General features: G+C 66.7%; 44 protein-coding genes, 1 pseudogene and 1 CRISPR repeat array. Of the genes and pseudogenes, 27 read left to right on the top strand and 18 right to left on the bottom strand.

Translation table 11 applies throughout. From position 1 onward, the window contains the following. Window positions 1-45 precede the first annotated feature (45 nt). Window positions 46-1,111: a CRISPR direct-repeat array (repeat unit 29 nt; unit sequence GTCCGCTCCGCGCACGCGGAGATGGTCCG). Window positions 1,112-1,401: 290 nt separating this feature from the next. The 3 genes from SNA_RS11190 to SNA_RS43740 all read right to left on the bottom strand — a co-directional run bounded on the left by SNA_RS11190 (window position 1,402) and on the right by SNA_RS43740 (window position 4,489). After that, window positions 1,402-3,039, bottom strand: coding sequence for a site-specific integrase (locus tag SNA_RS11190; protein WP_030063890.1), 1,638 nt, complete (start codon window positions 3,037-3,039; stop codon window positions 1,402-1,404). 2 nt (window positions 3,040-3,041) lie between these two features. Then, a complete protein-coding gene (locus SNA_RS11185) occupies window positions 3,042-3,680 on the bottom strand; it encodes a helix-turn-helix domain-containing protein (RefSeq protein WP_030063892.1) in 639 nt (212 codons plus the stop codon). 488 nt (window positions 3,681-4,168) lie between these two features. Next, the gene (locus tag SNA_RS43740; RefSeq protein ID WP_107070870.1) at window positions 4,169-4,489 is read right to left on the bottom strand and encodes a helix-turn-helix domain-containing protein; all 321 of its coding nucleotides are present in this window, start codon (window positions 4,487-4,489) and stop codon (window positions 4,169-4,171) included. Window positions 4,490-4,838: 349 nt separating this feature from the next. On the opposite strand from SNA_RS43740, the gene SNA_RS11170 reads away from it, so the two are divergent. Together SNA_RS11170 and SNA_RS11165 are read left to right on the top strand one after the other, a co-directional pair. Continuing rightward, window positions 4,839-5,849 (top strand): AAA family ATPase, encoded by a 1,011-nt coding sequence (locus SNA_RS11170; RefSeq protein WP_030063897.1) that lies wholly within the window; start codon window positions 4,839-4,841, stop codon window positions 5,847-5,849. Then, window positions 5,846-6,397 carry a guanylate kinase gene (locus tag SNA_RS11165; protein WP_044364598.1) on the top strand — a complete coding sequence of 184 codons (552 nt, stop codon included), beginning with the start codon at window positions 5,846-5,848 and terminating at the stop codon, window positions 6,395-6,397. Before SNA_RS11170 ends, SNA_RS11165 begins: the two co-directional genes overlap by 4 nt. Before the next feature lie 25 nt (window positions 6,398-6,422). Here the strand turns inward: SNA_RS11165 and SNA_RS11160 are convergent, their stop codons facing one another. Both SNA_RS11160 and SNA_RS11155 read right to left on the bottom strand, forming a co-directional pair. Then, entirely contained in the window at window positions 6,423-7,292 is an 870-nt protein-coding gene (locus SNA_RS11160) for an NAD(P)-dependent oxidoreductase (RefSeq protein WP_241779610.1), read from the bottom strand. A gap of 12 nt (window positions 7,293-7,304) precedes the next feature. Beyond that, window positions 7,305-7,955: an HAD family hydrolase gene (locus SNA_RS11155; RefSeq protein WP_030063903.1), complete on the bottom strand. Its 651-nt coding sequence runs from the start codon at window positions 7,953-7,955 to the stop codon at window positions 7,305-7,307. Between the two features lie 477 nt (window positions 7,956-8,432). Here SNA_RS11155 and SNA_RS11150 point away from each other — a divergent pair, with 477 nt between their 5' ends. The 6 genes from SNA_RS11150 (at window position 8,433) to tyrS (ending at window position 15,175) form a co-directional block, all read left to right on the top strand. Continuing rightward, on the top strand, window positions 8,433-8,894 hold the full coding sequence (locus SNA_RS11150; RefSeq protein ID WP_051877134.1) for a DUF4254 domain-containing protein: 462 nt from the start codon (window positions 8,433-8,435) through the stop codon (window positions 8,892-8,894). A gap of 39 nt (window positions 8,895-8,933) precedes the next feature. After that, on the top strand, window positions 8,934-10,613 hold the full coding sequence (locus tag SNA_RS11145; RefSeq protein WP_030063906.1) for a pyridoxal phosphate-dependent decarboxylase family protein: 1,680 nt from the start codon (window positions 8,934-8,936) through the stop codon (window positions 10,611-10,613). Further along, window positions 10,610-11,674 carry a glycosyltransferase family protein gene (locus SNA_RS42190; protein WP_157879886.1) on the top strand — a complete coding sequence of 355 codons (1,065 nt, stop codon included), beginning with the start codon at window positions 10,610-10,612 and terminating at the stop codon, window positions 11,672-11,674. The genes SNA_RS11145 and SNA_RS42190 overlap by 4 nt, the downstream gene beginning before the upstream one ends. After that, window positions 11,671-12,624, top strand: coding sequence for a phosphotransferase family protein (locus SNA_RS11135; RefSeq protein WP_030063909.1), 954 nt, complete (start codon window positions 11,671-11,673; stop codon window positions 12,622-12,624). The genes SNA_RS42190 and SNA_RS11135 overlap by 4 nt, the downstream gene beginning before the upstream one ends. Before the next feature lie 4 nt (window positions 12,625-12,628). Continuing rightward, a complete protein-coding gene (locus SNA_RS11130) occupies window positions 12,629-13,771 on the top strand; it encodes a glycosyltransferase (RefSeq protein ID WP_030063910.1) in 1,143 nt (380 codons plus the stop codon). 135 nt (window positions 13,772-13,906) lie between these two features. Further along, entirely contained in the window at window positions 13,907-15,175 is a 1,269-nt protein-coding gene (tyrS, locus tag SNA_RS11125; RefSeq protein WP_030063911.1) for a tyrosine--tRNA ligase, read from the top strand. A 165-nt stretch (window positions 15,176-15,340) separates the two neighbouring features. Here the strand turns inward: tyrS and SNA_RS11120 are convergent, their stop codons facing one another. From SNA_RS11120 to SNA_RS11110, 3 genes are all read right to left on the bottom strand, one after another. After that, on the bottom strand, window positions 15,341-16,000 hold the full coding sequence (locus SNA_RS11120; RefSeq protein WP_030063912.1) for an HAD family hydrolase: 660 nt from the start codon (window positions 15,998-16,000) through the stop codon (window positions 15,341-15,343). 69 nt (window positions 16,001-16,069) lie between these two features. Next, window positions 16,070-16,789, bottom strand: a complete 720-nt coding sequence (locus SNA_RS11115) for an HAD family hydrolase (protein ID WP_030063913.1) — start codon at window positions 16,787-16,789, stop codon at window positions 16,070-16,072. Beyond that, a complete protein-coding gene (locus SNA_RS11110) occupies window positions 16,786-18,291 on the bottom strand; it encodes a helix-turn-helix domain-containing protein (protein WP_037788712.1) in 1,506 nt (501 codons plus the stop codon). Before SNA_RS11110 ends, SNA_RS11115 begins: the two co-directional genes overlap by 4 nt. Before the next feature lie 348 nt (window positions 18,292-18,639). On the opposite strand from SNA_RS11110, the gene SNA_RS11105 reads away from it, so the two are divergent. The 4 genes from SNA_RS11105 to SNA_RS11090 all read left to right on the top strand — a co-directional run bounded on the left by SNA_RS11105 (window position 18,640) and on the right by SNA_RS11090 (window position 22,890). Continuing rightward, window positions 18,640-18,834: a hypothetical protein gene (locus tag SNA_RS11105; RefSeq protein WP_030063915.1), complete on the top strand. Its 195-nt coding sequence runs from the start codon at window positions 18,640-18,642 to the stop codon at window positions 18,832-18,834. Window positions 18,835-19,376: 542 nt separating this feature from the next. Further along, window positions 19,377-19,943, top strand: coding sequence for a hypothetical protein (locus tag SNA_RS11100; protein WP_241779609.1), 567 nt, complete (start codon window positions 19,377-19,379; stop codon window positions 19,941-19,943). 79 nt (window positions 19,944-20,022) lie between these two features. Continuing rightward, on the top strand, window positions 20,023-21,549 hold the full coding sequence (locus SNA_RS11095; RefSeq protein WP_030063917.1) for an amino acid permease: 1,527 nt from the start codon (window positions 20,023-20,025) through the stop codon (window positions 21,547-21,549). A 288-nt stretch (window positions 21,550-21,837) separates the two neighbouring features. Next, window positions 21,838-22,890 (top strand): phosphotransferase enzyme family protein, encoded by a 1,053-nt coding sequence (locus SNA_RS11090; RefSeq protein WP_044364611.1) that lies wholly within the window; start codon window positions 21,838-21,840, stop codon window positions 22,888-22,890. Between the two features lie 69 nt (window positions 22,891-22,959). Here SNA_RS11090 and SNA_RS11085 read toward each other — a convergent pair whose 3' ends face one another. From SNA_RS11085 to SNA_RS11070, 4 genes are all read right to left on the bottom strand, one after another. Beyond that, window positions 22,960-24,147 carry an amidohydrolase family protein gene (locus SNA_RS11085; RefSeq protein ID WP_030063919.1) on the bottom strand — a complete coding sequence of 396 codons (1,188 nt, stop codon included), beginning with the start codon at window positions 24,145-24,147 and terminating at the stop codon, window positions 22,960-22,962. A gap of 62 nt (window positions 24,148-24,209) precedes the next feature. Then, window positions 24,210-25,337, bottom strand: coding sequence for an MAB_1171c family putative transporter (locus SNA_RS11080; protein WP_037788713.1), 1,128 nt, complete (start codon window positions 25,335-25,337; stop codon window positions 24,210-24,212). Next, on the bottom strand, window positions 25,334-25,726 hold the full coding sequence (locus SNA_RS11075; protein ID WP_241779608.1) for a hypothetical protein: 393 nt from the start codon (window positions 25,724-25,726) through the stop codon (window positions 25,334-25,336). Before SNA_RS11075 ends, SNA_RS11080 begins: the two co-directional genes overlap by 4 nt. Before the next feature lie 201 nt (window positions 25,727-25,927). After that, the gene (locus tag SNA_RS11070) at window positions 25,928-26,368 is read right to left on the bottom strand and encodes a helix-turn-helix domain-containing protein (RefSeq protein WP_030063922.1); all 441 of its coding nucleotides are present in this window, start codon (window positions 26,366-26,368) and stop codon (window positions 25,928-25,930) included. Window positions 26,369-27,171: 803 nt separating this feature from the next. On the opposite strand from SNA_RS11070, the gene SNA_RS11065 reads away from it, so the two are divergent. The 10 genes from SNA_RS11065 (at window position 27,172) to SNA_RS11020 (ending at window position 34,802) form a co-directional block, all read left to right on the top strand. Then, window positions 27,172-27,510, top strand: coding sequence for a hypothetical protein (locus SNA_RS11065; RefSeq protein ID WP_241779607.1), 339 nt, complete (start codon window positions 27,172-27,174; stop codon window positions 27,508-27,510). A 2-nt stretch (window positions 27,511-27,512) separates the two neighbouring features. Then, window positions 27,513-28,532 carry a hypothetical protein gene (locus tag SNA_RS11060; protein WP_044364589.1) on the top strand — a complete coding sequence of 340 codons (1,020 nt, stop codon included), beginning with the start codon at window positions 27,513-27,515 and terminating at the stop codon, window positions 28,530-28,532. Beyond that, a complete protein-coding gene (locus SNA_RS11055; protein ID WP_078969830.1) occupies window positions 28,532-29,317 on the top strand; it encodes an ATP-binding protein in 786 nt (261 codons plus the stop codon). The genes SNA_RS11060 and SNA_RS11055 overlap by 1 nt, the downstream gene beginning before the upstream one ends. Window positions 29,318-29,420: 103 nt before the next feature. After that, window positions 29,421-30,020, top strand: coding sequence for a WhiB family transcriptional regulator (locus tag SNA_RS11050; RefSeq protein ID WP_030063925.1), 600 nt, complete (start codon window positions 29,421-29,423; stop codon window positions 30,018-30,020). Continuing rightward, window positions 30,017-31,039, top strand: coding sequence for a DUF2637 domain-containing protein (locus SNA_RS11045; RefSeq protein ID WP_030063926.1), 1,023 nt, complete (start codon window positions 30,017-30,019; stop codon window positions 31,037-31,039). The genes SNA_RS11050 and SNA_RS11045 overlap by 4 nt, the downstream gene beginning before the upstream one ends. A gap of 101 nt (window positions 31,040-31,140) precedes the next feature. Next, window positions 31,141-31,365 carry a hypothetical protein gene (locus SNA_RS11040; protein WP_030063927.1) on the top strand — a complete coding sequence of 75 codons (225 nt, stop codon included), beginning with the start codon at window positions 31,141-31,143 and terminating at the stop codon, window positions 31,363-31,365. Window positions 31,366-31,634: 269 nt separating this feature from the next. Further along, window positions 31,635-31,985, top strand: coding sequence for a plasmid mobilization protein (locus tag SNA_RS43735; RefSeq protein ID WP_241779606.1), 351 nt, complete (start codon window positions 31,635-31,637; stop codon window positions 31,983-31,985). A gap of 2 nt (window positions 31,986-31,987) precedes the next feature. Then, on the top strand, window positions 31,988-33,736 hold the full coding sequence (locus SNA_RS11030; protein ID WP_044364584.1) for a relaxase/mobilization nuclease domain-containing protein: 1,749 nt from the start codon (window positions 31,988-31,990) through the stop codon (window positions 33,734-33,736). 61 nt (window positions 33,737-33,797) lie between these two features. Beyond that, on the top strand, window positions 33,798-34,217 hold the full coding sequence (locus SNA_RS11025) for a hypothetical protein (RefSeq protein ID WP_241779605.1): 420 nt from the start codon (window positions 33,798-33,800) through the stop codon (window positions 34,215-34,217). A gap of 207 nt (window positions 34,218-34,424) precedes the next feature. After that, window positions 34,425-34,802: a DUF6193 family natural product biosynthesis protein gene (locus SNA_RS11020; protein WP_241779604.1), complete on the top strand. Its 378-nt coding sequence runs from the start codon at window positions 34,425-34,427 to the stop codon at window positions 34,800-34,802. 85 nt (window positions 34,803-34,887) lie between these two features. On the opposite strand, the gene SNA_RS11015 is transcribed toward SNA_RS11020, so the two are convergent. The 4 genes from SNA_RS11015 to SNA_RS11000 all read right to left on the bottom strand — a co-directional run bounded on the left by SNA_RS11015 (window position 34,888) and on the right by SNA_RS11000 (window position 36,273). Further along, window positions 34,888-35,193, bottom strand: coding sequence for an esterase (locus tag SNA_RS11015; RefSeq protein ID WP_241779603.1), 306 nt, complete (start codon window positions 35,191-35,193; stop codon window positions 34,888-34,890). Between the two features lie 110 nt (window positions 35,194-35,303). Next, window positions 35,304-35,528: a hypothetical protein gene (locus SNA_RS11010; RefSeq protein WP_030063933.1), complete on the bottom strand. Its 225-nt coding sequence runs from the start codon at window positions 35,526-35,528 to the stop codon at window positions 35,304-35,306. Between the two features lie 62 nt (window positions 35,529-35,590). After that, entirely contained in the window at window positions 35,591-35,884 is a 294-nt protein-coding gene (locus SNA_RS11005; RefSeq protein WP_030063934.1) for a hypothetical protein, read from the bottom strand. A 14-nt stretch (window positions 35,885-35,898) separates the two neighbouring features. Further along, complete coding sequence (locus SNA_RS11000; RefSeq protein WP_037788722.1) at window positions 35,899-36,273, bottom strand: SPDY domain-containing protein; 375 nt, start codon at window positions 36,271-36,273, stop codon at window positions 35,899-35,901. A gap of 755 nt (window positions 36,274-37,028) precedes the next feature. Between SNA_RS11000 and uppS the strand changes: the two genes are divergently transcribed. The 5 genes and pseudogenes from uppS to SNA_RS43150 form a co-directional block, all read left to right on the top strand. Further along, the gene (uppS, locus tag SNA_RS10995; protein ID WP_420823468.1) at window positions 37,029-37,796 is read left to right on the top strand and encodes a polyprenyl diphosphate synthase; all 768 of its coding nucleotides are present in this window, start codon (window positions 37,029-37,031) and stop codon (window positions 37,794-37,796) included. Window positions 37,797-37,856: 60 nt separating this feature from the next. Continuing rightward, complete coding sequence (locus SNA_RS10990; RefSeq protein WP_030063937.1) at window positions 37,857-38,888, top strand: terpene synthase family protein; 1,032 nt, start codon at window positions 37,857-37,859, stop codon at window positions 38,886-38,888. Between the two features lie 95 nt (window positions 38,889-38,983). Next, window positions 38,984-40,231 carry a wax ester/triacylglycerol synthase domain-containing protein gene (locus SNA_RS10985; RefSeq protein WP_030063938.1) on the top strand — a complete coding sequence of 416 codons (1,248 nt, stop codon included), beginning with the start codon at window positions 38,984-38,986 and terminating at the stop codon, window positions 40,229-40,231. Window positions 40,232-40,249: 18 nt separating this feature from the next. Further along, complete coding sequence (locus tag SNA_RS43155) at window positions 40,250-40,438, top strand: hypothetical protein (RefSeq protein ID WP_030063939.1); 189 nt, start codon at window positions 40,250-40,252, stop codon at window positions 40,436-40,438. 135 nt (window positions 40,439-40,573) lie between these two features. Next, window positions 40,574-40,783 (top strand): annotated as a pseudogene (locus SNA_RS43150) (GNAT family N-acetyltransferase); the annotation flags it as partial. 157 nt (window positions 40,784-40,940) lie between these two features. Here SNA_RS43150 and SNA_RS10975 read toward each other — a convergent pair. Together SNA_RS10975 and SNA_RS39360 are read right to left on the bottom strand one after the other, a co-directional pair. Beyond that, window positions 40,941-42,710, bottom strand: coding sequence for an ABC transporter ATP-binding protein (locus tag SNA_RS10975; protein ID WP_078969828.1), 1,770 nt, complete (start codon window positions 42,708-42,710; stop codon window positions 40,941-40,943). Window positions 42,711-42,730: 20 nt separating this feature from the next. Continuing rightward, on the bottom strand, window positions 42,731-43,000 hold a 270-nt coding region (locus SNA_RS39360; RefSeq protein WP_107070869.1), incomplete at its 5' end, for a lasso peptide biosynthesis B2 protein.

Below are 43,000 nucleotides of genomic sequence, written 5' to 3'. Positions count from 1 at the left end.
AGTAAAGAATGGGCAAAGTGCCCCCAATGGTGCAGGTCGCGAAGGGTCCGCTCCGCGCACGCGGAGATGGTCCATACGAGTTCAGGGTCAGGCAGCCCGCGCGGTCGTCCGCTCCGCGCACGCGGAGATGGTCCGGACAGCACGGGCGCCACGGTCTACGTGACCGTGTCCGCTCCGCGCACGCGGAGATGGTCCGAACGCCGCCGAGACCGCGTGGAGGGCAGACGGGTCCGCTCCGCGCACGCGGAGATGGTCCGCGGCGCATCCCGGCGATGGGCGCCGCGCTCATGTCCGCTCCGCGCACGCGGAGATGTTCCGGACACGTTCGCCGGGCCCTCCGGCTCGCCGCTGTCCGCTCCGCGCGCGCGGAGATGTTCCGTTGCCGGCCAGCCCCTTCTTCAACTGTGCGAGGTCCGCTCCGCGCACGCGGAGATGTTCCGGACACGTTCGCCGGGCCCTCCGGCTCGCCGCTGTCCGCTCCGCGCGCGCGGAGATGTTCCGGACACGTTCGCCGGGCCCTCCGGCTCGCCGCTGTCCGCTCCGCGCGCGCGGAGATGTTCCGGACACGTTCGCCGGGCCCTCCGGCTCGCCGCTGTCCGCTCCGCGCGCGCGGAGATGTTCCGGACACGTTCGCCGGGCCCTCCGGCTCGCCGCTGTCCGCTCCGCGCGCGCGAAGAGGTTCCGTTGCCGGCCAGCCCCTTCTTCACCTGTGCGAGGTCCGCTCCGCGCACGCGGAGATGTTCCGCCCGACGGGTGCATGCCGCAGCTCCCCGTCGAGTCCGCTCCGCGCACGCGGAGGTGTTCCGCTCACCACCAACGGCATCTGGGGCTTCGAGAGGTCCGCTCCGCGCACGCGGAGATGTTCCGCCCAACGCCCAGACCATGGGGGACGGCATTGTGTCCGCTCCGCGCACGCGGAGATGTTCCGTGCCGGCCACCGAGACTGATGGCGTATCCGTGGCCCGCTCCGCGCACGCGGAGATGTTCCGGTGTTGGCGTTGGCCAGCGCCATGATGGCCTTGTCCGCTCCGCGTACGCGGAGATGTTCCGGTCACGGTGAACGACTCCGGCCGCTCGACTGGGTCCGCTCCGCGTATGCGGAGATGTTCCATAGACCTCTCGCAGGGCGGCGGCGGCCACTTCGTCCGGTCCGCTTCTGCGGAGGTGCTCCGTACCAGCCGTCATCTAGTTGGTAGGCGTGGCCGTTTGCTCCGCGTACGTGGAGATGCCCCAGGCGGGGCAGGCAAATCCACCATGCTCGCGCAGCCGGCTCCGCGTCCGCGGAGATGCTTCGATGATGCCCCATTCAGACTTCGGCGCATGACGAGTACGTGTGCAGACGACCGGGGCCTCTCGTTACGAGAGGCCCCGGTCGCTTCGGAGGACAAGACCGCTAGCGCGCTACGCCGTGATTGTTTCCCGCCCAGCCGCCCCGCAGGTGCACGAACATGTGCACCCCTCAGCCATGCCAATGGCGGTTACGGGCTGCACGGCACGCCGCTCGATCGCCGTACGGATCGCTCGGGGAGCACGCGGCACGAGCTTGACCACCGCTTCCGCCGCCGCACGGGCCAGGTCGTCGAGGACGGACTGGTAAATGTCGCGGGTGATGCGTGTGTCGCTGTGTCCCAGTGTCTCGGATATGACCTTGATGTCGACGTCGGCCGCCAGCATGAGGGTCGCGGCGCCGTGGCGCAGGTCGTGGAGGCGGATCGGCGGCAGGCCGGCCTCGGCGACGAGGCGTTCGAAGAGGTCGGAGATCTTGCCTGGGTGGAGAAGAGAGCCGTCCTCCTCAGTGAAGATGCGGCCTGTGTCCTGCCACGCGTCATCCCAGGTTCGCTTCTCCTCATCCTGGGCGGCCTTGCGCAGCTCGATGAGGTCGACCGTCTCTTCGTCAAGCGCGATGGATCGGATGCCGCTGTTGGTCTTCGGGAGCCCCTCAAGGATCTCCCAGCCGTCCTGGACGAGCTGGGTGGCGATCTCCAGCGACCGCGATTTCTTCGAGTAGTCGATCCAGCGCGGAGCGCAGCCTTCACCGCGGCGCAGGCCACGGAAGGCGATCATCCGCCACATGGCCTCCAGACGGTCGCCGATGATGTGGTCCAGGAACTTGCCGGTCTGCTCCGGCGTCCAGACCATGACCGGGCTGGGCTTCTCGCCGGTGGCCAGCCAGTGCGCGACGCGCTCGTCGGTCCAGACGAGGGCCTTGGGCTTGGTACCGGGCTGCAGTTCGACGTGCTCGGCCGGGTTGTAGTTGGGGATGATCCGCTGGGCGATAGCGGTGTTGAGCGCCGCTCGCAGGGTGGCCTTGATGTGGTGCTGCGTGTTGACCGTGGTGACGCGGCGGAAGGGTGGCATCTGGTCGATGGCGGCCTTCAGCCACTTGCGGCGTGCTCGGTTTTCCGTCCCCTTCCACGGGATGGTCTTGAGTTCGTCCAGAGCGGCACGCCGCTGGGTGTTTTGCTCCTGGATTTCGATGTTCGCTTCGTTGATGGCATCGAACATGCGGTCCAGGTGGGGGACGTTGACCTTGTCCAGGTGTATCTCGCCCAGGTGGGGCTTGAGATGGACGCGGACGTCGCACTCGTACCGCTTGTGGCCGCCCACACGGAGGCGCTTCTTGCCGGCGAGCCAGAGGCCGAGCCACTCGGCCACCGACATCTTCGAGTTCAGCGCCTGACCTGCCGACAGCCGCCGACGCGTTTCGTCGTAGTCCGGCAGCGGTTCCTTCTTCTTGGCGCAGTCCTCCAGCATGTCGCTGATCGCCAGATGCCCCGCTTGGTCGTCCTCATCGGGTATGGCGAGCAGCGCGCGGACCTTGCCCAGTTCCTTGGTGGCGTCGGTCGAGGATTCGAAACCGCTGCGCCGGAACTCCCACCGAGTGCCGTCGGATCGATTGACGAGTTCGTGGCGTATGGACCAGTTGCCATGGCGGCGATTGGCAAGTTTGGGGCATGCCTTGCCGTTGTTCTTGCCCGTCGTGGGGTTGCGGCAGGAACAGCGGCGGGTGACCGTGCCGCCGTAGGTGGTGCTGGCCAAGGCTAGTCCTCGGGATCGGGCTCGTCGACGAAGGAGAGTTCGTTGGGGAGGGCCGGTGGGGCGAGGCCGCGCTGCTGCATCGTGAGGCGGAACTCCCGGAGCTCTCTGCAGTCGTCGAAGGCGAGCTGTTCGTACGCGCCCGCGGCTTCGAGCAGAGCCTCACGGCGGCCGGAGTCGAGGGTGGTGCTGGCCTTCCGACGGCGCTCCTTGGCCAAGCGGGTCGAAGCCAGGGCCGTTGCCACGGCGTCGCTGTGGGCGCGGAAGGTGTCCAGCACGCCGCGGGCGGAGTCCTCGGGCGCGGGCCTCTCCAGCCGTGTCTCGCCGGTGAACCAGGCCACAGCATCCCAGGTCGAGACCTCCCGGTCTGGAAGCACTTCGACGGAGGCTTCCAGACCGAGGGGAAATAGCAGGTTGACCGGCGGGACCTTGTAGACCTCGGCCAGGACGAGGAATTCCGCGAGGTCGATCGAGCTGCGGCGCCCGGTCTCCAAGTTCGTGATCGTCGTCTTCGGGACCGCCAGGCCCAGAGCCGCGCATGCCTCGGCCGACTCCGTGACGGTGAGGCCGGCGGCCTTGCGCGCACGGCGCATCTGCTCGGCGACGCGGGCGGTGAAGGTCGGTGACCACTCCCTGTTTGTCATGGTGACAACTTACGCCAGGAAAATGTGTTGTAGCAACATTCGTGGTAGACAGTTCGCCGTCAGGGCAACTTTTGTTGATCGGAATACATCATGACTACACGCAAAGCTGCGCGAGGGATGACCTACGAAGAGCTGCTCGCGCTGCCGGCTGCCGGCTGCCGTCGACCTCGACACAGCCAACAAGGCGCTGACGATCGGCCGGAGCACCGGATACGCCTTGGCGAAGAGGGACGAGTATCCGGTCACCGTCCTCAAGCTCGGGAACGCGTACCGCGTGGTCACTGCGGAGCTGCACCGGCTCCTCGGCGTACAGCCGGAGGAGGCGGTCGGGTGCAGTGCCCCTTCCACGTAGCCGTCGGGGACGTTGCCCCCTGGCCTGGATGCCGGATCGCGGAGTGCGGGGCTCGCGGAGGCGAACCCTTCCATGGGGTGGGCATGCCTGCGGAGGTTTGTGGGTGCCATGCTGCGACCTCGTGCCCGCGGCCGGGTCAGGACACCGCTTGGAACGGTGGGGTCGGCGCGAGGGGGACAGGGCGGAGCATCGGGCCTGTGAGATCAGCGGGTGCATTCAAGCCGTCCAGAAGCACGATGACGCGATCGATGTTCGTGAGCCGCCGCTGCCCAGACTCCAGCATCGACAGGAAAGCCTGGCTCAGCCCCGTCAGGAGCGCCATGTCCTCCTGACGGAGATGCCCGCGTTCTCGCACGAGCTGGCATAGCCTGCCGAAGTCCCGCTGAACTAAGGCGTCTTTGACGTCCTCGTACGTCCAGACCTGGGTCGGGACGAAGGGGCATGTTGTCTGTGCCACCGTCCCACTGCGGTTACAAACGGAACAGACGGTTTCGCTGTTATACCGGCTCAAGCGGCACCGGCAGGCGGTACACCGGCGACCGCCCCACGCAGCAGCTACCTCGGTGGTTCGCTGTCTTGACACTGTGATCGTCTCCCTCGCCGAGTGATCAACCTTGGCTCCGGCAAGTACTCCGCCGGGGTGGGGCCCATCACATCTGCGTTCGGTGCCGCGGAGTATCACTGGTGCTTGGCCAAGCCGCTCATCATCGGGCGACGTGACTTTTCAACATCCGCTTACACATGCGTTCGCGCGGGGCAGACTTAGTGTCCCGATCATGGTGAGTAACGGGCAGGCGGTAGCAGTCATGGCGAAGAGCCGTGCGGGGTGGCAACCGGGCCAGCTTCGCTCCATGCGCGAAGCACATGGCCTGACGCTTGAGGGTGCCGGTGAGCGGCTACGTGAGGTGGCGCGCGCTGCCGGACTCACCGTGCCGGCGGCGAACTTCCAGACCTTGTGGCAGCACGAGCAGGGTGAGGTGTATCCCGGCCCGCATTACCGCCGGGCCTACTGCCTTCTGTACCGGGCCACCGAGCCTGAGTTGGGGTTCCGGAAGGCGTTGCCGGGTGAGCAGACTCAGCTCCGGCTCACGCCCTCGAAGGTGGAGCCGCTCGGCGACCATGTGCTGGCTGTTGAGCGCGCGGTGCTGCAGATCGCTCCGGGTAATGCCGACAGCAACGGTCAGGAGGTCCAGCAGCGCATCATTGATGCGTGGAGACGCCGTCACACGGGCGGCGACCCGAATCAGCCCACGCTATTGATGGTGGGCGGCCTCGCCGGCAGTGGGAAGTCGGAGTTCTCACGGTTCATCTCGCGGCTCACCGGGTGGCCGGTCCTCGATAAAGATCCCATCACCCGTCCGCTTGTTGAGCGGCTGCTCGTTGAGATGGGAAGCGATCCAAACGACCGCCACTCCCCGGTATATCGGGAGAAGGTGCGGCCCTTGGAGTACCAGTGCTTGCTGGAGACCGCCTACGCCAATGTCGACTGTTCGATCAGCACTGTGCTCACCGCACCGTTCGTTGCTGAGGTGAGCGACGAGCGGTGGATGCGCCGGTTGATCAACCGGTGCGAGGCGCGGGGAGTGACGGTGGCGGTTATCTGGATCCAGTGTGACCTTGAGACCATGCACGAGTACATCAGCTTCCGCTCGGCAGCCCGCGACAGCTGGAAGTTGCAGAACTGGGATGAGTACGCGGCGACGATTGATCCGGAACTGCGGCCGGTCGTACCGCACTTGGTGGTCGACAACCGTCTCGGTACCGCGATATCCCTCACCGATCAGGTTCGGCAGGTCTTCGGGACGGTGTTCGCATGAGCCAGGGCATTCTGCTGTACGGTCCACCCGCATCCGGGAAGGACACCATCACCACGGCACTGTGCGACTTCAACGACGCCTATCGCGCGTTCATGCGTCTCAAGATTGGTAGTGGCCGTACTCGTGGCTACCGGATGGGGACCGCCGATGAGCTCGGAGAGCTTGAGGCACGCGGGGACGTGATCTACCGCAACGACAGGTACGGCAACATCTACCTCGTAGACCGTCCCGGCCTTGCCCAGGCTATGCAGGACGGGTGCATTCCCGTCCTGCATCTCGGGCAGATCGCAGGTATTGAGGCGGTGGTGGAGAAATTCCCCGCCTCGTGGACCAGCGTGCTCCTGTGGTGTTCGCGGGAGAGTACCGCGGACCGCTCCAAGGGGCGCGGTGACAGCGATACCGAGGCCCGCCTCTCCGCCTGGGACGCGACGGCCCACGACATCGAGACCAGCACAGATTTCGCTTGGGACCTACGGCTCGATACCGACGCCATCTCGCCTGCGGAGGCGGCGCACGAGATCGACCTGCTGATTCGCCGCGCCATCTGACCGCGGGCGAACCGCGCGGACCCGGCTACGGTTCGTCATGCCCCTCACGACCGTGGTCGACATGCAGGAGCGCGAGCGCCTCGGCGACGGTGAGTTCACGGTCTCGGGCGCTGGCCCACTGGTGAAGAACTCCGCTGGCTGCTCGCATCAGATCGTCCGGCAGCCTGGCCTCCCGCAGCAGAGCTGCTGCATCGTCCAGTTCAGGGCCCCAGCGCCAGGCACGGGAGGCAGTCTTGGGGATGTAGCCGGTCTCGGTCAGGTAGCTGCCGCCCCGTTTCCCAGCGATCTTGACGAGCTCGTCGGCAACGCCGTTCGCATCAGCGACGCCGTAGGCGAGCGCCGCCAGGATGCGGGAGACCTTCTGGTAACTCGAGTACGACAGCTTCAGCGCAGAGGCCGTACCCACCTCGGCACCCAGCACATGAGGTTTCACGTCACTCACGGCGAACAGGGACGCGACCCGAGAGCAGCCGTCAGGGGCTCCGGACAGATACAACGTGGGCTGCTTGCCACCCACCGGCGGGGAGCCGACCACGGCGCCATCGATGACCACGGCGCCAGGAAGAAGCCCTGAGACCTCCCTGACGCGATGCGGCGTGATCGCGTTGGCCTCGATATACAACCCGCCGTCGAGGCCACAGGCCGCCACCTGCTGCGCGACATCCACTGCAGCGGCAGGCGGACACAGAGACAGCAGCACATCGGCACGCGCCACGAGCTGCGCAAGATTCTGTACGCCTTCGAGGCCGGCATCCTCGGCCCGTGCCCGGGACCGGCTTCTGCGGCCGTCCATGCACCACAGCACCCGCACGTTGCGCCGTCGCAACTGGGCGCCGAAGGCGGCGCCCATGCTGCCGGGATGCAGCAGTCCAACCGTGATCGCTTCAGAGTTCACGACGAGGTCCTCTCAGCTCACGGTGGTGAGCAGCAGATTGATCGCTTGGCATACATCAGTGGTGGCGTGGTCCGGCTCCGTGTCGTCCCCGGGCCAGGACCTGCCGCCGCTGATCCAGATGGTGCGTAGTCCGGCCGCTCTGCCGCCGCGGATATCGGTGTCCACGCCGTCGCCGATCATCCAGCCGCCGAGTGCGAGGTCGGCTCCGCATGAGGCGGCCGCCTTCTCAAAGATCGCTACCTCCGGCTTACGCACTCCGGCTGCCTCAGAGGCGCACACCGCATCAACGTGATCGGCGATCCCTGACATGGCCGCTTTCTCGGTCTGGATCTCATTCGCGCCGTTCGTGGCGACGGCGATTTTCCAGCCGGTACGTCGGAGCGTGGACAGGCCCTCAAGCACATCAGCAGGGCAGCTGACTGAGCGAGCCATGTATGCGCAGTAGTCACGCCACAACGCCTCGGCCGAAGGGGCAAGGCCGTACTGCGCACGGATCGTCTCGAAGGCCGAGGGGTAGGCACGTGCATGCACCACCTGGAGCAGATCCGCTCGGTCGTGATCATTCAGGGCGTACTGCGAGGAGAATGCCGAGACCCAGTCCGTCAGGGGACCTTGGCGGTCAACAAGGGTGTTGTCAAGATCGAAGATCGCCAACCGCTGCATGGAAGCAGACCTTACGGGACCGTGAGTTGTCCGGAACGCGCAGTTGGGCGCCATGATGACGAGGTCTCGTGCAGCGTGGGCTGACCGGCCGGCGGGCGCGTCGAAGACGTGGCGGACCCGATTCGCCAAGTCCTGCTCTATGCCGTGGCGTTCACAGCCTCGCTGCTCAGCCCTTCAGCGATCGGTTGGCGCGCAGGGCATGGGCATATCACAACGGTGATGTGATCGACTCGCGCCGATGAGCCACTCTTGCATCCACCCTCCGCTCGCGCTCACGGCTGTCTCCCATGACCGTCGGCAGGGGCTGATCCAACGAGGTACCGAAGGGGGATACCGCTGATGACGAATATGCCTGCTCAGCTGGATCTAGATACGGGCGAGCGGGATCCAGACCCGCGAACTGTAATGATTCAGGGTAAGTCCTGCCTCGACATGCAAAATGGGCAATGCGGGTGGTGCGAGGATGCTCTCGCCGGGATGCCGTTTCCCCGCTCGCCGGAGTTGCTGGAGCCGCTGAACCGGCTGCATGCGAACAACAGTCGGCAGTGGGACGCCGAAGATCGGGTGCGGCGAGCTGGGGACGGGGAGATTCCGGCCATCAAGCGGGAGATCGACGAACTCAACTGCCGTCGCCACGAACTCATCGAGCAGGTCGATCGAATCTTTGATGCGGTGTGGGGCGCGGACCAAGACGTGCCTCCCCTTACCGAGTCGATCGGCTCGGCGCTGGACCGCCTCTCGGTGGAGACGCTGCGGATCATGCATACCGAGCAACTCGTCGAGGATGACGCCGGCGCGGTGGAACGTGTCGCGATTCTGCGTCGTCAGCGTGACGATCTCGTGTGGTCTATCGCGGTCGCCTGTGAGGACCTTGCGTCCGGCCGACGGCGCACGCCCCGACCTGAACGCATGAAGCTCTACGGGAAGCCCGGACGATGAGCGCGGTCGTGTTGCTCTTCCAAGGCACTGGAGTCCGCGATGACAACTGATTGCTCCGGGTATGGGGATGATTTCGCAGACTGGCGCAACGGCCTGTTTCTGTGCCCCGATGGCGACAACGCGGACGTGCTTGTCGAGCTCATCCGCGGTGCACTCGATGAGGCGCTGAGCCATCAGGGTGCAGGGCCCGTGTATCCGCGCTGGGAGCAGGAAGACGGGCGCTCACTGGGTGGCGGACACCTGCCGGAGGGCCCCGTCGCCTCGGAGGCGGTTCTCAGTCAACTGCCGCGGTGGCTGGCTGGTTCGGTCAAGGTGCATCACCACATGTTCGCCAAGAACGTCGTTCCGCCGCCGTCGTTCGTCAACCTGGCGGCGCTATGCGCGGTGTCGTTGTTCATGCCGAACGGCGTCACCGGAGAGGACGCCGCGGAGACCCTTACCGCCGAGCTGTCCTGTGCCCAGGCGCTGGCGCGGCTGGCGGGATACGACCCGGATCAGGCAGGCGGTCTGTTCACGTTCGGCGGCACTGCGACCAACCTGTACGCGATCAACGTCGGCATCTCCAAGGCACAGCCCGACCATGCCGAGCGGGGGATCGAGCCTGGGATGGCCGTCGTCGGTTCCTGGCCGGCGCACTACTCGCAGAAGTCCGCGTGCGCGTGGCTTGGTATCGGCACCCGAAACTACATATCCGCTGCGTCGCTGCCCGACCAGACCACGGACCTGGAGTCGATGGAAGCGGCCTGCCGCGACGTGCTGGCACGCGGGCACCGACTTGCATGCATCATGGGCGCTGGCGGGACGACCTCCAATATGGCCGTCGATGACTTCGGCGAGATCGCTGCGATGCGGGATCGGCTGGCCGCGGAATATGGATTGGATTACACGCCCCACGTGCATGCGGACACGGTCATCGGGTGGGCTTATCTCTGCTTCATCGATTACGACCTGCATCGCAATCCCCTCGAATTCAGCCCGCCTGTGGTGGCGAAAATCTCACGGCTTGTGGAGCGCCTGAGAACAGTGCGGCACGCCGACTCGTTCGGAACCGATTTCCACAAGACCGGTTTCGCACCGTACACGTCCAGCATGATCATCATGCGAGACGGGCGGGACTTCTCGCGGCTACGTCGCGACGGCGGAGTCATGACTCCGCTGTTCCATGACAAGGACGCGTACAACCCTGGGACCTTCACGCTGGAAACTTCCAGGTCAGCGGCGAACATGGTCGCGACCTGGGTTGGCCTGCAGGCCCTAGGCAAGCAGGGAATGCGGAAACTTCTCGGTCACGCGCTTGAGACAGCCGAAGCCCTCCGACGCCACGTTGATGCCGTGGCAGCTGGCGATGTGACAGCCATCAACAAGCATTCGTACGGCCCGGATGTGTTCTTGCGCTGTTACCCGCCGGATGACCCTGCCGCTTCCGAGGAGGACTTCAGCGACACCAGCTCGGTGCGCCGAATAAACCAGTACACGTCTGACCTGTTCGCGTGGCTATCGCGTCAACGTGTACCGGAGGCCGAGCAGATCGCGTTGAGCAAGACCTCCGCGGCCTTCTACACGCCGGCTGGCGAGCCGGTCGTGGCTCTGCGGGTGTACTCCCTCAACCCGTACTTCTCCGATTCTCACGCCAGGGAGCTGGTCGCGCGCCTCCTCAAGGGCAAGCGACAGTTCGACGCCATTCATCCGGATACAGATGTGTACGAGGGGGCCCGGTGAACGGACCATCGATCAACGGACGAGAAGAGCTGCCGACGCACTTCTCCGCCGCCGACCTCCCTATCCGCGACTGCGTCGAGTTGACGGCTGGCCTGGCCTCCTACGCCCGGAGACACGGACTATCTCAAGTCGAGGTGAGCGGGCCACCGGCGATCGGTGAACTCATCGAGGAATTCGGATTCGATGAGGTGCGCTTTGTCGATGCCCACGGGAAGCCCGCTGCGGATATCCCGGCGGTTCCACGGACTTGGCGCTGCGGCCAACGTGGGCTGCGCTGCCTAAGCGAACAACTCGCGGACGCGGCAAGACTTCCGTCCGAGGCGGACAAGGCACCGCCGACGACGCTCCCCGGCGGGTCCGTGATGCGGTTCGCCCGGCACAATCGTCTCGGCGATGCCCTGGGCATCGTCACCGGCCTGGAGCACTACTGCCGCGACAACGCCATAGCATCAGTCGCCGTCACCGGTTCGCCCATCCTCGCCGAAGTTGTCGAGGTGTTTGCATGCGGGCGAGTGAGCTACGTCCCTTCGCCCAGCGAAGCGATCAGTGGCGACGCGATCTTCGCCCGGTCTTCATGGAGCCTCCCGTGGCTTGACCGGTTCAACCACGCCGTGACTGACACCTTCGGGGGACGAGTCCGCCACCGAGTGCCGCCGCTTCCCCTCCGTGCAGCTCCAACGCCCAGTGGCCAAGAAGACGTGGTGTATTGCCAGCTCGATGCGCGTTCCAGCACCCCGCTGCCGCGACAGTCGGCCCGACGGCTCCTGAGCCAGGTTGCAGCACACGGCGAAGTCCAGATCCTCGGCGGCCCTGACACCCAGGACTACCTCGGCGACGACCTGACCTACGTACGGGCAGACCTTCCCGAGATGGTCACCCGCCTCCTGTCATGCCGTCTTTTCGTGGGGTGCGACAGCGGCCTGGGCCACCTCGCGGGTTACCTCGGCGTCCCCGGCCTGATCGTCAGCACCGACGACTTCGAGACGACCTGGGCATTCTTCCGTGGCTACGCCAGCCTCAGCGTTATCCCGCTCGCGGCAACAGAATTGCTCCTGCCATGAAGCCCCCCACAGAGCAGGAAGCCCTGAAAGCGGCCAGTCGGTGCCTGCGCCAAGAGGCCGTGGCCGCCCGCCGAATCTCGATGGGCCGCAGCCACTTCGTGTTCACGGTGGGGCTGAAGTCCGGTGAGTCCGTGATTGCACGGATCACTCGACACGACCGCGCCGAGTGCTTCGCGGGATTCGCGTATTGGCGGCGCCAGCTCGCTCGGGTAGGAGTGCCCGTCCCCCGCGTACTGTCCATGGACCTCACCGGGACCGTACTGCCCTGGCCAATCATGCTCCTTGAGCAAGCCCCAGGGGATGATCTCTGCAACGTCTACGCCAACCTTAAGGCCGCGGAAAAGCACACCGTTGCCGACGACCTGCTCGACATCCGACACCGCATGAGCGGGCTTCCGCCCGGTCCCGGATACGGCGGCATCGCCAGCTACAGCGACCTGCGCTGCCACTCCCGCTGGTCGGACGTGCTCTGGGAGTACTTCACCGGCGCAATCGATCAGCTGACGCCCTCGCAGCGGCAGAGGCCGGCCATCGGAGAAATCCGCAGAACCATCCGCGAGCTACGCCCCGAGTTCGATCGCATCGATCCGTTGCCCTACCTGATCGACGCCACCCACCAGAACGTGCTGGTGGATGGCGGGAGAGTCACGGCGATCGTCGACCTCGACGAGCTCGGGTTCGGTGACGCCCTATACCCCCTCGGCGTCGCTCGCGCCGGCCTTTTGGCCCGTGGACCGGAGGCGGACTGCATCGAACGAGTTGCCGCGCCACTGTGCGTCGGCCCCATTCGGCAACGCATATTCGATCTGTACTCAGCGATCGCCAGCCTCAAAATGCTCTCCCCGAGTCCACTCAGCGTCAGCGGCCCGCCCTCGGCCGGCAGCCCGATCGCCACCCGGCTCTGGACCTTGCTCGATTTCTTCGCCGCCGCCGCGGCCCACAAGGAGTAACGCCATGCCCGGCACCGTCTTCGTGAGCCTCGACGACTTCACCCGCGAGGGCTTCACCAATGGCCTGTTCCTTCAAGTCCGCGAGCTACTGCAACGCGTCAAGCGCCGAGGGCACCCAGCCAGCCTCGCCTGCATCGCCCAACACAGGAATCCCGGAATCGAACGCAGAACCCGGACAGTCCAGGGTTGTACTGTCCACGAAGCTTTCATCGGTGCCCCGGGGTCAGCGAGCGCGTACCGGCAGGCGCTTCAAGATCTTCTGAAGGAGCTGGACCCCGACGTGATCCTGCTCAACTCCTGCGCGGTCCGGCTCAACGAAGCGCATCGTGCCGTGCTGGACGAATGCCTCGCGAGTGGTCGGCATGTAGCAGTGCTCGTGACCGACCAGCTTTACCCCACAAGCCATGACCACGCCGCCGACGAGGTCCGGGGTTACTACGATCTGATGCGGCAGGCCAGTGTGCACGCGGTCAGCCAGACGATCGCCGACGCCTTTCACAGCCAGACCGGCGTGCCGGCGCAGGTGCTCCCTAACCTCCTTCCCGAGCGACGAGTCAGCCCGACGCCCGTAGGCGCGGCGGGACGATCCCTGACATTGATCAACCACCACCCCATCAAGGGCCGGCGTGTCTGGGACGCACTCATTCGTCAGCGCCCCAGCGACGCATACCTGGTCGTGGAGACCTGGCCCGACGTCCCGCCGTACGCACCGCCCTCCGCGATCGTCCAAGTGGCCTCCTTCAGCCCGGACCCCACCGCGATTTACAACCGCACCAGGATCCTGCTCATACCGTCCCTCGGTCCGGAAGGTCTTCCACGAGTTGCGCTTGAAGCAATGGAGTCAGGAGTACCTGTCGTGGCTCACCGAATAGGCAGCCTGCCTGAGCTGGGGAATGCCGCGATGTTCGTCTCTCCGCCACCGATCGCCGGCTACGAGCTCGAAGGCAATGTGCTGTATCCCCTGGTTTCTCCCAACGACATCGAGCGGGCCGCACGGGATTTCGGGCAGATCATCGACGAGATCGATCATGATCCCGCGCTCCGTACCCGACTCGTGGCCGGCGGCAAAGCACTCGTGCGTGATTATCGTGATCACAGCGAGGCTGTGATCGGTCGACTACTCGACGTATGGTTGGGGACGGCGTGAACCAGGACGCTCCGGGTGTGCGGCGACCCGGTCACTGCACGTAAATGGCCGCTGACCAGTACAAACACGGATGGCAGCCTGGACCACTACACTGGCCGCCACACTGACACACGCGACTCTAGGAGACACAGGACCGTGACGGCCATCGTCGACGAGTTCCAGTGGCGCGGGCTGATCGCCCATGCCACTGACCAGGACGCACTGCGCAAGGCTCTCGCGGATGGTCCCGTCACGTTCTATTGCGGCTTTGACCCGACCGCGGCCAGCCTGCACGTGGGCCACCTCGTCCAGGTGCTCACCCTTCGCCGGCTCCAGCAGGCCGGGCACCGGCCGCTGGCACTCGTGGGCGGTGCGACCGGCCATATCGGTGACCCTCGACCGACCGCCGAGCGCACCCTGAACGACCCGGAGACCATCGCCCAGTGGGTGACCCGGCTGCGCGCGCAGATCGAGCCGTTCCTCTCCTTTGAGGGCGACAATGCGGCGACCATGGTCAACAACCTGGACTGGACCTCGGGCCTGACCGTGATCGGGTTCCTGCGGGACATCGGAAAGCACTTCCGGGTGAACAAGATGCTCACCAAGGACTCGGTCGCCCAGCGCCTGGCGTCCGACCAGGGCATTAGCTTCACGGAGTTCAGCTACCAGTTGCTCCAGGGTATGGACTTCCTGGAGCTGTACCGGCGGTACGGCTGCACCCTCCAGACAGGCGGCAGCGACCAGTGGGGCAACCTCACGGCCGGCCTGGATCTGATCCACCGCATGGAGCCGCACGCCGAGGTGCACGCGCTCGCGACGCCACTGTTGACGAAGGCGGACGGCACCAAGTTCGGCAAGACAGAGACCGGCACGCTGTGGCTTGACCCGGAGATGACCACTCCGTACGCGTTCTACCAGTTCTGGCTGAACACCGACGACCAGGACATCTCCCGATACATGCGCATCCTCTCCTTCAAGACCCGCGAGGAGCTTGAGGAGTTGGAGAAGGTGACCGAGGAGCGACCGCAAGCCCGTACCGCGCAGCGTGCGCTCGCCGAGGAGCTGACCACGCTGGTGCACGGCGCCGACCAGTGCGCCGCGGTGATCGCGGCGTCGAAGGCGCTCTTCGGACAGGGCAAGCTCGCCGACCTCGACGAGGCGACACTGGCCGCTGCGCTCTCCGAGCTCCCGAACACCAAGGTGAGCGAACTCGGCCTGGTGACCGATCTGTTCGCGGAGGTTGGCCTTGTGGCAAGCAAGTCGGCCGCCCGCCGCACCGTGAAAGAGGGCGGCGCCTATGTGAACAACGTGAAGGTGGCCTCCGAGGACACGGTGGCCACGGCTGACGAGCTGTTGCACGGACGCTGGCTGGTGCTTCGCCGGGGCAAGAAGAACCTGGCGGCGATCGAGGTCACCGGGGCCTGAAGCGGCCCGGGAGATGGAAGCTCAGCCGTGAGCCGGAGGAGTACCTCCGGCTCACGCACCCTGGCTACGGCTACCGTGAGCAAGCAGGCCCGTCGGCAATAACCCGCGGACCGGTCGTGAATGGCGTAGCGGCCGGTCCGATTGCCTGCGAGGCACTGCTGAAGTTCAGTGCGTAGGGGTGGCCAGCAGCTTGGGTAGGTCGCGCATATCGTCGAACAGGGTGGTGCCTGGGCCTTCCAGTCGCGTGGCCGGTGTGAGGCCGCCGCAGTAGCCGAAGGCCTGCATGCCGGCGGCACGTGCTGCCTGAACTCCGTACGCGCTGTCCTCGATCACCGCGCACCGCTCGGGCTCCGCGCCCATGGAGCGAGCAGCGTGCAGGAAGAGGTCGGGGGCAGGCTTGCCTCGGGGGACATCGTCTGCGCTGAAGATGCGCTCCTCGAAGTGGTCCCTCAGCGCGGCGATCTCCAGGTTTCTCCGGATGCCGGCGTGGTGTGTGTTCGATGCGACGCAGACGGGTGTGGTGAGGCTGCTCAGGGCTTCTGCGACGCCATCGACAGCGGTCAGTTCCGCGTCGAAGGCCGCCTGGTACAGATGCTCGTATTGCTGCAGCCAGTCCTTCTCCAGACGCCGTCCAAGCTGTTCCTCTACGGCGGCTGTGTAGACCTCGGTAGACGAGCCGACGAACTTCTCGATGATCTCTTCCTCGGTGAACGCGCATCCCAGGTCAGCCATGATCATCGCGTCAACTTTGACGCATATCCGCTCGCTGTCCACCAGTACGCCGTCACAATCGAAGATCACCAGCTCGACAGGGCTCTGCGTCATGATCGGCAGTGTAGACCCGCGGCGTATGGGCCTGACAGGACTGTCGCTCTCCAGACGAGGGGTGCCTGTTCAGGGTGTGACGGAAGCGATCGCAGCCACCAGCTGCTGTACGTTTTCCAGGCTGTCGAGAACAACATCGGCCCCCGCTTCCTTGAGGTCCTGTGCGGAGGTCTTGCCCGAGGGCACACCGAGAACCGAGGCGCCGCCCTCAAGGCCCGTGCGGACATCCTCAAGGGAGTCCCCGATGATCACCGTGTTCGAACGCGTGAAGGCCGTCCCGTGCTTGGCCTGCGCGCGTCCCTGTGCGATGCTCACGAGCGCGGGCCGATGGTCGTCGTCGGAGGCGAATCCGCCGATCTCGGTATCGAGGTAGCCGTCGAGGTCGAAGGCCGCGAGCTTTAGCAGCGCATTCGGCTTGAGATTCCCCGTGACGGCCGTCGGCACCAAGCGCGGGTGGTCGTGGACGGCTTGGAGCGCGGCCCTCGCGCCGGGCATGAGAACCCCTTGCTGCCGTAGGTCTTCGCTGTGGGCCGCGAGCCGTTTGGGCAGCAAGTCCACGATGCGCGGCAACAGGTCAGGGACGGCTGCCTCGGGCACGCCGTTGTCCAGGAGCAGCGATCGGATCGCGAGGGGCATGGTGACGCCCGTACCGCGAGCCGGCAAGTGTTCGGCTGGGCGGCCGACGACTTCGGCGAAGGCTTCGCGGTACACCTGACGATCGATGCCACCGACGTAGAGCAGCGTACGGTCAATGTCCCAGAGAACGAGGGTCTGTTGGTTGTCGGTCACGTGCGATTCCTCGCTCCCGTCACGGCGGCGGCACGGTCCAGTAGATCTTGAGCGTATGTGGCGTCTCTCACCGCTTCGAGGTCGCTGAGCATCGCCTCAACGTGCTCGTTGAGGCGCGCGGACTGGAGCTGCTCGGCCAGGTCGAGAGCCCGGTGCGCGGTGTCACACCCTGCTTCCGCGTCCCCTTGCCGAACGAGAGCAGACGCGGCCCGTGACAGAAACAGGGCCCGCGTGCGCTGGTCTGAGGGGTTGAGCGAGTCATGCGCGTGCGTGAAGCTCGTGACGGCTCTCTGCGGCTCACCCAGATCGAGGTAGCAGCTGCCGGCTTGGCCGTGGATCTCACCTTCGTTGATCCAGTACAACCAGTGGGGATCGCGTTCGGTACGTCCTTGAGCGCACAGTTCAGCTGCCTGACCTAGCGCGGTGAATACCTCCTGCCGTTCGCCGAGCTTTGCGTGCCCCCGGGCTTGCCGCGTCAGCAGCATTGCCTCCAGGGCCGGGGCACCGAGGTGCTTGATCTTCTCGCGAGCACCTCGCGCTGCGGTAACCGCATCGCGTGGTGCACCCGTGGAGTAGCCGTGGATGGCCAGGTAGGAGAGAGCTCCGACGCCGAGCCGCACGTCGCCGGATGCCTTTGCGGCGCGGAGTGCAGCGAACAGGTAGGTAGGGCTTCGGTCTCGATCTCCAGAGTCGAAGGTGAACCATCCTGTCTGGATGGCGGTGTCCGCGATGATCGCAGCGAGTCGCTGCCCCGTGTCCTTGTCGTAGGAAGCCTGCTCAACGAGTCGCTTGAGGAGTAGCAGATGAGCATTGCCGAGGTCGGCCAACGTGCCGCTGCCTGCGCTCGCGTCCATACTGCGCAGGTTGTCCGTGGTCCCCTGGAGGCTGTCGAGGAGCTCGTGCGTGAGCCGGCTGCCCTCCGCGGCGCGGACGAGCGGTTCCGCTTCGGCAGTGCTCCAGTGGTGCACGAAGGCGGTGAGCGCCAGGCCGCTCACCGCAAGGAACCGTCGGCGGTCCATCGCGCTCCCTCCAACTGCAGTGCCTAACGCCGTCACCATACGACTCGCCGTCCATGGCAAGGCCGGGTCGAGATCGCCGGAGTACAGGTCCCGGGAGGGACGGAGGGGGCGGGGAAGCGGGAGCGGGGCCAGTTCGGGGGGAACGCCGAGACCAGTGAGGAACTCGACGATCTTGTCGATGTTGGTGAGACGGCGATGCCCTGACTCAAGCATGGAGAGGAACGCCTGGCTCAGGCCCGTCAGATGGGCAATGTCGTCTTGACGCAGCGACCCCTGCTGGCGGATCAGACGGGTGGCCGTGCCGAAGTCCCAGGAAGCTAGGGCTTGTTGGATCTCTTGGTTGCGCCACACGCGTTCTGGAACGGAGAGGGCGTGTTGGTTCAGGGTGCGGGAGCGAACGCAGGCCGAGCACAGCGTCCCAGAGTTGTACTGGCTCAGTCGGCAGCCGCACTGTTCGCAGCCTCGCGGCGACTGCGCAAGCACCTATGCCTCCCCCTTGAAGAGATTTATGCGACCTCAACTTGCCCTGGCAAAACCGAAATCACTCAAGTGATATCACCTCGGAAATGTGTGCACCGGGCGTTTCCCCATCACTCTGGGACTCCCGCAGTGCACGGCGCTGGCGAACCGCCCGAGAGTGGATGATTCGGACGGACTCGTAGCCCTCCTGCTGTGGATCACCTGTTGTCCCTGAACTCGTCCACCGGAGTCGAAGGTGTCCTCGGTCCCGTACGTACGGATGGCACAGTCCCTGCCGCTGGATCGCCAGCGGAAGACGGCGTGGCGGCCCCTCCCGCGTTGTGGCAAGCGGATCTCCTCAGAGGTGGGCCCGTGATCGTTAGCTTCTCAGCCGTGGTGTTCCTGGGCGTGATCGTCTTTCTCCTGGTGAAGAAGGGCGGCCTGAACATGGGCCACGCCATCGTGTGCGTCCTGTTCGGCTTCTTCCTGGCAGGGAGCTCCGCAGCGCCGAGCATCAGGGACGGCGTGCAGGGCGCGGTTCAGCTGATCAAAGAGATCGACTTCTAGACCGGCCGTCGGGGCGCTGGTGAGGTTCTGGATCCCCTCCTTTTACCCCTGGGCCCTGACGGTCTTTCCACTTCCGGACGTGACGCGAGGACTCTTGATGAAGCCGATACCAACTGTGCCTCTGGGCCTGGCTGTGGGTACGGCCACCGCCGAGCGAGGGCGTCGTGAGTAGTCGTAAACCGGCTCTGGACCGGCATCCGGCCCGCGACGACGCTCAGTTACGGGTGGTGGTCGAGGACGCGGCGATGGGCCGCTGGGAAGGGGCCCGGGGTCTGCTGGCTGCAACGGGCGCAGACTGGGATCGGCGCATCTTCCGCCTTCAGGTCCTTGCCCGTGTCGGAGCGCGGCTGACATTTGCCGACACGTGGGCGCAAGCCGAACCGCAGTCGCCGCATGCTCTTGCCCTTCTGGCCCATGTGCTTGCTCTGCGGTCGATGGCCGGCGGTCGAGGACGGGGCCGCAGTGAGGCGATGGAACTGGCATGGGACGCCTGTGACGCAGCCGGCGACAGGATGCCGAGCGACCCCTCACCGTACGTGGTGATGCTCGCATTGACCCGCTTCCACTCGCCTCCCCAGAACCCCGAGTGGCGCGGGACGGTACGACAGCTGTGGCAGCAGGTGATCGAGCGCGACCCGTGGAACCGCGAGGCGCACCACGAACTCCTCACCTACTTGTTCCCCTCCTGGCACGGCACCGGCGGGGAGATGTTCCACTGGGTGCAGGAACGGTGCACTCACGCCCCGCGTGGCCTGCCGGCGCATGTCCTTCCCCTGGTCGCCCTCGCCGAGTCGCACCGGCAGCGGATGGAAGTGGAGGGGCACCGCTACGGACTGACCGTTCACCCCTGGACGGACAATCCGTCGACCTGGCAGGCGTGGGACAACTGGTGGTCCTACCGAGCCCCGAACCGTCCTCACGCCGCATTCCACGAGGACGCCAACTACCTCGCCCACGCACTGTCGTTCGCGAACCGGCACCGCGAAGCCGGAGAAGTCTTCGACGCCATCGGCCCGTACGCCACCGACGTGCCATGGAGCTATTGCGGAGACGCCCCAATGCTGTTCAACCGCCACCGCGCCTGGGCTGTCAAAGCCTCCGCGCCGTAGTCCGTACCGCCGGGACAGAGCCGGAGCCTCTGTTGCCGTCCCACCAGTTAGCGCCGACGAAGATGAAGGAATCATCCGAATGCCCCTGGATATACCAAGCGTTACGCCTTCGGAAGAAGAGCGCCTCGCCGAACTCGGCATCACCCAGACCCTGGACCGCTCGATGTCCGGGCGTCAGAACTTCGCCGTCTCGTTCACCATCATCAGCATCCTCTCCGGCTGCCTGACCATGTATGGCTTCGGCATGAACACCGGCGGACCTGCCCTGATCATGTGGGGATGGGCCATCGTTGGGCTGATGACGCTCTTCGTCGGGCTGGCCATGGCGGAAGTCTGCTCCAGCTACCCGACGAGCGCCGGCCTGTACTTCTGGGCCCACAAGCTCGCTCCCCGCGGGTCGGCGGCCGCCTGGGCATGGTTCACCGGCTGGTTCAACACCCTCGGCCAGATCGCCGTAACCGCGGGCGTCGACTTCGGCGCCGCCTCATTCCTCAACGCCTACCTGAACCTTCAGTTCGGCTACGCCGCCACCCCCGGGCACACCATCACGCTCTTCGGCATCATCCTGGTGCTGCACGCCCTCGTGAACACCCTCCGTGTGCGCATCGTGGGCTTCTTCAACACTGTCAGTGTCTGGTGGCACCTGATCGGCGTGGTAGTGATCGTCGGCGTGCTCCTGCTCGTCCCCGACCACCACCAGTCCCCGAAGTTCGTGTTCACCGAGTTCGTCAACAACACTGGCTGGGGCTCTGCCGTCTACGTCGGCTTGATCGGCTTGCTGATGGCCCAGTACACCTTCACCGGGTACGACGCCTCCGCCCACATGACGGAGGAGACGAAGAACGCCTCAGTGGAGGGACCGAAGGGCATCGTCCGCTCCATTCTTGTCTCCTGGGCGGCCGGTTTTGTCCTGTTGTTCGGCCTGACATTCGCCATCCAGTCCTACACCGGCGCACTGGAGTCGAAGACGGGGGTGCCGCCGGCGCAGATCTTCATGGATGCTCTGGGCGAGAGCGCGGGCAAGACGATGTTGCTTATCGTGATCGGCGCCCAGCTGTTCTGCGGCATGGCATCGGTTACGGCCAACTCCCGGATGATCTACGCCTTCTCGCGCGACGGTGCCCTGCCCTTCTCCAAGGTGTGGCACAAGCTGCACCCGGGGACTCGCACCCCGACCAACGCGGTCTGGCTCGCCGCCGGCGGCGCCTTCGTCCTCGGCCTGCCCTACCTGTTCAACACGACCGCGTACGCCGCGGTCACCTCCATCGCGACGATCGGCCTCTACATCGCCTACGTCATCCCGACGCTGCTGCGACTGCGTCAGGGGGAATCCTTCCACCGCGGCCCGTGGCACCTGGGCCGCTGGTCCAAGCCCGTAGGCGTCCTCGCGGTGACCTGGGTCGTAGTGATCACCGTGCTGTTCATGCTGCCGCAGGCCGCCCCGGTGACCATCGAGACATTCAACTACGCGCCCATCGCGGTCGGTGTCGTGCTCGCCTTCTCCGGCACATGGTGGCTTGCCACCGCCAGAAGGTGGTTTCTCAACCCGACCCACCCGAAGAACAGCACTCCGCCGCTGCCCGCCTCACAGGGAGCGACACGTTAGCCGGCACGTTGATCCACCTCCCGTAGGTGGAAGACGGCGGGGCGGCGGCGTGGCACCGCTGCCGCCCCGGCAATGCCTCGGCTGCCCGTTCGGGAGGCTGAAGAGGCAACGGCGACCCGGACGACCCCGTGCGACAGCTGATTCCAGCGGCGCCATACGGGTCGTGTTGTGAACAGAAAGGTGCACCACCGTGAAGCCCCTTCCCACCGCGGACCGCAGCCTGCTGTCCACGGTGACCGACACCCTGCGGGCCGAGCGCCCCCACCCCACTACCGCATGGTGACGCACATGCACGACGAGACCGTGCGCGGCGACGAGCTCCTCGTCAAGATCCTCTCCGATCGGTACGGCGTCGAAGTGGGCTCCGCTGAACTTGTGCCGATCGGCACTGAGACCATCAACCGGCGCGTCACCCTCTCCGACTCTCGCCGGATCTTCGTCAAGCAGTACCTCTCGTCCGCCGACCTACGGCAAGCCAAGACCGCGTGGACCATGTCGGAGTTCTGTCGCACCGCTCACGTCCCCGCCCCACCAGTCTGGTCCAACCAGGATGGAGAGATCCTCACCCGCGTTGACGGCACCGCCTGGGTGGTGACCGACGAGATGACCGGCCGTGTCGCGACCGAGCCTATGACCGTACCGCGCGCCCAGTACATCGGTCTGGTACTCGGCCGCATGCACTTTGTCCTGGCCTCGTATCCACGGCCGGCGCGCATCCGTCAAACCAGATGGCGGTCCGCGCCCGTCGACACCGCACTCGCGGCGACCGAGGCCGTCCTGGCTCGCGCGACCGCGCACCACGATCCGCGGCTTTGCCAGTTGCGTGAGGAGCTGGAACAGCGGCGAGACGACCTGCACACCCATGTGCCTCGCCTCCGTAGCGGCTTGCCCGACCAGCTTGTGGTCCAGGCCGGGCACGCCGACTTCACGCGCACGAACCTCCTGGCTCAGGAAGACGTGATCACTGCGGTCCTGGACTTCCAAGGAGAGGCATGCCTGCCAGCATGGGAGTTGGGGCGCGCAGCATTCGACCCGCGGACTGTGGCGAACAGCCCGTCCTGGCGGCAGAGAGCCATCCGCCTGGTAGGCGCCTACCTATTTGAGAACCCGCGACTGCCCTATGCCGACGTACGGGCCTGCGCCCGCGTCACTCTGCTATATCTGCTGTTCAGCATGTACGGGGCCACCACAGCCGAATATGGGCTGCCTGTGTCGGCGGAGGCCGACCTGCGGCGTCACTGGTTCGAACGGCAAGTCACCATCCGACGACTCCTCGATGAACTCGACGACATCGAAGCGGCGCTCGCAGCGATCAGGCCGGGTAGCTGGGGCCAGGCATGACCAGCGTGGGTCCTGGATCTTCCGCCTCCCGCGGAGGCACCGGCGGTGGCCAGCGCATTCAGGCCCAGTTCACTGCCGGACGGTCTTGCCGCCAGCGATCACAAGGTGGATGTCACGCAAGGCGTGGAGATCAACGAGAGGGTTGCCGTCAACAACGAGAAGGTCTGCGCGTTTCCCCGTGGCCAGGCGTCCGCTGTCGGTAATCCCCAGTGCCTGGGCGGCGTCGGCGGTGGCCATATCGAGGATCTTCTCGTTGGAAATCCCCAGGTACTGGTAGAACTCCAAGCTGTTGACCAGCTTGTCGAAGACGGCGCGAGTGACTCCGGCGTCTGTGCCAGCGATCATGGATACGCCCCTGTCGGCCATCCAGCGCATGGACGAGAAGAGATGCTCGGCGCGGTCGTAGCCAACCCTTTCAGCGAAAGCCCGCCAATTGGGGCTGGTGGCCGTGCACACGTAGATGTGCTGGGCCTTGATCGCGGCGAGGAGATCGTCCTGAAGGTCGAACTCGCCCCCCTCGGTCATCCAGGTGCAGTGCTCGATGGTGTTCACGCCGGCGGCTACGGCGGCTGCGATGCCGTCGGTGCCGTGGGCGTGGACGGCGACGGGTAGGCCGAAGCGTTTGGCTTCCTCGACCACGATGCGCAGCTCGTCCTCGGTGAACTGGTTTTGCCAGATTGCAGGGCCGCCCTTGGTCATTCCACCGCCCGTGGCCATGACCTTGATGACGTCCGCTCCGATACGGGCATTGCGTTGCACCAAGTCTCGAATGGCCTGCTCGCCCTCGACCTCTCCGCCGAAGAAGTTGCAGTGGCCGCCGTGGGAGGTCAGTGGTGTTGCCGCCGACAGGATGCGTGGTCCGGGCAGGGCACCAGAGGTGATGGAATCGCGCAGGTGGATTGCGAGGCCATTGCGGTCTCCGAGGTCCCGAATGGTCGTTACGCCGCTGAGGACCAGTTGCTCAGCGCGCTCGGCCATGCCCTCCAGCAGTTCCTCGTCGCTGCTGTCCTGGACGGCAGCTACAGGGTCGGCACTCGCGTCGAAGATGAGGTGCGTGTGGGCATCGATCAGGCCCGGCAACACCGTGCCGCCCGTAAAGGACAGGGCGCGGCATCCGTGGGGGGCGAGCTGCTCAACCTCCTTGCGCGGGCCGACGGCGGCGACGCGGTCCCCGCGGACGAGAACGGCGCCATCGGTAACGCTGGTGCCGTTGGGCCCTGTGATGACCCGGTCAGCCGTGATCAAAGTTTCCGTCATGGTGCCGCTCCTCGTCTGGCGTTGCGTGTCGATCGGGCCCGGCTGGCATGTTCTTGTGCTGGCTACCGCGCTCGTGCGTGCGGTTTGAGGGCGTCCGACAGTTCGATCAGCTGCCAGACGTCGGATTCGAGGCTGTTCTCGTCCGGGAGTGCTACGGCAATAGCTTGTGACGATGCCGCTTCGCCGTTGGCATGGGCGCGCAGCGCGTGTCGTAGGTGGCTGGCAAGAGACGTGTGCGGCGTGCCGTCGTTCACTCCTTGCTGTGCCAGGTACGGGCTGATTCTCACGAGACCGTCCCGGCATTCGATCACCCGGCGGTAATAGCGGTAGTGGGTACCGCGCAGGAACAGGAACTCCCGCCAGCCGCTGGTGGGCACGCGGCTGAGGGCGTCTTGCGGAAACGCGTGGTGCAGTGCATCCCACAGTGGGCGAAGACGCCGGTACGCCTTGCGGTGGCACAGCCAGACCCGCACTCTCGCCATCCGCATCGCGGCGCCGGAATAGACGACGCCGACGATGAACACCGGGACGGCAAGTGCCAGGAGGCCCTGCGTGCCGTCGTGCAGCCATGCCGGGACCTGCGCACCACGCCACCGTGTCACATCGATACCGAGGCGGCCGATGTTGGCCACCACCATGCCGGCCAGGGCCCCCACCGTCAGCCATAGCCCCGTGGACAGCGGGCGGAGGGACATCCGTGCATACCGCCAGGTCCACCACAGGGCTTCAGCGAGTGCGTAGATCAGGTAGAGCAGCGCGGTCATGAAGAACAAGGCCACTGGCGTTGCCGTCATGTCAGCGGTGGCGAATTCTCGGCCCCTGAGTCCGACCGGCGTTGCGACGGTCGTCAGTGCGAGGACGATAACGGCCGATGCCAAGGGCAAGGCTTCCCAGCGGGCACGGCGGCCGGCACGCTCCCGCTCCTCGGCGGAGAAGAGGTAGAAGCACATCAGGCAGTAGACCGCGCCGAGCAGCAGTGCGTTCTGCACCAGTCGCGCGGAGCCTGGGCCGGTGAGGTCGTCCACGAGACGGGCCGCGGAATCCAGGCCGAGGGCGAACGAAGCATCGGTGCAGATGAGGCACAGGGTCACAGCGCGGAGAGGGAGGTCGCGGGGATCCCGGGCGAGCTGAATGAGCTTCCACACCACGGCCAGGTCGAGGATGGCAGCGGTAAAGAGCAGGCCGGTCACAGCCACCCCTGCCGGTCGCCAAGGGCCGTCTGCACGCGACGCAGGGAGGGAGTGGCGGCCCGCCGCGGGGCGACCCGGTCCAGTACGGAAGCCCACTCCAGAATGATGGTGGCGACCAACTCCGCTTGATGTTCATGTTCTTCGTCGTATGACGTCCGCCGCAGGAGCCGTTTGACCGATCCTGCCGAGAGGTCCGGGACCGCCCCGTTCCAGAGCGCGGCATCGTCGATTCCGTCGCTCTGGTGGTCCGCCAGGATGTGGCCCACTTCGTGGAGGATGATGTGCCGCTGATGACTTGCAGTGGTTTCCTGCTGATACAGGATGTAATCGGTAGACGCGGTGGCGATCCATGCGCCGAACGGCCCTGGCACCGGCATCGGGTGCGACACCAGCCGGATGGGGCGGCCCCGCCGTTCCCCTAGTTGCTGGCAGAGCACGTCCACTTGCAAGGGGGGCTGGATATCAAGGGCTCGCAATTCCCGTTTACAACTTCTGCGAAGCTCTCGCTCTTTCACGGTCATTCTCCCGCACACGACACGTGTCGCGGCAACAGCACCCCCTCGCCGCGGAATCACGCCGTTGACGGCGCGTCATTCGCGGTGCTCTGCCTGCTCCAACTTGTAGACAACGTCAAGCAGGTCCATTACCTGCTTTCTTCGCGCTTCCGACAGTTCGCCGGCGCGCATGGCCATCAACTTCACATCGCGGTCTTCGAGTGCCTCGTTGACGTTCGCGCGCTCGGCTTCGATTTGAGCCAGTCGGCCATCTACTTGTCCAGCTACGGCGTCGTCGAAAAAGTACGAGATCGGCACACCGAAGAAGTTCGCCAGACCCTGCAGGTGGCGCACGGTCGGGTTGTCCTTCTTCCCCTTCCGTAGCTGCCAGATGTAGCTCATGGAGATGTTGATCCCCGTCTGGCTGATGGCGTTCGCCGCGTATTCGTTGCTGTATTCCCTGCCGTCGTCGTCCTTGATCGTCGCGAACAGATGGTTGATCTTCTCCGCCAAAGAGCGGCCCGTCTCCTCGCTCACCACTTCCCCTCCTCTCGTCGAGAGTCCATCAACCAATGTACACGAGTGGAGAGTGCGCGGGTCGACGTCTTCACGTCAGTTGAGCGGATGGCGGTCCCCGTATAGGGTCCTCATCAGCGTCTTCCACTGAGGTGAAAGTTTGTAAAGGGATGTTCTTGTATTCGAGTGAAGAGACTGATCGGTTCGAGCGTCAGCGCTCGGGGTGGAGTGATCCGGCCTCGATGGCCGGCCTCCGTTCAGGTTGCTCTCGGCGCCCCGGTGAATACTTTGCCACCCTTCGCTGGACGGGTGGGTCTCGCTCGACTGGGGACGGTCGGCGCAAATCACCCTTTTCGTCTGCGGCGGGTCTCGGTGTGAAAGCGCTGCGACCAGCGCCGGGCGAAGATCGAATTACGTACAGGGGTTGTCTGGAAACTCTGCGCGCTGTGATGGACCCCTCGAATTTGTTCGTGGCCCGTCAGCCCATCTGTCGGGGTGATGGTGGAGGGCGAGTGCGACCTCCGGCTGGGCGTCGTGGAGGGGCCTCCGGATACGTCTGGATCTTCGCGCGGAAACTGCATATGTTGCTGGTCCCTCGGCTGGACTGCCGGAACGCAACCCAATGAATGGGAAGGAGGGAGACCGGATGAGTAGGCGTCAAATCTCAGATCACCGAGGGAAATGAAGAAGGCGCCCAGAAGTTAGCAGCTTCTGGGCGCCGACTCCGCCACCCCGAAGGGGGCGGATGCATAACCGGGGCGAGTTGGCTGACCTTTTCGACGAGAACGGCCGTCTCACCCCGCCTACGAGTGAGGAATTCTCGCATGCCCAAGTCCCGAAGCGGAAGGGCCCTCGTTGCCTCGCAGGCCGAGGCCGACGAACCCACCGCCGACACTCGTCGGCGCCGTCTGGTCACGCTCCTTGCGGACATGGTGCCCGGAGCCTGTACCGTCCGCGTCTCGCAGCAGCAGCCCGGCCAGAACTGGCCCAGCCCATACGCCCGCGCGTATGACGCCCAAGGGCAGCTCATGGCCCTCAACCGAGCCCAGCGCGTGACAGTTGCCCGCTGGGTGATCCGCGCCCACCCCTACGTGCCCTGGGATGAGACGTACGACCTCGACCTTGCCACTGGCGCCCTCCGTGCCACGGGCGGGGGCCGCTGATCATGGCCAGGATCCGCACTATCAAGCCCGAATTCTTCACCAGCGAGTCGCTCGCCGAGGTGAGCGTTCACGCCGAGCGGACCTTCGCAGGTCTCTTCACCCTGGCCGACGACCACGGTCGTTTCCGCGACAACCCGGCGGTCATCGCTGGCCTGCTCTGGCCGCTGCGGGCTGAGCACACCGCGGTGCACGTGGAGGATGACCTGCAGCAGCTGGCCGATGCGGGCCTGATCTGCCGGTACACCGGCTGCAACGGCCGCCGGTACCTCCACATCGTCACCTGGTTCGAGCACCAGAAGATCGATAAGCCGTCGCAGACCCGCGTCCCGGCCTGCTCGGACCACCACGCCACCCAACGCTGCGGAACTTGCAAGGGCACCTGCACCGTGTTCGCCGAAAGCCAGGCGAACACTCCCCGAGGACTCCCCGAAACCTCGGCGAAGGCTCCCCGCACCCTCGATCGGCCGACGAAGACGCCCGTGACGCCTCCCGCCGACGAATCCGCGAGCACGAGCAGCCAGCAGGCGACGCTCGACGGCACCATCGAGGCGCCCAAGCGAAACGCGAAGAAAACCGCAGGTCACAAGCCTGTAGGGAAGGCATCCCCGAAGACTCCCCGAACCCTCCCCGAAGGTTCGGCGCCTGGATCTAGGATCTTGGATCCTGGATCTACTAATCCTTCGGGGCGCACAGCGCCCGCACCCAGCCCGTCGGCCCAGGACCTCCTCGGCGAGTACGTCGCCGCATGTGTCCAACGCCCGCCGGGCGACGTGATCGGCCACCTCGGTCGCATCACCAGGAAGCTCCTGGACGAGGGGATCGCCCCGGAGCACATCCGGGCCGGGCTGCAGCGCTTCGCCGCCAATCCCAAGCACCCCAGCGTGCTGACCAGCATGGTCAACGAGGCCATGAACGCCTCGTCGGCCGGTTTGGTGCGGCCGGAATCGCGGTCTAACCTGCGCGGTCACCGGGCCTGGGCCAATCCCGCTGACCCTGCCGCCGCCTACGCCGAGGAGCTGTGATGCGCGACCACGACGCCCAGCCCGTCGGCGGCATCGCCCGCCGCCTGGCCCACATCCTCACCACTCGGGGCATCGACCCGAACGCCCAACTCACCGACCCGGCCGAGCCCGTACCGGCCCTGCAGGCGGCGCAGGCCCGCATCCCGGCCCGCTACCAGGAGGCCGTCGCCGACCACCCCGCGGTCGCCGCCTGGGTCCGCGAGGTCGCCCAAGCAGGCCGCCCCGGGCCGAAGGGAGCCCCGGGTATCGCCCAGGGGCGCTCGCTGCTGATCGTCGGCACCACCGGCACCGGCAAGACGCACCAGGCGTACGGCGCGGTCCGGTCCCTGCTGCTGGCCGGCGTCCGGCTGCGGTGGAAGGCGATCACGGCCGCCGACCTGTACGCGGAGCTGCGGCCCCGCCCCGGCCACGACGGCGAGCGGGAGCTGATGGACCTCTCCCGCTGCCCGCTGCTGATCATCGACGACCTCGGTGCGGCCAAGGGCAGCGAGTGGACCGAGGAGATCACGATGCGGCTGATCAACCGCCGCTACAACGAGATACTCCCGACCCTGGTGACCACCAACCTCGGCATGACCGACCTGCGCGCCCACATCGGCGACCGCGTCGCCTCCCGCCTGACCGAGATGACCGACAAGGTCATCCTCGACGGCCCCGACCGCAGAAGAGCCATCGCAGCCCAGCGCCGCAGCCCCGCTGCCACCACTGCGCCGCGGACACGCACTGAACCCGCTGCACCAGCTGCTGCCACCGCGGTATCGGCTGCTCGCCACCTCAGCCGCTAACGGCCATCTCGCGACCGCCGTTACCGGTCGCCTCCCCTCACGCATCAATCCCCACGACGCGGCTTCCCTGCCCGAACGCGCCCTGGGGGCAACGGAGATACCCATGCACCACACCGAGAACGACATGCTGCGCACCCTCGGCGACCTGACCTGGCATGACGAAGCCGCCTGCTGTGCCACGGGCCCCCACCAGGTCGATCCGGACAACTTTTTCCCCGAGCCGGACGAAATGGACCGCATCCGCGCCGCCAAAGCCCTGTGCGCACAGTGCTCCGTCCGCAACACCTGCCTGGATGCCGCCCTTGAAAACGGCGACAGCATCGGCATCAGGGGTGGCATGACCGAAGAGGAACGGGCCGATCTGCATCGCAAATTCCAGCGGCGCCTCAACTACGCCCGCGTCAATGCTGTCCTGGCCGGCCAGGACGTCCACCTGACGAACGCCGAGCGCGACGCCGTCGTCCTCGCCGCCTACCAGGCCGGAACTCCGGCCGAACAGCTCGCCCGGATGCTCAAGATCACGAAGGAGCACGCCCAGAGGCGGTACCGCAATACCCGCCGCCAGATCCGCGACCGTGCGATCGAACAAGAGAAGAAGGCGAACAAGGGCATGAAGAAGTCGATGAAGCCCGAGAGCCGGACCATGGCGCTCAAGGAGCCCAGGACGAAGACGTCCCGCGGCGACCTCGGGACGGCCGCGTGAGCCACATCGCTCCGATACCCGCGCGGATCACCGGCTGGGACCGGGCCGCCATCGTCGCCCTCGGCGGCGCCGGATGCGCCCTGTCCTACGACGCACTCCAGCAGATGGCCATCGCCATCCACATCCGCGGATTCCTCACCTACGTCTTCCCCCTGGTCATCGACGGATTCATCGCCTACGGCGTACGCGCCCTCCTGGTCCTGCGTACCGCACCGCTCGCCGCCCGGTGCTACGTCTGGCTGCTCTTCGGCACCGCAACGGCCGCGAGCATCTGGGCCAATGCCCTGCACGCCGTACGCCTTAACCAACAGCGCCCGGAGGGCACGGGACTCCGGCTCGGCGACGTTACCGTCGGCATCCTCTCCACCCTCGCACCGCTCGCCCTGGCAGGAGCGGTCCACCTGTACATCCTGATCGCCCGGCGAGTCGCCGAACCAGCTGTTCCCGGACACCCGGACACCACCAGTGTCCGAACTGACCGGGTCACCGCCGACCGCCTGGAGACTCCCGTTGGCCAGGACGAGCCCCGGCCGGCGCCGGTCACCTGCGGACACCAGGTCGAGCTGCCCGCCTCGGAGACCAACCACCCAGCGGACACCGTCGGCCAGGACACCCAGGAAGCGGGTGCCTCGCAGGACCTGTCCGGACAACAGGACGGTCTGGCTGAGCCGGAGCCGGAGCACGGCGGCCGAACCGCTGACCTGCGCGGACACCCGGCCAGCAGACCCTCCCCGGTCACCCGCCTCCACCCGGCCGCGCCGCTCGCCACACGGCCGGAGACTGACCCGGTCACCACTGCGCAGAACGAGGACAACCACACTCCGGATGCCGACCCGGTGACCGAAGAACTCCTGCCGATCGCCCGCCAGGCGGTCACCGAGGCAGGCAAGGCCACCCGCCAGGTCGTCGCCGACGCCATCCGCGGACAGAACCTCCCGCTCGGCAACGACCGGCTGACCGTCCTGATGCGCCGACTTCGCGCCGAGAGCCACACACAGCCGGTCACCAAGACGGGCTGACCGAACGCACCACGCACGCCGGTGACCTGGCCGATCCGCATCGCCAGGTCACCGGCCCGCGCGCCACACCATCGACTTCTCCACACCATGGAGCCACCACGATGCGCACCACAGCGGCCACCCACGCCGAGGCCGACGCCTGGCTCACCGTGCTTCGCGACCACGGCCACCTCCACCGCGCCGAACCCGGCCCCGACGGCAGCTGGACCGTCCAGCAAACCCCGGCAAGCTCACCCCGAACCCTCCACCACCCGGTCCTCGCGCTCGACTACGTCGCCGAGATCCTCCGCGACGTACGCGGCCACACCGCGGAGACGCCCCGATGAACCCCTCCGAACCGTCCAGCACCACCTCCGAACTGCAGCAGGACCACTGCCCGGCACGAGGCCGAGCAAGCTGTACCTTCCGAAACTCCTCCGCAGCCACGGGCAGCGGAGGAGTTTCGCAAGGGCTTGCCCCCGCCCCGGGAGGGACGGGGGACGCCCGGCACCAGGGGGTGCCAGGCTCTGAGGCTGCGACCGAGGGCGGACCGCAGCCAGGAGGGGAACCGCACGCACCTGCCGCGCCACGAACGCGTCCTCGCCTGCGCCAGAGCGTGCACCGCGACCAAGTCCGCAGTGTCCGCCTGACTCAAGACGAACTCGACACCGTCACCCGCGCCGCCGAAGCCGCCGGCTTGAAGACCGCCGGGTTCCTCGCCGACGCCGCGGTCGCTGTCGCCCAGGCCCAAGGCGGTTCCAAGGCGTGGCTGTTGGATCAGCGAGGCCGGGTGGAAGAACTCATGGCCGCCAGTGCCCAGCTCGCCCGCGTCGGCAACAACCTCAACCAGATCGCCCGCATCCTCAACTCCGGCGGTCACGTCGATCACGTGGACGAGGCAGTGGCCCGGGTCCTGCGGGCTGCGGTGCGAGTTGAAGACGCTGCCATCGAGATCGCGCGACGCTGACGATGGTGCCCGACATCTCCACCGGCAGCCGCACATACGGACTACTCAACTACCTCTACGGTCCCGGTCGGCGCGAAGAGCACACTGACCCGCACTTGGTCGCTGCCTGGATGCCGGAACTCGCCCCCGACCCGGGACGCGATCCGGCCGCCACGCTCAAGCAGCTCACCGACCGGCTCGACCTGCCCGTCCTCGCCCTGCCCAAGCACCGCCGCCCGGCCCGTCACGTGTGGCACTGCCCTGTACGCACCGCGCCCGGCGACCGCCACCTCACCGACGCCGAATGGGCCGAAGTCGCCCGTCGCATCGTGCACGCCACCGGCATCGCCGAACACGGCGACGACAAGGCATGCCGCTGGATCGCCGTACGCCACGCCGACGACCACATCCACATCGTCGCCACCCTCAAGCGCGAGGACGGGCGCAGCCCGCGCCGCCACGAGGACGGCATCCGCGCCCAGGCCGAATGCCGCAAGATCGAAGCCGAGTTCGGCCTGCAGATCCTCAATGAAGGAGACCGCACCGCCGCCCAACGGCCCACCAGCGCCGAACGCTCAAAAGCCGAGCGCGCCGGACGAACCGAGACACCCCGCGAGACCCTGCGCGAGCGCGTCCGCCAGGCCGTGGCCGGAGCCGCGAGCGAGGAGGAGTTCTTCCGCCGCCTCGCCGAGGCCGGCCTCCGCATCGAAAAACGCCTCGCCCCCTCCGGCGACACCCTCGGCTACAAGGTCGCCCTCCCCGGCGACCGCAACCGCCACGGCGAACCCATCTGGTTCCCCGGCTCAAAGCTCGCCCCGGACCTCTCCCTCCCCAAGATCCGCCAGCGCCTCGACGCAGGACTGCCCGACAGTGACGCATCCGCCACCAACCGCCCCGGCGAACCAGCGCCACGTCCGGCTCGCGCCCGGCGTGAGGCCGTCCCAGTTGCCGAGCGGGCGGCTTCCGTTCTGAGCGGAGACGGCGACGCGGACTCGGCTGCCCAGCTGGTTGGTGTCGGCGAACTGCTCGATGCGGTCGCCCAGACCTCCCCGGCTTCGACCCGCAAGGAACTCGGCGAGGCCGCCCGCGCCTTCGAACGCGCCACCCGCTCCCACATCCGCGTCGAACGCGCCGACAGCCGCGCCATCCGCTCCGCCGCCCGCGGCATCATCCGCGCCGGCAACGCCCTCGGCAAAGGCGAAGACGGCGGCGCCACCGCGATGCTCCTGTCCACGATGGTCCTCGTCACTATCGCCGCCGCACGCTGGCACTCCGCCCGCGGCCACGCCCAACAGGCCGCCGCAGCCCAACAAGCCGCCCAGCACCTGCGCGCCGCCTACCGGACCGCTGCCACCACCCCCATGACGGCCATGCGCGACCACGGCCGCCACCTCCCCGAACCCGTACGCCAGCGGTACGCCGGCACCCTCGAAGCCACCCTGCCCCAGCACGCGGATCACCTCTTGCGCGAACCCGGCTGGGACGCACTGGCCGCCACCCTGGACCAGGCCGAACGAGCGGGACACGACCCTGACGCCCTGCTCCAGCAGGCCATCGCATGGCGCGAACTGGACACCGCCGACAGCGTCACCGACGTCCTCGTATGGCGTCTGCGGCGCCTGGGCAACCTGCCCGCCACCACCGACTCACCCCGCACGCGGACGACCTCGCGAACGTCCCAGCATCAACCCCCGGCACCGAAGCAGCAGGCACCCGAGACCACCCCCCGGATGAATCCCAGCGCTCCGCGCGCCCGAGGAGCAAGGCGCTGACCAGCACAACAAAAGGCTGGACACCGGCAGCCACGCCTGTTACGGCTGGTTGAAGAGAGACATGGAGACGATGCGGATGCTCAGCGAGAACCTTCAGGCCCCGAGAACCCTTGTGCCCGAGACGGCATTCGGCGATGACCCGCTGCTGCGGCTCCAGCAGGAGACGCAGCCGGCGGGCGGGAACATCGGCCTGCGCGCCACCACACACCCCGAGGAAATCCGCATCACCGGGATCACCGTGATGTGCCCCCAGTGCGGCGCCCGACGCGACTGGATGGTCATCTGCAACCGCAACGAGATCAGCATCCGCTGCCGCTGCGCACACCAGTGGGTCGAACGCGAACTGACCCGCGCGGACTACCTGGCGATGATCGGCGAAGGCATCGGCCAGGACTATCCGAGCCTGGAGGCCGCAGCCCAGGCAGCGGGGTACGACGGCACACTGGCCGGCACCTATCTGTCCGAGCCCCGTCCAGAGTGAGGCTCTCGACCGCACCCGCGTGTGGCCCGGCCGCGGGGACCAGCGGCACTACATCCGCCTGACCGTCTGGTAGTCGGCCGTCTGCCCGGCCCAGACGGGACGACACGAAAACGTTCGCCTTCTGAAGACGAGGCGTGCCCGGGACGGGGCCAAGAGTTATCACCGCGAGCTGGCCGAAATCTTTCGACGTCGAGCAGAATGCGAGGCATGACGGAGGGCGCGCCAGAGGAAGACATCATCGAAGCCGCATGGCAGAAGCTGCTTACCACCCAACGCGTGGGCGGCCAGTTGCTACGCACCGCCTACGCCGAGCCTCGGCTACGGCAGCTGTTCCCCTGGGTCGGCATGGCCGAGTTGCACTTCAGCCGGTGCACAGAGCCGCGTTGGACCTGGGACATCCCGTTCATTGCCCCGATGATGGGCGGCGGCTTCTTCGTCGGCGGGCCCTCACGGTCCCAGAGCGTCGGCCCCGCCCCGACCGCGGAGGCTGCCATCGCGATGGTGGTCGAACGACTCCCGCCAGACTGCGGTCGCGCCTTCGTCGGCACGCCCGAGGAACTGGCCGAAAAAGAACAGTCGGAGTAGTCAGGGCGGATGCTCCAGAGACCTCATAAGCCCGCTGAGGGCTGCCCCGGCGTGGGGCAGCCCTCAGCGGTTGGGATGGATGGCGTCAGGAAGCGGCCAGGTGGTTGGCGAGGTGGAGGGAGTCGGTGGCCACTGTCAGAGCAGCGTGAAGACCGGTGACCTCGTACAGCGTGGGATGGACGATGGGCGTCCAGTCACCGTTGAGGCTGGGCCAGGTGGCGAGTACGACAGTGGTCGTGGCCAGCCCGAGGCGTGCGGTCACGTCCATGCCGCCGTCGCGGCCGGGCTTCCAGCTCAGCAGGATCGCGCCGGGCTGGAGCCGCTCAGGTCCCCGGGCGGTGCCCCACATGGCGCGGATCGGCTCGGTGGGGCGTGGGAAGACGGAGCGCAAGAGAGCACCGCGTGCCGAGGCGGGCATGGGGCGGCGAACAAGATTGCTGAGGTCCAGGTGCGGGGCCGGGCCGCTCGCATGCGCCGAGACACGCGTAGGGGCGCGGTAGGTCATACGGCCGCCCAGCCGAGCTCGGTGCGGACCGTGGGAGGGAGTACGCCCTCCTGGCCGTTTTCGGCGAGGTACACGGCGCCGTTGGGGCCGGGGACTTCGACGATGCGGTCGATGTAGTGGGCGTGGGGCCAGTCGGGGTTGATGGCGAGGTATGCAGGCAGGTCGGGGTCGACGGTCTGGAGCTGGTGGATCAGTTGGCGGACGGTGATCTTGTGCGACAAGGCGGCCTCCGGGAGGAAGAGTAAGCGGGGAGGGGGAATAGGCGAAGCGTGCAGGGGGTCGGTCAGTCCGCTGCGTCGAAGCGCAGGAGCTGGCGCACTACGGCAGGGCCCTTCGATGGTGGTGCGGATTTCGCCGGGAGCTGGTTGGAGCGGTGGCGTCTGCCCTGTTCGGCGGCGTAGGTCTTGGTGGATGAGGGGCTGCTGGTCCACTGGTTGCAGCTGCAGGTCGCGAGGAGTCGCTCCCGTCCGGTACATCCCTTGGTGAGGGGGCTGCCGCCGGTGGTGTGCCGATGCTCGGAGGGGCAGATGGTGCCGTCGGCGTGATACGCGGTCACGGTGATCGAGTGGCGGGGCATGCGGGACCTCCTGGTCAGATGCAGGTGCAGTAGCGGCTGGGGGAGGAGATGAGGGCGGCGAGGAATCCGGCGACGGCTTGTGCCGCGGTGTCCGGCCCGAAGCTCTGGTGCCAGGCGGTAGTGCCGTTCGTCCTCTTGACGTGGATGTGCCACAGTTCGCCGCGCCCCGCTGCCGGGCTCTCGGGGAGGAATCCCACGTACACGCGTTGGTCGGGGCTGGAGCAGTGGACGTTGCAGTCCGCGTCGGAGACGACGTCCCATCCCTGGTTTTTGAGGAGGTCGGTGACGGGGCCTGCGCACTGGCAGTCGAGCAGCCACTCGCCCTCGCCGAGGGCGGGGAACGGAAGCGCGGCGGGAGCGTTGAGCGGGGTGGTGGCGGTGAGTGTCACGAGCAGCAATCCCTTCGTTGACCTGCGGTTTTTCGCGGTGTCCGTACGTTGGCATGGTCTGGGAGGGGGTCTCCAGTCCTGTCCGGCGGTGTGCGTCTGCCGTGGGCGAACTGGCGAGGGGGCGGGCTGCTGATGTCCGTGCAAGGGGGAATGAATCGGTCGCCCGCGGGGCTGTTCCGGGGCGACCGATCGCTGTGGGAGGTTGGGTTGGAGAGCGAAGAGATCCGTAGGTACGGCGAGGCGGTCGATGACGCGGAGGCTGCGTCCCTGGGCCGGGCCCGTATGGCCGACGGCAGACGGATCGAGCTGACCGTGGATGAGCTGGCGCAGCTGGTCGCCCCGCCACGGTCACCATGCTGCCCATCGTGGAGGTGCGCCACGGCACACTCACCGTAGGGGTCCTGCCGCAGTAAGTCCGATATCTACTGTGGCGGTTGAGTGTTGGCAGGGGGTGGTGAGGCGGGGGGGGTGATGCGCCCCCCTGGTGCGCCTGTGTGCGCCCTTCTGTTCACCTGTCCGTCGGATAGACATTCGATCCATTGGGGATGTAGGGGATGCGCCAATGAGTTGTTAGTCATGGTCGGCTACGTTCCTGCGCTCTTGAGGCGGGAGCCTGTTGAAGGGCGGCCTCAGATGACGAAGACCGTTTCGTCCGTCCTGATATCTCTCCATGCTCCGTTACCCGGTTACGGTGCGCCGTCCCGGAGGGCAGCGGGCGCAAGGGAGGTGGTGGTCGCGGGCCGGGGGCGGCTGTGATGGCGCGGGATTCGGCAGCATCGGTCGCGGGGTCGGGGACTGTGCACACGGACGTCGGAGGGAAGCCGACCCCCCATCCTCCCCTCATTCCCCGGCATCTGGGCATCGTTATGGATGGCAACCGGCGGTGGGCCCGTGAACACGGACTGCCTACAGCCGGACACGGCCACCGGGCAGGTTTTGGCAAGATCCCTCATCTGCTGGATTGGTGCGATGCCTTCGGCATCGGCACTGTCACGCTGTGGATGCTGTCCGACGACAACATCCGCAACCGCTCCTCAGCCGAACTCGCCGACTTGTATGCCATCAACGGCGATGTCGTCGAAGGGCTGGCTGCCGCCCGCCGCTGGCGACTGCACCCCATCGGTTCCATGGAGTTGCTGCCCTCGTGGCTGGCCGACCGGCTGCGGGATGCCGAGCGAGCTACCGAGCATCTGAACGGCATGCTGGTGAATCTCGCGATTGCGTACGGAGGCCGCAGCGATCTCATCTGCGCGGTGCGTGCGCTCGTCGCGGACATGGCCAGTGGCCAGGTGGACTCAGTCACCGAGGAGGTCTTGGCCCGGTATCTGTCCACCGCGGGCCAGCCCGACCCCGACCTCGTCATTCGGACCTCGGGAGAGGTGCGGACCTCGGGCATCTTGCTCTGGCAGGCGGCTCTCGCCGAGCTCTACTTCTGTGACCGGCTCTGGCCCGACTTCAGCCGCCAGGACCTCCATGACGCTCTGGACGCCTACAGCCGACGCCAGCGCCGCCTCGGTGCGTGAACAAGGAGACATCCCATGTCAGAACGACAGCCGACATCCCACCAGGAGCCGGCTCCTTCCATGGGCGACACTCAGACAACGGCCGGCCTCAGCGACCTGATCGCTCGATGGCGGCGCGAGAGCCAGGCCGTTGAGGACCTCATGCCATGGGTCCGGTCACGCATGGCAGCGGTGTTCTCCGCGGTCGAACCAGTACCCGAACACGATCCGTTCGACGAGAACATGTACCGGTGGGGGATGAGCACCGGCGTCTACAGCGCCGTCAACGCCCACGAACTGGCCGCCATGCAGTGCGGCCTGGTGGTGCGCCGGTGCATGCCCAACCTCCCAGACCAGGCACGAGAGCCAGTTGCCATGTACCTGATATGGATCACCGCCGTCGACGATGGCATGGTCGATCACGGCAGCTCCCTGGACGAGGTGGCCGCCGTCGCCGACGGCGTGCTGCGTAGGGGCGAGACCACATCGGAATCGCCGACCGCCCGCGCCATGGCCGATCTGCGGCGAACGCTTTTGGAGCGCGGCGGGACGGATCTCCTACCCATCCTCGCCGACCTGGTCGGTGAAAACCTTGAGGCATTCCGACGCAAGCAGACGCACCTGCGCGAGGACCGCCTCCCGCCGTTGAACGAGTACGTTGCTCTGCGCGGTCTGGACGATTCGATCCGCCCCATGGTCGCCATGCACCAGTGGTTCCTGAGCCCCACCAGCGCCGAGGGTGCGGCAGCGACCCTGCTGGACGAACTGAACCGGCTGGCGGGCCAGCTCGGCGGACTGGTCAACGACCTGCTCGGTCTGCCTGCTGACCTGGCCCGCCCGGAATTCATGAACGTCGTCTTCGCTCTGGCCCAGGACTACCAGGTCTCCCTGGTGACCGCCTGCCGCGCCGCAGTCGCTGTCGTCGAAACGCTGCACGAGCGGGCGGAGTGGGTGTGCAACGCCATTCGCACCCTGCCCGACGGCTCCCCCGCTCTTGTTCAGCAGGCCGAGGCCGCCCTCTACTGGCCAGACGTCCTGCACCTGTGGACCAGCACCGGCAGCCGCCATAGCCCGGAACACGCCTACGGCCCCACCAGCGTACGCACCTTGTGACCACCCTGATCCACCCCGGGGAACATCAGGGCCTCCAACAGACCCGGGGCGGATCACCCCAGCACCGCCAACCGATATGAGGAAAGGAAAAGCCTGTGAACCGTGCCACGCGTCCTTCACCGCTGGACGCCATTCTGTACCACGACCCTCTCATGCGTGTTGGCTTCATCCTTCACCTGAGCGGGCAGGCACCGCCGCTCGACCATCTGGCCGCACACGTGCGAAAGCGTCTCGACGAGCTTCCGAGCTTCTCCCTGACCCTCAAGGGCCGGGGAACGAAGGCACTCTGGTGCCATCAGCCACCAGACCTTGACCACCATCTACGCGCCGTCGAACTCCCGGCCGGGGCAGATGTGTACGACTCAGTCCGCGAACTGCACAAGGAGCCCTTCGCCGACGACAGGCCGCCTTGGACCATGACGCTGTTGCACGGGCAAGCCCCGGGCCAGTACTCCATCTTCTACCGGATCAATCACGGCCTGCAGGACGGCGGCGCCATTGCGCGCACACTCGAAGTCCTCTTCGCGACCGAACCGATCGACGCGCTGGCCTCATCTGCGGTGGTGCACGGCTCGGGCGTCCCCCCGCGCCCGGCTCCGCGGCACTACGCGTACGCTGCCAAGCTCCTGGCTCGGTCGACAGCAAAGTCCCTCCTGTGGCCCCACCCAGAGGTTGGCTACTCCACAGAGCGGGTGTTCCACTGGACCGTGGTACCGACCACGACGCTGCGGAACATGGCCCATGCCCATGGAGGCAGCGTCAATGACGCCTTCGTAGCCACGCTGGCCCGCACCGCATCGCAGTGGGCCGCACGGCACCACCCGCACTACGACGGGACGGGCCTGCCGGTGATGCTGGCGATCAACAATCGCCGCCCCACAGTCGTCGATGCTCCAGGAAACCGTGCTTCCACCGGGCGCTTCAAAGTACCCGGGCACCTCGATCCGCTCGCCCGAACACTGGAGGCAGTGGTCGCGGCGACCAGACCGCTGAAGCAGCCCCCGTACCGGGAAGCGGTTCGTCGGCTGTCCGAGAACATCCCACCGTCCGTTATCGACCGCTCCTTCAGGTCCTTTTTCACCCCCGAGCGGGCCGCTGTGTGCTCATCCAATGTCTCGATCCGCCATCCACTGGCGCTTGCCGGCACCCCCGTGCACGCCATCGACGGGGTCACCGTGCTGCCTCTCGGAGCCCCTGTCTCGGTGGCGCTGATCAGCTATCAGGGCAGCTCCCGGGCAGTGTTCGTCACCGACCCCGTCCTGCCCGACACGGAGGAGCTCCACCAGGAGTGGAGCGCCGCAGTAGCAGACGCACCCCCACAGGCCACTAACTGCCGAAGCTGACTCACTGGGCAGGAGACTGTGAACGACAAAACGGAACTCTGCGCGGACGAGCGGCACTCCTACCGCGTTCCGATCGGGGTGTGCGTACTCCTGCGCCGCGGTGATGGGGCCCTCCTGGCGGACATGCTGGCGGAGGCGGTGAGTTGGCGCCCGGGAAAGCATGCCCCCAGCCGGACGGAGGTGCTCCGCGATGAGCGCATCGCCTAGCTGCCGGGCGATATGGGAGCCGTGGCGGTGGGGGCGGTCTGGCTGCGGCTGTTCGCCGCGCGGCCGGGTTACGGCTTTGCCGGTGTTGGTGTGCCGGAACTGACCGTGGGAGTGGTATGAGTCTGGCGGGGGCGGGGCGTTGGGCGTGCGCTGTTGCGGGAAGCGGCCCGCACGGCCGCCGAGGCAAGCTTCGAACGCATCTCTTTGAATGTGGAGCCGACCAACCCGGCCCGCGCCCTGTACCAGGAGGAGGGTTTCACCACGGTGAAGTCCCGGCCCGACGACCAGAGCATGGTCAAGTTCCTCTCCGTACGCCCCCGTGGCGAGGGCCTGGGTAAGCCGTGATCCGGTTCTACCAGGGAACTCGTCCGCCACGCTGACGGCATGGGGAACCGCCCTGGGCTAAGAAGCCGTTCTCCTATCGATCAACGTTTTGCTTTTGATCGAACAGGGGCCCTGGTCGAGTGATCCAGCTTTGCTGGTGGCATGAAGGAGGGGGGTACTACGAGTCGTTTACCCGATTCGCCCGGGTCGGGTATGGAGCGGGTACGGCTCCTTCGCCGTCTTCCTGAGTTGGCACATGCCCCGCGGGAGGGCCATCACACGGGCTGCGCGTGACTCCGTTGTCGAGCAGGAGACGGAGGGTGGCGCCTGTCAGGACGGTTTCGCGGTGTGTGACCACCAGCACCGCGCAGTGCTGTCCGATGTGCTGCAGGGCCGCGAGTACGGATTTTTCGGCGGCGGGGTCCAAGTGGGCGGTTGGTTCATCGAGAAGGACGAGTGCAGGGCGCGGCGCGAGGGCTCGGGCGATGGCGATGCGCTGCCGTTGGCCTCCGGACAGGGCCGTGCCGTGTTCGCCGACCATGGTGTCCAGGCCGCCGGGCAGTGTGCGGACGTGGGTTGCCAACCCGGTGAGTTCCAGGAGGGTCCACAGTTCGTCGTCGGTGGCCTCGGGTGCGGCGTAGGCGAGGTTGTCGCGGATGGAGCCGTGCAGGAGGGGGTTGTGTTGTTCTACGAGGCCGACCACGCGTCGGTACTCCGCCATGGGCCATCGCATCGCGTCAGTCCCCTGAAACAGGACGCGTCCGCCGTCTGGTGTGTAGAGACGGGCGGCGAGGTTGAGCACGGTTGTCTTGCCTGAGCCGGAGTCGCCGAACAGTGCGGTGACTCCGCGCGGCGGCAACTGGAAGCTTGCTCCCCGTAGCACCATGCGCTCCCGCTCGTGGCTGTACCAGACGTTGTGAAATTCCAGTACGGGCGTGCCGGGCGCGGGGGCCGGGGTGGCGCCGGCTGGTGCCGGCTGCGCTTCGCGGTGGCTGTCGGCTTCCTGCGGCTGGGCGAGGGTTTCGGCGATGCGGCCGGCAGCGCCGCTGGCCTGTTGCAGCAGGGCGGCGGCGCTGACGAGGGCGGTGAGGGGGACGGAGAGATAGTTGAGATAGAGCAGGAAGGCCGCCAGGTCAGCGATCGAGGCAGTGCCCTGAGTGGCGCGGACTGCCCCGACCACGACTGTCGCGGTCAGCGCGGTGTGGAGGGCGAGCTCGCTGGCCGGCATGAGACCCGCGTTCAGCCGCGCCATTCGGATCCCGGCGGCGCGGGCTTGGCGGGCGTGAGCGGTGATGCGGTCGGCCTCGCGCTGGGTGGCGCCGCTCATGCGCACGGTGCGGATGGCGCTGAGCGCACGCTCCAGATCGGCGCTCATATTGCCCAGCATCCGCTGGTTGGTCTCGGCGGCCGGGCGCATGCGGTGCAGGGCGGGCAGTACCGCGAGGGCGATCACCGCGACGACGGTCACGGCGGTCGCCAGCAGCCACGGGTCGAGCCATGCCATCAGTGCGAGGGCGCCGAGCAGGCCGATGACTCCCGTCACGGTGTCGGTACAGGCCGTGGTGAGGCCGGCTCGCAGGGCTGTGGTGTCGGTGCTTGCGCGGGAGAGCAGATCACCCAGGCGGTGGTGTTGGTAGTCGCGGGCCGGCAGCCGCAGAAGGTGGCCGATGAGAGTGGTCCGAAGCTGCAGGACGATGTCCTCACCGGTTCGTCCCAGCACGTAGCCGCTGGCGGTCTGTAGAAGTGCCTGGGCCGTGATGAGGGCGGTCAGGGCCCCGACGGCGGGCCACGGAGGTGGACCGTGGCGCCCGGCCGTATCGACGATATGGCTCACCAACAGCGGCTGGGACAAGCCGAGACCCAGAGTGCAGAGCGTCAGCACAGTGCACAGGGCGAGGACCTTGTGGTGGCCGCGGGTCAACCGGGCCAGCATACGAAGCGTGAGCATGCTTTCTGATACGACGTCGCTCACGTCGTGGTCGGCGGTACGTGGGGGCCGACAGCCATGATGGTCCGGTAGTGGTCTGCCGGTTGCGGCTCGTCGACGGGTTGCCCTTCAGCCTCTACCCATGCGTGGGCGGCGAATGGCTGGGTGCGCACTCCGGTACACCAAGTGGGCCAGCTGCCCCACATCCGACACAGCAGCGCGGTGGCGAGGGAGCGTTGCAAACAGCCCTCACCCGCGCAGAACACGCTGAGCGCGACCACACTGCCACGGGCCCGGCGTGCCTCGGCGAA

The organism is Streptomyces natalensis ATCC 27448, from assembly GCF_000935125.1.
Lineage (GTDB): Bacteria > Actinomycetota > Actinomycetes > Streptomycetales > Streptomycetaceae > Streptomyces > Streptomyces natalensis.
Note: the sequence above shows the minus strand (reverse complement) of the source record. Positions and strands in the feature narration are given on the sequence as shown.

What these genes read in the sequence shown, in the direction of transcription:
- SNA_RS11185 (WP_030063892.1), bottom strand. Translation starts at nt 3,680, where the DNA reads ATGACAAACAGGGAGTGGTCACCGACCTTCACCGCCCGCGTCGCCGAG.
- SNA_RS11170 (WP_030063897.1), top strand. Translation starts at nt 4,839, where the DNA reads ATGGCGAAGAGCCGTGCGGGGTGGCAACCGGGCCAGCTTCGCTCCATG.
- SNA_RS11165 (WP_044364598.1), top strand. Translation starts at nt 5,846, where the DNA reads ATGAGCCAGGGCATTCTGCTGTACGGTCCACCCGCATCCGGGAAGGAC.
- SNA_RS11155 (WP_030063903.1), bottom strand. Translation starts at nt 7,955, where the DNA reads ATGCAGCGGTTGGCGATCTTCGATCTTGACAACACCCTTGTTGACCGC.
- SNA_RS11150 (WP_051877134.1), top strand. Translation starts at nt 8,433, where the DNA reads ATGCCGTTTCCCCGCTCGCCGGAGTTGCTGGAGCCGCTGAACCGGCTG.
- SNA_RS11145 (WP_030063906.1), top strand. Translation starts at nt 8,934, where the DNA reads ATGACAACTGATTGCTCCGGGTATGGGGATGATTTCGCAGACTGGCGC.
- SNA_RS11135 (WP_030063909.1), top strand. Translation starts at nt 11,671, where the DNA reads ATGAAGCCCCCCACAGAGCAGGAAGCCCTGAAAGCGGCCAGTCGGTGC.
- SNA_RS11130 (WP_030063910.1), top strand. Translation starts at nt 12,629, where the DNA reads ATGCCCGGCACCGTCTTCGTGAGCCTCGACGACTTCACCCGCGAGGGC.
- SNA_RS11120 (WP_030063912.1), bottom strand. Translation starts at nt 16,000, where the DNA reads ATGACGCAGAGCCCTGTCGAGCTGGTGATCTTCGATTGTGACGGCGTA.
- SNA_RS11100 (WP_241779609.1), top strand. Translation starts at nt 19,377, where the DNA reads ATGCTCGCATTGACCCGCTTCCACTCGCCTCCCCAGAACCCCGAGTGG.
- SNA_RS11095 (WP_030063917.1), top strand. Translation starts at nt 20,023, where the DNA reads ATGCCCCTGGATATACCAAGCGTTACGCCTTCGGAAGAAGAGCGCCTC.
- SNA_RS11090 (WP_044364611.1), top strand. Translation starts at nt 21,838, where the DNA reads ATGCACGACGAGACCGTGCGCGGCGACGAGCTCCTCGTCAAGATCCTC.
- SNA_RS11085 (WP_030063919.1), bottom strand. Translation starts at nt 24,147, where the DNA reads ATGACGGAAACTTTGATCACGGCTGACCGGGTCATCACAGGGCCCAAC.
- SNA_RS11065 (WP_241779607.1), top strand. Translation starts at nt 27,172, where the DNA reads ATGCCCAAGTCCCGAAGCGGAAGGGCCCTCGTTGCCTCGCAGGCCGAG.
- SNA_RS11060 (WP_044364589.1), top strand. Translation starts at nt 27,513, where the DNA reads ATGGCCAGGATCCGCACTATCAAGCCCGAATTCTTCACCAGCGAGTCG.
- SNA_RS11055 (WP_078969830.1), top strand. Translation starts at nt 28,532, where the DNA reads ATGCGCGACCACGACGCCCAGCCCGTCGGCGGCATCGCCCGCCGCCTG.
- SNA_RS11050 (WP_030063925.1), top strand. Translation starts at nt 29,421, where the DNA reads ATGCACCACACCGAGAACGACATGCTGCGCACCCTCGGCGACCTGACC.
- SNA_RS11040 (WP_030063927.1), top strand. Translation starts at nt 31,141, where the DNA reads ATGCGCACCACAGCGGCCACCCACGCCGAGGCCGACGCCTGGCTCACC.
- SNA_RS11030 (WP_044364584.1), top strand. Translation starts at nt 31,988, where the DNA reads ATGGTGCCCGACATCTCCACCGGCAGCCGCACATACGGACTACTCAAC.
- SNA_RS11025 (WP_241779605.1), top strand. Translation starts at nt 33,798, where the DNA reads ATGGAGACGATGCGGATGCTCAGCGAGAACCTTCAGGCCCCGAGAACC.
- SNA_RS11020 (WP_241779604.1), top strand. Translation starts at nt 34,425, where the DNA reads ATGACGGAGGGCGCGCCAGAGGAAGACATCATCGAAGCCGCATGGCAG.
- SNA_RS11005 (WP_030063934.1), bottom strand. Translation starts at nt 35,884, where the DNA reads ATGCCCCGCCACTCGATCACCGTGACCGCGTATCACGCCGACGGCACC.
- uppS (WP_420823468.1), top strand. Translation starts at nt 37,029, where the DNA reads ATGGCGCGGGATTCGGCAGCATCGGTCGCGGGGTCGGGGACTGTGCAC.
- SNA_RS10990 (WP_030063937.1), top strand. Translation starts at nt 37,857, where the DNA reads ATGGGCGACACTCAGACAACGGCCGGCCTCAGCGACCTGATCGCTCGA.
- SNA_RS10975 (WP_078969828.1), bottom strand. Translation starts at nt 42,710, where the DNA reads ATGCTCACGCTTCGTATGCTGGCCCGGTTGACCCGCGGCCACCACAAG.